This is a genomic window from Streptomyces sp. NBC_00370 (genome assembly GCF_036084755.1).
In the GTDB taxonomy this organism is placed as follows: domain Bacteria; phylum Actinomycetota; class Actinomycetes; order Streptomycetales; family Streptomycetaceae; genus Streptomyces.
Genome location: NZ_CP107968.1, coordinates 7,014,418 through 7,072,088, shown reverse-complemented (window position 1 = coordinate 7,072,088; position 57,671 = coordinate 7,014,418). Strand labels below are relative to the sequence as shown.

The 57,671-nt window shown below is 71.3% G+C and carries 45 protein-coding genes and 1 tRNA gene (2 of these 46 only partly in view); 28 read left to right on the top strand and 18 right to left on the bottom strand.

What is annotated here, in order from left to right:
• The 3 genes in view from fxsT to OHS57_RS31445 are tightly spaced (each overlapping or abutting the next) and all read right to left on the bottom strand, a layout consistent with a single transcriptional unit that may run on beyond the window.
• Window positions 1–3,192, bottom strand: partial view of an FxSxx-COOH system tetratricopeptide repeat protein gene (fxsT, locus tag OHS57_RS31455; protein ID WP_328584099.1) — the 5' portion only. It extends 1,146 nt beyond the left edge of the window; 3,192 of the gene's 4,338 nt are visible here — the first part of the coding sequence; the start codon lies at window positions 3,190–3,192; its stop codon lies off the left edge, out of view.
• On the bottom strand, window positions 3,192–4,265 hold the full coding sequence (locus OHS57_RS31450) for an AAA family ATPase (RefSeq protein WP_328584098.1): 1,074 nt from the start codon (window positions 4,263–4,265) through the stop codon (window positions 3,192–3,194). Before OHS57_RS31450 ends, fxsT begins: the two co-directional genes overlap by 1 nt.
• Window positions 4,262–5,692, bottom strand: a complete 1,431-nt coding sequence (locus tag OHS57_RS31445) for a VMAP-C domain-containing protein (protein WP_328584097.1) — start codon at window positions 5,690–5,692, stop codon at window positions 4,262–4,264. Before OHS57_RS31445 ends, OHS57_RS31450 begins: the two co-directional genes overlap by 4 nt.
• A 189-nt stretch (window positions 5,693–5,881) precedes the next feature.
• Here OHS57_RS31445 and OHS57_RS31440 point away from each other — a divergent pair, with 189 nt between their 5' ends.
• Both OHS57_RS31440 and OHS57_RS31435 read left to right on the top strand, forming a co-directional pair.
• Window positions 5,882–6,676 carry an N-formylglutamate amidohydrolase gene (locus OHS57_RS31440; protein ID WP_328584096.1) on the top strand — a complete coding sequence of 265 codons (795 nt, stop codon included), beginning with the start codon at window positions 5,882–5,884 and terminating at the stop codon, window positions 6,674–6,676.
• A gap of 78 nt (window positions 6,677–6,754) precedes the next feature.
• A complete protein-coding gene (locus OHS57_RS31435; RefSeq protein WP_328584095.1) occupies window positions 6,755–8,266 on the top strand; it encodes a membrane-associated oxidoreductase in 1,512 nt (503 codons plus the stop codon).
• Here OHS57_RS31435 and OHS57_RS31430 read toward each other — a convergent pair.
• Genes OHS57_RS31430 through OHS57_RS31420 form a run of 3 tightly spaced genes read right to left on the bottom strand, consistent with a single transcriptional unit; the run spans window position 8,250 to window position 10,999 of the window.
• Window positions 8,250–9,278 carry an ABC transporter substrate-binding protein gene (locus OHS57_RS31430; RefSeq protein WP_041992899.1) on the bottom strand — a complete coding sequence of 343 codons (1,029 nt, stop codon included), beginning with the start codon at window positions 9,276–9,278 and terminating at the stop codon, window positions 8,250–8,252. The genes OHS57_RS31435 and OHS57_RS31430 overlap by 17 nt on opposite strands.
• 43 nt (window positions 9,279–9,321) lie before the next feature.
• Window positions 9,322–10,194 carry an ABC transporter permease gene (locus OHS57_RS31425; RefSeq protein WP_328584094.1) on the bottom strand — a complete coding sequence of 291 codons (873 nt, stop codon included), beginning with the start codon at window positions 10,192–10,194 and terminating at the stop codon, window positions 9,322–9,324.
• A complete protein-coding gene (locus OHS57_RS31420) occupies window positions 10,184–10,999 on the bottom strand; it encodes an ABC transporter ATP-binding protein (RefSeq protein WP_328584093.1) in 816 nt (271 codons plus the stop codon). The genes OHS57_RS31425 and OHS57_RS31420 overlap by 11 nt, the downstream gene beginning before the upstream one ends.
• Window positions 11,000–11,249: 250 nt before the next feature.
• Here OHS57_RS31420 and OHS57_RS31415 point away from each other — a divergent pair, with 250 nt between their 5' ends.
• The 7 genes from OHS57_RS31415 (at window position 11,250) to pgm (ending at window position 19,659) form a co-directional block, all read left to right on the top strand.
• Complete coding sequence (locus OHS57_RS31415) at window positions 11,250–12,875, top strand: sensor histidine kinase (protein WP_328584092.1); 1,626 nt, start codon at window positions 11,250–11,252, stop codon at window positions 12,873–12,875.
• A complete protein-coding gene (locus OHS57_RS31410) occupies window positions 12,872–13,564 on the top strand; it encodes a response regulator (protein WP_328584091.1) in 693 nt (230 codons plus the stop codon). Before OHS57_RS31415 ends, OHS57_RS31410 begins: the two co-directional genes overlap by 4 nt.
• 90 nt (window positions 13,565–13,654) lie before the next feature.
• Window positions 13,655–14,440: an SAM-dependent methyltransferase gene (locus OHS57_RS31405; RefSeq protein WP_328584090.1), complete on the top strand. Its 786-nt coding sequence runs from the start codon at window positions 13,655–13,657 to the stop codon at window positions 14,438–14,440.
• 207 nt (window positions 14,441–14,647) lie between these two features.
• Window positions 14,648–15,430, top strand: a complete 783-nt coding sequence (locus OHS57_RS31400; RefSeq protein ID WP_328584089.1) for an SGNH/GDSL hydrolase family protein — start codon at window positions 14,648–14,650, stop codon at window positions 15,428–15,430.
• A 127-nt stretch (window positions 15,431–15,557) separates the two neighbouring features.
• Window positions 15,558–15,629, top strand: a tRNA-His gene (locus OHS57_RS31395).
• Between the two features lie 2 nt (window positions 15,630–15,631).
• Window positions 15,632–17,899 carry a hypothetical protein gene (locus tag OHS57_RS31390; protein ID WP_328584088.1) on the top strand — a complete coding sequence of 756 codons (2,268 nt, stop codon included), beginning with the start codon at window positions 15,632–15,634 and terminating at the stop codon, window positions 17,897–17,899.
• A gap of 119 nt (window positions 17,900–18,018) precedes the next feature.
• Complete coding sequence (pgm, locus tag OHS57_RS31385) at window positions 18,019–19,659, top strand: phosphoglucomutase (alpha-D-glucose-1,6-bisphosphate-dependent) (protein ID WP_041992880.1); 1,641 nt, start codon at window positions 18,019–18,021, stop codon at window positions 19,657–19,659.
• Between the two features lie 65 nt (window positions 19,660–19,724).
• On the opposite strand, the gene OHS57_RS31380 is transcribed toward pgm, so the two are convergent.
• Together OHS57_RS31380 and OHS57_RS31375 are read right to left on the bottom strand one after the other, a co-directional pair.
• On the bottom strand, window positions 19,725–21,782 hold the full coding sequence (locus OHS57_RS31380; protein WP_328584087.1) for a glycosyl hydrolase family 28-related protein: 2,058 nt from the start codon (window positions 21,780–21,782) through the stop codon (window positions 19,725–19,727).
• A gap of 222 nt (window positions 21,783–22,004) precedes the next feature.
• Entirely contained in the window at window positions 22,005–24,296 is a 2,292-nt protein-coding gene (locus OHS57_RS31375) for an FUSC family protein (RefSeq protein ID WP_328584086.1), read from the bottom strand.
• A gap of 138 nt (window positions 24,297–24,434) precedes the next feature.
• On the opposite strand from OHS57_RS31375, the gene OHS57_RS31370 reads away from it, so the two are divergent.
• On the top strand, window positions 24,435–24,854 hold the full coding sequence (locus tag OHS57_RS31370) for a TOBE domain-containing protein (RefSeq protein ID WP_328584085.1): 420 nt from the start codon (window positions 24,435–24,437) through the stop codon (window positions 24,852–24,854).
• Between the two features lie 82 nt (window positions 24,855–24,936).
• Here the strand turns inward: OHS57_RS31370 and OHS57_RS31365 are convergent, their stop codons facing one another.
• The gene (locus tag OHS57_RS31365; protein ID WP_328584084.1) at window positions 24,937–26,352 is read right to left on the bottom strand and encodes a hypothetical protein; all 1,416 of its coding nucleotides are present in this window, start codon (window positions 26,350–26,352) and stop codon (window positions 24,937–24,939) included.
• A 243-nt stretch (window positions 26,353–26,595) separates the two neighbouring features.
• Between OHS57_RS31365 and OHS57_RS31360 the strand changes: the two genes are divergently transcribed.
• The 12 genes from OHS57_RS31360 (at window position 26,596) to OHS57_RS31305 (ending at window position 40,449) form a co-directional block, all read left to right on the top strand.
• On the top strand, window positions 26,596–27,897 hold the full coding sequence (locus OHS57_RS31360) for a molybdopterin-dependent oxidoreductase (RefSeq protein ID WP_328584083.1): 1,302 nt from the start codon (window positions 26,596–26,598) through the stop codon (window positions 27,895–27,897).
• The gene (locus tag OHS57_RS31355) at window positions 27,885–28,412 is read left to right on the top strand and encodes a hypothetical protein (protein WP_328584082.1); all 528 of its coding nucleotides are present in this window, start codon (window positions 27,885–27,887) and stop codon (window positions 28,410–28,412) included. Before OHS57_RS31360 ends, OHS57_RS31355 begins: the two co-directional genes overlap by 13 nt.
• A gap of 53 nt (window positions 28,413–28,465) precedes the next feature.
• A complete protein-coding gene (locus OHS57_RS31350) occupies window positions 28,466–29,521 on the top strand; it encodes an NAD-dependent epimerase/dehydratase family protein (RefSeq protein ID WP_328584081.1) in 1,056 nt (351 codons plus the stop codon).
• The gene (locus OHS57_RS31345; protein WP_041992856.1) at window positions 29,518–30,204 is read left to right on the top strand and encodes a glycosyltransferase family 2 protein; all 687 of its coding nucleotides are present in this window, start codon (window positions 29,518–29,520) and stop codon (window positions 30,202–30,204) included. The genes OHS57_RS31350 and OHS57_RS31345 overlap by 4 nt, the downstream gene beginning before the upstream one ends.
• 47 nt (window positions 30,205–30,251) lie before the next feature.
• Window positions 30,252–30,911, top strand: a complete 660-nt coding sequence (locus OHS57_RS31340) for a TIGR04282 family arsenosugar biosynthesis glycosyltransferase (protein ID WP_328584080.1) — start codon at window positions 30,252–30,254, stop codon at window positions 30,909–30,911.
• Window positions 30,908–31,609, top strand: coding sequence for a class I SAM-dependent methyltransferase (locus OHS57_RS31335; protein WP_041992854.1), 702 nt, complete (start codon window positions 30,908–30,910; stop codon window positions 31,607–31,609). The genes OHS57_RS31340 and OHS57_RS31335 overlap by 4 nt, the downstream gene beginning before the upstream one ends.
• On the top strand, window positions 31,606–33,063 hold the full coding sequence (locus OHS57_RS31330; protein ID WP_328584079.1) for a hypothetical protein: 1,458 nt from the start codon (window positions 31,606–31,608) through the stop codon (window positions 33,061–33,063). The genes OHS57_RS31335 and OHS57_RS31330 overlap by 4 nt, the downstream gene beginning before the upstream one ends.
• 150 nt (window positions 33,064–33,213) lie before the next feature.
• Window positions 33,214–34,302 carry an MBL fold metallo-hydrolase gene (locus tag OHS57_RS31325; RefSeq protein ID WP_157874391.1) on the top strand — a complete coding sequence of 363 codons (1,089 nt, stop codon included), beginning with the start codon at window positions 33,214–33,216 and terminating at the stop codon, window positions 34,300–34,302.
• Between the two features lie 117 nt (window positions 34,303–34,419).
• A complete protein-coding gene (locus OHS57_RS31320) occupies window positions 34,420–35,934 on the top strand; it encodes an FAD-linked oxidase C-terminal domain-containing protein (protein WP_328584078.1) in 1,515 nt (504 codons plus the stop codon).
• On the top strand, window positions 35,935–37,098 hold the full coding sequence (locus tag OHS57_RS31315; RefSeq protein WP_328584077.1) for an FAD-binding oxidoreductase: 1,164 nt from the start codon (window positions 35,935–35,937) through the stop codon (window positions 37,096–37,098).
• Window positions 37,099–38,688 carry a heterodisulfide reductase-related iron-sulfur binding cluster gene (locus OHS57_RS31310; RefSeq protein WP_052457181.1) on the top strand — a complete coding sequence of 530 codons (1,590 nt, stop codon included), beginning with the start codon at window positions 37,099–37,101 and terminating at the stop codon, window positions 38,686–38,688.
• Window positions 38,689–38,700: 12 nt separating this feature from the next.
• A complete protein-coding gene (locus tag OHS57_RS31305; RefSeq protein WP_041992848.1) occupies window positions 38,701–40,449 on the top strand; it encodes an L-lactate permease in 1,749 nt (582 codons plus the stop codon).
• Between the two features lie 33 nt (window positions 40,450–40,482).
• Here OHS57_RS31305 and OHS57_RS31300 read toward each other — a convergent pair whose 3' ends face one another.
• The 3 genes from OHS57_RS31300 to OHS57_RS31290 form a co-directional block, all read right to left on the bottom strand.
• Window positions 40,483–41,565, bottom strand: coding sequence for a cobalamin B12-binding domain-containing protein (locus tag OHS57_RS31300; RefSeq protein ID WP_328584076.1), 1,083 nt, complete (start codon window positions 41,563–41,565; stop codon window positions 40,483–40,485).
• A complete protein-coding gene (locus tag OHS57_RS31295) occupies window positions 41,562–43,172 on the bottom strand; it encodes a SpoIIE family protein phosphatase (RefSeq protein WP_443042998.1) in 1,611 nt (536 codons plus the stop codon). Before OHS57_RS31295 ends, OHS57_RS31300 begins: the two co-directional genes overlap by 4 nt.
• Before the next feature lie 66 nt (window positions 43,173–43,238).
• Complete coding sequence (locus OHS57_RS31290) at window positions 43,239–43,505, bottom strand: DUF5133 domain-containing protein (protein WP_443043109.1); 267 nt, start codon at window positions 43,503–43,505, stop codon at window positions 43,239–43,241.
• 294 nt (window positions 43,506–43,799) lie between these two features.
• On the opposite strand from OHS57_RS31290, the gene OHS57_RS31285 reads away from it, so the two are divergent.
• The 6 genes from OHS57_RS31285 to OHS57_RS31260 all read left to right on the top strand — a co-directional run bounded on the left by OHS57_RS31285 (window position 43,800) and on the right by OHS57_RS31260 (window position 51,817).
• The gene (locus tag OHS57_RS31285) at window positions 43,800–44,378 is read left to right on the top strand and encodes an NADPH-dependent FMN reductase (RefSeq protein WP_041992835.1); all 579 of its coding nucleotides are present in this window, start codon (window positions 43,800–43,802) and stop codon (window positions 44,376–44,378) included.
• 18 nt (window positions 44,379–44,396) lie between these two features.
• Entirely contained in the window at window positions 44,397–44,723 is a 327-nt protein-coding gene (locus OHS57_RS31280) for a winged helix-turn-helix transcriptional regulator (protein WP_041992833.1), read from the top strand.
• A gap of 277 nt (window positions 44,724–45,000) precedes the next feature.
• Entirely contained in the window at window positions 45,001–45,945 is a 945-nt protein-coding gene (locus tag OHS57_RS31275) for a hypothetical protein (RefSeq protein WP_041992830.1), read from the top strand.
• A gap of 87 nt (window positions 45,946–46,032) precedes the next feature.
• Window positions 46,033–47,007: a sugar phosphate isomerase/epimerase family protein gene (locus tag OHS57_RS31270; RefSeq protein WP_078863782.1), complete on the top strand. Its 975-nt coding sequence runs from the start codon at window positions 46,033–46,035 to the stop codon at window positions 47,005–47,007.
• Between the two features lie 164 nt (window positions 47,008–47,171).
• Window positions 47,172–50,489 carry a PQQ-dependent sugar dehydrogenase gene (locus OHS57_RS31265; protein WP_328584075.1) on the top strand — a complete coding sequence of 1,106 codons (3,318 nt, stop codon included), beginning with the start codon at window positions 47,172–47,174 and terminating at the stop codon, window positions 50,487–50,489.
• A 152-nt stretch (window positions 50,490–50,641) separates the two neighbouring features.
• Complete coding sequence (locus tag OHS57_RS31260; protein ID WP_078863781.1) at window positions 50,642–51,817, top strand: ROK family transcriptional regulator; 1,176 nt, start codon at window positions 50,642–50,644, stop codon at window positions 51,815–51,817.
• Here OHS57_RS31260 and OHS57_RS31255 read toward each other — a convergent pair whose 3' ends face one another.
• The 6 genes in view from OHS57_RS31255 to OHS57_RS31230 are tightly spaced (at most 56 nt apart) and all read right to left on the bottom strand, a layout consistent with a single transcriptional unit that may run on beyond the window.
• On the bottom strand, window positions 51,818–52,948 hold the full coding sequence (locus OHS57_RS31255; protein ID WP_328584074.1) for a hypothetical protein: 1,131 nt from the start codon (window positions 52,946–52,948) through the stop codon (window positions 51,818–51,820).
• A 3-nt stretch (window positions 52,949–52,951) separates the two neighbouring features.
• A complete protein-coding gene (locus OHS57_RS31250) occupies window positions 52,952–54,019 on the bottom strand; it encodes an ethanolamine ammonia lyase-activating protein (RefSeq protein ID WP_328584073.1) in 1,068 nt (355 codons plus the stop codon).
• A 56-nt stretch (window positions 54,020–54,075) separates the two neighbouring features.
• Window positions 54,076–55,227, bottom strand: coding sequence for an ABC transporter substrate-binding protein (locus OHS57_RS31245; protein ID WP_328584072.1), 1,152 nt, complete (start codon window positions 55,225–55,227; stop codon window positions 54,076–54,078).
• A 43-nt stretch (window positions 55,228–55,270) separates the two neighbouring features.
• A complete protein-coding gene (locus OHS57_RS31240) occupies window positions 55,271–56,161 on the bottom strand; it encodes a fumarylacetoacetate hydrolase family protein (protein WP_328584071.1) in 891 nt (296 codons plus the stop codon).
• A complete protein-coding gene (locus tag OHS57_RS31235) occupies window positions 56,158–57,285 on the bottom strand; it encodes a cupin domain-containing protein (protein WP_328584070.1) in 1,128 nt (375 codons plus the stop codon). The genes OHS57_RS31240 and OHS57_RS31235 overlap by 4 nt, the downstream gene beginning before the upstream one ends.
• A gap of 15 nt (window positions 57,286–57,300) precedes the next feature.
• Window positions 57,301–57,671, bottom strand: partial view of an FAD-dependent oxidoreductase gene (locus tag OHS57_RS31230; protein ID WP_328584069.1) — the 3' end only. The gene runs 898 nt beyond the window's last position; the window shows 371 of its 1,269 coding nt (coding positions 899–1,269); its start codon lies beyond the right edge, outside the window — the gene reads right to left on this strand; the stop codon is at window positions 57,301–57,303.

The following is a 57,671-nucleotide window of genomic DNA, read 5'->3' as shown; positions in this document are numbered from 1 at the left end:
GAGGACCCGCAGATAGAAGCCGAGGAGCTTGGTCATCCGGACGACCTGGAGCTCCTCGGCGCCCGACTGGGCGCTCCAGGCCAGCCACGCCTGCCTCGCCAGGCTCTCGCCGGCGTCGTGCGCCCCCCAGTAGTAGAGGAAGAGCACGACGTCGGAGACCAGACCACGGACCCAGGGGTCGGAACTCTCCACCGCTTCGGAGGCGATGACATGGGGCAGCAACGCCTGGTAGGCGGGCCAGTGTTCGGGGGACTCGGGCGATCCCGGCTTCGCCGTCGACAGCAGCAGGTGCGCCGCGCGGCGCATCCGTTCCTGCTCGTCGGAGGCGATCCCCGAGGCGAGGACGTTCTGCATCAGTCGGTGCATCTGCAGGGTGCCCGACTTGTGGTCGAGTTTGATGAGCGACAGTTTGCTGAGGTCACGGGTGGCCCGCGCCAGCAGCAGCGGGTCGCGCAGGACCGGGTCCAGTTCGGGGGTGATCTCGACCTTGTGGCCGCCCCTGAGCATGCTCAGCGGGATGGGCTCGGGCGCCATGCCGGCGCAGATCTCCAGCAGTTGCCGGGCGGCCGGGTTGTTCTGCGCCAGCCGTTCCAGCGAGATGTTCCAGGCGGCGGCGACCGTCACGGGGTAGTCGGGAGACGGGTCGAGTTCCAGGATCTCCGGGCGGCGCGCGGCCAGCAGTTCGAGGTATTCGGCCACCGGCATGCCGGTGGCGGCGTGCCAGGCGCCCGCCTGCTCGATCGCGAGCGGGAGGTCGCCGAGGGCCTCCGCCAGCCGGTCGGCGTCCTCGGCGCCCAGCCCGCGGGCGCGGCGCTGGAGCAGGGTGATGCTCTCGTCCCGTTCGAACACATTGACGCTGAGCGGGGTGGCGACCCGCTCCCATTCGCGGTTGCGTGAAGTCACGATGATCTTTCCGGAGCCGCCGCTGGGGAAGTACGCGCGCACGGCGTCGATGTTCTCCGCGTTGTCGAAGACCAGCAGCCAGTTCTCGTACGGCTTGCCGGTGCGCAGCGCCTCCCGTACCGCGGGAACCGCCGTGTTGGCCTGCGGGCCCACGTCGAGGCCGAGGCTGCGGGCCAGTTCGGCGAGCGCGGCGAGGATCAGGCTGTCGTGCTCGGCGGGGATCCACCAGATGACGCTGTACTCGTGGCTGTGCCGGTAGATGTACTCGATGGCGATCTGCGACTTGCCGACGCCGCCCATCCCGTGCAGGGCGTGCGGCAGGACCGCTGCCGTCTTGTCCTCGCGCAACTGCTGTTCCACCGCTGCCAGCAGACTCTCCCGCCCGGTGAAGTTCGGGTTCTTGGGAGGGACGTTGCCCATGACCTTCGGCTGGCCCGTACGGACGAAGCTGTGCTCTTGCGCTCTGAGGTCCATCGTGTGGTCAGCCTTCCCGGCATTCTCGTCAACAACTGTCTCGGGCGGTGTGGGCGGCACTGTGCCTCCTGGCGGGTCGGTGGTCTGTTCCGCCCCCAGCCCTTCCCGCAAAGATCCACTTTTATCGGGGGATGCGCCCGCACCACCCCTGGTCACGCCGGATGCGCCCGGCACGCCCGCCAGCTCAGCCGCCACCCGCGACGCCCGGCGCGCGTACGGGCCCGACAGTGCCTTGAGCACCGCGAGTTCGATCCGCAGCCAGGGCCGGTTGGCCGGCGCCGGGTCGGGCAGCGGGGCGTGCTCGGGGTCGCGCAGCACGGCGCGCAGCAGCGCGCCGGCGCCCCGTCCCGACCGCAGCTCGGAAAGCAGGGTGACCAGCTGCGCCAGCTGGGTGCGGGTTCCGGTGGCGAGCAGGGCCTCCCGGACCCCGTCCGCGAAGTCGACAGCGCGCTCGCCTTCGCCGTCCTGGCCGTTCCAGTTGATGAGCCCGCCCATCAGCACCTCGGCGAGATGGTCGGGGCCCGCCTCGGGCACGGCCCGGTCGCGCAGTTCCTCTATGAGGTCGAAGTCCAGCGGGACGACGGCCAGCAGCAGCGCCAACTGCCGGGCGAGCGGGCTCGCGAGGCCCAGGAAGCGGCGTACGGCGGCCGAGGCGGCGCGCGGCCCGTCGATGCGCGGGGCGCGCAGTCCGGGCGCCGAAGCGCCCTTCGCCAGCGCGCCGGCCAGCACCACGGGCAGCGTCGCGGACACCCCGCGCTCGCCGGTGACGAGGTCGGCCCAGGCCCGGAAGGACTCGGGGCGCAGGCTCAGCACGGGCACCGGCACCGTCCCGTCGTCGGGCTCGGGCAGCGGCCGTACCGGGTCGGGCAGGCTGTGCGGCGGCCGACAGCCCAGGTACCGGTTGAGTGCGCCGAATCCGGCGGCTTCGAGGGAGGCGCGGAAGGGGTAGAGCGAGGACCGGTGCCGCAGGTACGGCGGCAGCAGGTGCACCAGCGCGGTCGGCCCGCCGGCGGCGAGCCGTGCGAGTAACGTGTCGGCCGCTCCGCCGGCCCAGCCCGCCCCGAGTCCGTCGGTGACCACCAGGAAGAGCCGGGAGCCGCGGCCGTCGAGCAGTTCGGCCGGGTCGGCCTGCTGGCCGCCCGGCCTGCGCAGGACCGGAGGTCCTGCGGCCGGGACGGAGACGGACACGGACCGGACGTCGCGGAAGGAGCCGCTGCGGGCCGCCTCGACGGCGAGCTGACGCGCCGTACGCTCCCAGCCGCGCATGGTGGGCGCGTCGTCGATGAGCAGCACCAGATCGAAGGCGTTCTCCCGGGTCGGCAGCAGATAGGGGATCCATAACCCGTCGTTGATGCCGTGCTCGGCGGTGCGTGTCTCGTCGAGCTCCGTCAGGGTCCGCGAGTCCACCCGGCGGCCGAGCCGGCGCATGGCCTTGGCCAGCGGCAGGGGCCGCGCGGCCGGCCGCGTCCTGCCCGCGGATACGGCGGTGTACGCACCGGGCGCCTCGCCGCTCGTCCCGGCGGTCGCGGTGAGGTGGGTCGGCGCGCCGGGCACCGCGCCGTTGGACCCCGGTACGGAGAAGTCCCAGGGCTCGCTGTCCGGCACGGCGGGAGGCACGGCAGGGGGCAGGTCCGGGTCCGCTTCGGGGACGGCGGGTGCGGGTGCGGCGGTCCGTCCGGCTGCCAGCCGGCGGGACGCCAGCCACAGGGAGTCGGCGATGTCCTGCCAGCTCGGCCCGTCGCCTGCGGCACCGGGGACCGCGGAACTCCCGGTGTCGTCGGGGCCGGGTGCGCGCTCCCTGGGCAAGCCGTTCATCAGCGGCCTTTCGAGAGGTCGCGGAGGAGCATCTCGATGAGTTTACGCCCGTCGCTGTCGCCCTGGAAACCGTATGTCGCCGTCAACTGCACCGCGTTGAGGAGCTGGTCGACCGACTGGGTGCCGCCGTCCTGCAGCCTCCTCTCGAACTCGTCGACCAGCGCCGACACGCCCTCCGGCTGGCGCCGCAGATGACCGGCCACGATGGAGAGCAGCTGTTCACGGCTGGGCGGGCGCATTTCGAGCGGCAGGCAGCGCCGCCGGAAAGCGGCGGGGAACTCCCGCTCGCCGTTGCTGGTGATGACCACGATCGGGAACTCGGCGCACTCCACCCGGCCGCCCTCGATGGTGGCGCGGCTGTGCGGGTCGTCCGAGAAGACCTTGACCGAGTCCAGGTCGCTGCGGACCAGCTCGGGGATCTCGAAGCTGCCGTTCTCCAGGACGTGCAGCAGGTCGTTGGGCAGGTCGATGTCGCTCTTGTCGAGTTCGTCCACGAGCAGGACACGCGGCCTGCGGTACGGCAGCAGGGCGGTGCCGAGCGGACCGAGCGTCATGAAGTCGCCGAGGTACGGCGGTTCGGCGACGGTCGGCTGCTCCGGCGCCGCGTCGCGCGCGGGGCCCGGCTCGCCGCCGGCCCGCCAGGCGGCGATGGCCTGGGCGCGGCCGATCGAGTCGTACTCGTACAGGCCGCCGCGCAGGGTCGTGCGGCTGACGATGCTCCACTGGAGCACCCGGCCGAGGCCGAGTTCGCGCGCGATGAGGTAGGCGAGCGTCGACTTGCCGACCCCGGGCGGCCCGGTCACGAGGACGGGGCGGCGCAGCAGCACGGCCGCGTTGACGGTGTCGATCTCCTCGTCACGCAGCTGAGGGTCCGTCCGGGTCGCGCCGAGTCTGCGCAGCGCCGCCCGGTCGTCGTCGGGGGGATCGTCCTGCACGGGGCTGCCGTTGAACTCGCGCCAGGGCGGCGCCGCGGGCAGTTCGGGCGGCTCGGACCGCGGGCTCTGTCCGGTCGCGTGGAACACCCGCCAGGAGGGCGGGACGGCGGTCTCCGCCGCAGAACTCTGCTCCGTCACGCAGACAACTCCTCACAGTCGACCAGTCGGTTCGGATCATCCCAGAAGAACGCGATATGTCTGCCCATCATCCGGGGTCCCTCATCCTCTGCCTCCGCATCGAGACGCAGCTGGCTCACCTTCGCCGGGATTTGCCCGGGTGGGTGGCCGAAAAGCACCCGGATGAGCTCCCGCGACTGGGGGGAGTCCTCTTCCCTGCGGTCCCAGCCGGCCACGCCGATGCCCTCGCTGATGGCCGCCGCCAGTGGCTCAAGACCGCGCCCGGGTAGGGCGGGGCCGTGCAGGATGACCGCTGTCACGGCGCGCTCCCGGGTGAGGCCGGCCCGCCAGAGCTTGAGGTCCGTCCCGCTCCAGTGGGGCGTCTGCGCCGCCGCCGCCGTACGGAACACGCCCCAGCGGTCCCGCCATCTGCGCAGCTGTCCCGGGTCCCCGGCGCGCATCCGGTCGAGGCTGCGCAGGTGGACGAGGTAGCGCTGGCTGATCGGCACCTCGCCGATGGCCCGGTCCCCCAGCGGCAGCCTGGCGACGTCATGGTTGAGCATGGCGTACGGGAGGACGAACTCGACGTGGACCGGGTCGCCGCCGCGCCCCTCGGCCTCGGCGGTGTGTTCCCCCCAGTACCGCTCGGCGCGGGCCACGGCGCGCTCGACCGCGCCGGCGAAGGATGCGGGGGTGGCCCGTTCGGTCTCCCCCGCCAGGGGTTCCCAGTGGCCTGCGGCGACGTTCACCCAGTGGCGTACGTAGAGGTCGGGCGACCCGTCGTCGGCAGGGGCGACCATCACGACGAGGCAGCGCGGCACATCGGGGTCGGGGGGCGGTTCCTCGGCGATCCGGCGCCGGCGTGCCTCCAGCGCCTCCGAGGTGCCGGGCGCCGACCGCGCGGCCCAGCCGGCCGACCACGCGCGCAGCGCATCGGCGCGCGGCGGGGAGTGCAGGGCGGCCACCTCCATCAGCACCACGGCCGGCGGCAGTCCGTCGGACGCCTGGGCGTTGGCGTCCAGCAGCCGTTCGAAGAGCTGGGCGCGGGTGAGGCCGACCGGCAGGTCGATCTGCAGTTCGTGGGCGAGGGCCGCGTGCAGCCGTCGGGGATCGGTGTCCCGGTCGGGGACGAGCAGGTCGTGGCCTTTGCGTATCTCGTCCTCGGTGAAGACGGGCAGCAGCGCGGGCGCGGGACGGCTGCGCACCCGCTCCTCGACGGACTTGGCCGGCTGCGGTCCCGCCAGCATCTCGATCGCGTAGACGAGGGCGTCCCGCCCGTCGGCGAGCCCGAGCACCTTGCCGACCAGGGCTGCCATGTCCAGCCGGGGGGTCTGCCCGGGTACGTTGATCTCGACGTTCAGGTATTCGGCGACGAGATGCACGAACAGCGGGCGCTGCGCGGCGTCGGTCACGCATTCCAGCGCGCTCAGTTCATGCACCCACGCCATCTTCAGACGTCGGTAGGCGGCGCTTGGCGCCCCTAACGCGTCCGGTGAGTCCCTCTCCACCGACCATCCCCCGCTGAGCCGGTCACCCGCAGAATCGTGGGTGAAACTATCACGCCGCCCGGACCCCAACCAGGACTTGTCCGATCTTCCTGGCACCGGCCGGGGCCCACTGTTCCGCTACGGAGGACGATGAACGACGACGCGCGGTTCTGCCAGCTCATTCCCGGCGCCGACGACTCTCCCGTACTGCTGCACGTCCCGCACTCGGCGCGCACCGTGCCCGGTCCGGTGCGGGCGGACATCGTGCTCGACGACGCGGCGCTGGAGCGTGAACTCGACCATCTCACCGACGCGCACACCGCCCGCATCGCGGAGCTGGCCGCCGCCGCGGCTTCCCTGCGGCCGTGGCGGTTCGTCAACGGGCTGTCCCGGCTGGTCGTGGACCCCGAGCGGTTCCCCGACGAGCGGGAGGAGATGCGGGCGGTCGGCATGGGCGCCGTCTACACGCACACCGCGCACCGCGAGCGGCTGCGCGGGCCCGAGGTTCCGCACGGGCCGCTGATCGAGCGCTACTTCCGGCCGTACGCCGCGGCGATGGAGGCGGCCGTGGCCGGCCGGCTGGCGGCCACCGGACGGGCCGTCGTCATCGACGTCCACTCGTACCCGACCGCGCCGCTCCCCTACGAGCTGCACGGCGCGGGACCCCGGCCCCCGGTCTGTCTGGGGACGGACGGCTTCCACACCCCGGCCACGCTGCTGGGCCACGCCGAGCGGGTGTTCGCCCGGTTCGGCGGGACGGGCATCGACCGTCCCTTCGCCGGCACATATGTGCCGCTGGCGTACTACGGCGTGAGCCCGGAGGTCAGCGCGCTGATGATCGAGATCCGGCGGGATCTGTACATGACCGAGCCGGGCGGCCCTGCGGGGCCAGGACTGGACGCGCTCGCGGCAGCGCTGGCCGAACTCGTCGCGGCCGTCGGGTGATTCGCGGGCGGCTCCCTGACGCGCGGTGGCAGGGGGCCGGTTGACAGGCCGGGCGGCGCCGCGCCAGAGTCCCGGCCAATGGAGATCCCCCATCTGACGCCGGCCGAGCGGCGTGTGTGGCGCGCCTTCCCGAGCGGCGCGGCCGTCGACTTCCGTACCTCGCCGGACGACGACCCGGCGTCCGGGGGCAGTTGGGGCCCCGAGCGGTCGTTGCGGGGCGACGTCCTGCGGGCCCTGCTGCTGGACGACCGCCGGGCGGACGGCGAGGTCGCCGCGCTGCGGATCACCGGCGCGCGGATCACCGGGACCTGGGCGCCGCGCTACGCGGCGGCCACCTGCGCGATCCGGCTCATGGAGTGCTTCTTCGACGCCGCGCCCCAGCTGTACGGCGCCGAGGTCCGCCAGCTCAATCTCAGCGGTTCGGTGCTCCCCGGGCTCACCGCCGCCACCCTGCGCGTGGACGGTGTGCTGCGGCTGACGGGCTGCCGGATCAGCGGCCCGGTCCGGCTCGGCGGGGCGCGTGTGTCGGGTGCGATCTTCCTCGACGGCGCCGTACTGACCCGGCCCGCGCCGCCGGAGGGCGACAGCAGCGGGCCGGACGGTGGGGCGAGCGGGCAGGACGAGCCGCTGCTGGCGCTCAACCAGGCGAGCTGCGGGGACGATCTGTGGGCGCCGGGGCTCAAGGCGTCCGGCGAGGTGCGGCTGGACGGCGCGGTCGTGGCCGGTTCGGTGCGGCTCGACGACGCGGAGCTGGCGGAGCCGTCCGGTACCGCGCTGAGCGCCGAGACGCTCCAGGTGGGGGCCGATGTGCGCGCCATGCGGATACGGGTGCGGGGCCGGGTGAATCTGCGCGGGGCCAGGATCCCCGGCCAGCTCAACCTGGCCCACGCCCACCTGGCCAACCCGGGCGCGGTGGCGCTGCGGGCGAGCAGTTGCGTCATCGGCGAGCTGTGGCTGCGCGCGGCGGCCCCCGTCGAGGGCCTGGTCAATCTGCGCCGCTCCCAGCTCGACCTGCTGCACATCGCGCCGGACGTCTGGCCGGAGCGGGTCAGTCTGGACGGCCTCAGCTACGGCACCCTCGCCCCGCACGAGCCGGCGGCCCGCAGGCTGCCGGTGCTCGAACGCGATCTCGACGGCTATGTCCCCTACGCGTACGAGCAGTTGACCGCCTCGTACCGCAAGGTCGGCGACGACGCGGGGGCCCGTACGGTCCAGCTCGCCAAGCAGCGCAGACAGCGCGCCGGGCTCGCCTGGTACGCCGCGCTCTGGGGGCGGCTGCAGGACGTCACCGTCGGCTACGGCTTCCGTCCGATGCGCGCGGCGGCCTGGCTCGCCTCGCTGCTGCTCGTCGGGTCCGTGGTCTACGCGGTGCACCGGCCGCCGGCCCTGAAGCCGGCGGAGGCCCCGCACTTCAACCCGGTCTTCTACACGCTGGACCTGCTCCTGCCCGTCGTCGACTTCGGTCAGGAGCAGGCCTACGCGCCGGCCGGCTGGTACCAGGGCCTGTCGTACCTGCTCATCATCACCGGCTGGATCCTGGCCACCACGATCGCGGCCGGTGTGACGCGCTCGATCAGCCGGCCTTCTTGACGAATTCCGTGGTGAAGGTCTTCGAGACGTCCACGTCGAAGTTCTGCAGGTTCGGGTCGAACGCCTTCAGTACCCGCTTGACCGTCTCGGGGCCCTCGGCCGGCATCACGCCGTCCTTGGTGAACATCGGCAGGCTGTTCTTGATCGACTGCGCGTAGAGTGCCTTGCCGCCGCCCTGCGCGTAGTCGGCCGGCATCTTGGCCGCGATCTCCTCCGGGCTGTGGGAGGACATCCACGTCAGGGTCTTGACGAAGGCGTTGGCGAGCTTCTGCACCGTCTCCTTGTGGCCCTCGACCCAGTCGGTGTTCATGTAGAGGCTGGACGAGGGGTAGAGACCGCCGAGCGCGGCCTTGGAGCCCTCGGGGGTGCGCATGTCGATCAGCACCTTGCCGAGCTTCTTGTCGAGGATCGTCGAGACGGTGGGCTCCGTCGTCATCCCGCCCTGGATCGAGCCCTGTTGGAGCGCCGAGATGAAGGTCTGGCCCGCGCCGACGGCGACGGGGGTGAACTCACTGACCTTCACGTCGCTGTTGACGGCCAGATACTTCGTCAGGAAGTCGGTCGAGGAGCCGAGTCCGGTGACCCCGAGCTTCTTGCCCTTGAAGTCCTTGGCCGAAGTGAGGTCGCCCGCAGCCTGGTTGGAGACGATCTCGACCTCGCCGGGGGCCTGGGAGAGCTGGACGACCGACTCCACCGCCTTGCCCTTGGCCTGGAGGTCCAGGGTGTGGTCGTAGAAGCCGACGGTGCCCTGTACGTCACCGGAGATCAGCGCGGTCTCGGCCTGCACACCGGCCGGTTCGGTCAGCAGCTCGACGTTGACGCCTTCGGACTTGAAGTACCCCAGCTGCTGGGTGAGCATCGCGGGCAGATAGATGACCTTGTCGAGACCGCCGACCATGATCTTGACCTTGCCGCCGTCGCCGCCGGAGCCCGAGTCACCGCCGCACGCGGTGAGGGTGGACAGGGCGAGTACGCCGGAGACGGCGAGCGCCGCGATCTTCGTTGTTCGCATGTGGTTCACGTCCTTGTGAGAGTGCGATGTGCGCGGGGAGGGGTCAGCGTTCGGCGCCGGCTTCGACCGGCTTCCAGCGGAAGAGGCGCTTCTCCAGGAAGGTCAGCAGGCCTTCGGCGAGCAGCGCGACGATCGCGAGGATCACCATGGCGGCGTACACACCGGCCGCGTTGAAGGTGCCCTGGGAGGCGGAGACCAGCAGGCCGAGGCCCTTGGTCGCGCCGATGTACTCCCCGACGATGGCGCCGATGAGGGCGAAGCCGAAGCTGACGTGGAGGCTGGTGAAGATCCACGAGGTGGCCGAGGGGATGACCACCTGGAGGGTGACCTGGCGGTTGCTCGCGCCGAGGATGCGGGAGTTGGCGACGAGGTTGCGGTCGACCTCCCTGGCGCCCTGGAAGGCGTTGAAGAAGACCGGGAAGAAGACGAGGACGACCGCCGACGCGACCTTCGACGCGGGGCCGAGGCCGAACCAGATCAGGAAGATCGGCGCGAGCACGATGCGCGGCAACGCGTTGAGCACCTTGATGTACGGGCCCATCACATCGGCGAGGAAGCGGACCCGGCCGAGCGCGATGCCGAGCAGCACACCGGCGATCACACCGATGACCCAGCCGAGCAGCGCCTCGTAGAGCGTGTACCAGATCTGCTCCCACAGCGATCCCTGGGCGGTACCGTCGGTGGCCCAGGTGCTCATCTGCTGCCAGATCTTCGACGGCATCGAGAAGTTGAACGGGTCGATGACGGCGGTCCTGGCGAACCACTCCCACAGGCCGAGTACGGCGACGAGGAGCAGCACCCGGCTGCCCAGCACCAGATAGGAGCGGCGGCGGGCCGCCTGCGCCCTGGCTCGGGCGCGTTCGTTCTTCGGCGCCCGTTCGGCCGGCTGCGCGAGGGTGGTGGTCTCAGGCGACATCGGCGGCGCCCCTTTCCCTGGTGATGCGTACCTCTTCGCCGAGCGAGGACCAGATCTCCCGGTAGATCTCCAGGAACCTGGGCTCCATCCGGACCTGTTCGACCTTGCGCGGGCGCGGCAGGTCGATCTCGAAGACCTCCTTGACGGTCGCGGGGCCCGCCGTCATGATCACGACCTTGTCGGCGAGCGCGATGGACTCCTCCAGGTCGTGGGTGACGAAGACGACGGAGGCGCCGGTGCCGGCCCACAGCTCCAGCAGTTCGTCCGACATCAGGGCGCGGGTCTGCACGTCGAGGGCCGAGAACGGCTCGTCCATCAGCAGGATCTCGGGGTCGTTGACGAAGGTCGCGGCGAGTGCGACGCGTTTGCGCTGGCCGCCGGAGAGCTGGTGGGGGTAGCGGTCCTCGAAGGTGCTGAGCCCGACCCGGTCGAGCCAGGCGCGGGCCCGTTCCTTCGCCTCCGCCTTGGGCACGCCGCGGAAGCGCGGTCCCGCCATCACGTTGGACAGGACGGTGCGCCAGGGGAAGACGGCGTCCTGCTGGAAGACGAAGCCGACCTTGTCGCCGATGCCGGTGACGGGCTCGCCGCCGACCAGCACTTCGCCCTCCGTGGGCTCGTCGAGGCCGCTGACCAGGGTCAGGGTCGTCGACTTGCCGCATCCGGTGGGGCCGACGACGGCGACGAACTCACCGCGGCCGACCGTCAGGTCCAGATCCCGTACGGCGGTGTGGAGCGCACCTGACGGGGTCCGGAACGCTTTGCTCGCCCCCCGCAGCTCGATGGCGGGGCTCGTTTGGCTGTTCATGGGCCGGGACGCTAGGTGTGGTCCCCGCCACAGCGGCAGCCTTGTGGTCACAACTCCGGTTTCTGCTCACAAGCCGCTGTTCTGCTCGTTGCGCTCCTGTTCTGCTCGTTCTGCTCGCGTTGTCACAACGAAACCGCTACGAGGGGTGGGCAGTGGGGCCGTGGGCGCTTACGGTGCGTTCGCGACGTAGTTAACCGGATGAATCTGTTCCGCAAAGGCGCGGAAGACCGGCGGAAGGCGGGAGAGCCGTATGCGCATCCGTTGGCCCCGTCGGGTCTTCGCCCAGGTGCTCCTGGTGCAGCTGGCCATCACCACCGGTGTGATCATGCTCGCCATCGGTCTGTTCTTCGCCCCGCTCTCCTCCCAGCTGGACGACCAGTCGATGCGCCAGGCGCTGTCCATCGCCCAGACCACGGCGGCCGAGCCGGGTCTCGCCCGGCTGCTGACCACCACACCGCCCAGTGCGAGCGGACCGGTCCAGGCGGAGGCCGACCGGATCAGACGGGCCACCGGGGCCCTCTACATCGTGGTGATGGACAACCGCGGTGTCCGCTGGTCGCACACCGAGACCGGGCGGATCGGCGAGCATGTGTCGACCGACCCGGGCGGCGCCCTGGCGGGCGACGAGGTGATGGGCATCGACCGCGGCACCCTCGGCCGCTCGGCCCGTGGCAAGGTGCCGCTGCGCGACGACCACGGAAAGATCGTGGGCGCCGTGTCGGTCGGCATCGCCTACGACAGTGTGCGCGACCGGCTGATGAGCGCCGTGCGGGGTCTGCTGCTGTACGCGGGCGCCGCGCTCGCGGTCGGCGCGCTCGCCGCCTACGGGGTGTCGCGCCGGCTCCAACGGCGCACCCACGGGCTGGCCTTCGCCGACATCTCCGCGCTGCTGGACGAGCGTGAGGCGATGCTGCACGGGATCAGGGAGGGGGTGGTCGCCCTCGACCGGCACGGCAGGATCCGGCTGGTCAACGACGAGGCGCAGCGGCTGCTCGGGCTCGGTCCTGACGCCGCGGGGCGCGGTGTGGACGAGGTGCTGCTGCCGGGCCGTACCACCGACGTACTGGCGGGCCGGGTCGACGGGGCCGATCTGCTGACGGTGAGCGGCGGGCGCGTCCTGGTGGCCAACCGGATGCCGACCGGCGACGGGGGCGCGGTGGCAACCCTGCGGGACCGTACCGAACTTGAGCAGCTGGGCCGCGAGCTGGACAGTACGCACGGGCTCCTCGACGCGCTGCGGGCGCAGGACCACGAGCACGCGAACCGGCTGCACACCCTGCTGGGCCTGCTGGAGCTGGGGATGCACGACGAGGCGGCCGAGTTCGTCGCCGAGGTCGCCGAGGCGCACCGCTCGTCGGCCGAGCAGTTCTCGGAGCGGGTCCACGACCCGCTGCTGGCGGCGCTGTTGGTGGGCAAGGCCGCCATCGCCGCCGAGCGCGGGGTCTCGCTGCGGATCTCCGCCGCCACGCTCCTGCCCGACGAGGTGGTCGACCCGCGCGATGTGGTGACGGTGCTGGGCAATCTCGTCGACAACGCGCTGGACGCGGCGACCTCCGTCGAGGTGGAGCTGCGGGCCGAGGGCACCACGGTGGTGCTGCGGGTCAGCGACAACGGGCCCGGCGTGCCGCCCGCGATGCGGGAGCAGATCTTCACCGAGGGCTGGTCGACCAAACAGTCCCCCGCCCACCGCGGCCGCGGTCTGGGGCTGGCGCTGGTGCGCAGGCTCGCCGAGCGGTACGGCGGGATGGCCCGGGTCACCGCGCGGGCCGGCGGCGGCGCGGTGTTCACCGTCGTACTGCCGGAGGCGCTGGCAGCGCCGCTCACCGCATCAGCCGCCGGCCTGGGGGCCGGCGCCGGCTCAGGAGTGTCACGATGATCGACGTACTGGTCGTGGACGACGACTTCCGGGTGGCGGAGATCAACGCCGCCTATGTGGCGAAGATCCCCGGCTTCCGGGTCGCGGCCCGCGCGCACACGGCGGCCCAGGCGCTGGCGACGCTGGAGCGCCACCACATCGATCTCGTCCTGCTCGACCACTATCTGCCCGACGAGACGGGGCTGACGGTGGTGCGCAGGATGCGCCAGCTCGGCCATCACGCGGATGTGATCATGGTGACGGCGGCGCGCGACGTCGCGACCGTACAGGCGGCGATGCGCTACGGGGCCGTGCAGTACCTGGTCAAGCCGTTCAGCTTCGGCGGTCTGCGGGCGAAGCTCGACGGCTACGCGGCGCTGCGCCGCACCCTGGAGGCGGTGGGGGGCCGCGGTGAGGCCGGGCAGGAACAGGTCGACCGGATCTTCGGGGCGCTGAGACCCGCCGACGCGTCACCCGCCGGGCTGCCCAAGGGGCATTCGGCGCCGACCAGTGAACTCGTCCGCAAGGTGCTGGCCGAGGCGGCGGCGCCGCTCTCCGCCCACGAGGTCGCCGAGCGGGCCGGCATCAGCCGCTCCACGGCGCAGCGCTATCTGAAGTACCTGGAGCAGGCGGGACGGATCCGCCTCACCCTCAAGTACGGGGACACGGGCCGGCCCGAGCACCGCTACGCGTGGGCGGCCGCGCACTGAGCGCACGGCCCAACGGACCTGCGGGCGAGCCGTGTTGAGGCCGTCGTCGGCTGTGGCAGACTGCCGTGACGCCGACCGATCGGAGCCGCCATGACCACCGGTACGCCCAAGCCCCAGGTCGACACGAGCAGGCCGCACCCGGCCCGTGTCTACGACTACCTGCTGGGCGGCAAGGACAACTACCAGGTCGACAGGGTCGTGGGCGAGCAGCTTCCCGAACTCGGCAAGGACAGTGCCCGGCAGAACCGCGCGTTCATGCACCGGGCCGTGGGCTGGCTCGCCGCCAACGGCGTCGACCAGTTCCTGGACATCGGTACCGGCATCCCGACCGAGCCCAATCTCCATCAGGTGGTGCAGCGGACGGTCCCGCGGGCCCGGGTCGTCTACACGGACAACGACCCGATCGTGCTGCGGCACGCGGAGGCGCTGCTCGTCGGTACGGCCGAGGGCGCGACCGACTACATCGAGGCCGATGTGCGCGACCCGGCGAAGATCCTCGACCACGCCCGCAAACTGCTGGACTTCGACCGGCCGATCGCGCTGTCCCTGATCGCGCTGATGCACTTCATCCCCGACGAGGACGACCCGTACGGCCTGGCAGGGACGCTGCTCGAAGCGCTGCCCTCCGGCAGCTGTCTCGCCCTCTCGCACGGGACGTTCGACTTCAGCCCGGAGCTGAAGGAGAGCATCACGGGGACGTACGGCAAGGGCGGCATCGCGCTGCGGTTCCGCACCCGCGACGAGGTGGCGCGGTTCTTCGACGGCCTCGACCTCGTCGAGCCGGGGCTGGTGACCGCCCACCGCTGGTACCGCGACACCCCGGAGCCGCCGGTCAGTGTGGACACCGTCTACGGCGGGGTGGCCAGGGTCCGTTGAGGTCGCGCGGGGCCTGATCGCAGACCGTGATCGCGGGCCCTGGTCGCGGGGGCCCCGATTGCCACCGTTCGTGCGCCATTGGACGGTCGTTTTACGGCCGACCCTGTCCCTTCCATTTCGCCGGATGTCGTCCGGTGGTAACTAATGCGGGGCCGCCAGTCCCCCCACTCCCCCCACCCGATGGCGGCCCGACGGAAGGGAACTGCCTTGCGCAGAACCGGATCTCGCCGTGTCACGTCCCTGTTCAGCGCCCTGGTGCTCGCCATGACCCTCGCGATCGTGGCACTGACCCAGGGCACGGCCACCGCCGCCGACTCCAACGGCGGCGTCAGAATCATGCCGCTCGGTGACTCGATAACCGACGGCTACACCCCCCTGCCCGGCGGCTACCGCATCGGCCTGTGGAACCGGCTGGCCGCCGGCGGCTACCAGGTCGACTTCGTCGGCTCACTCGCCAACGGCCCCGCCCAGCTGGGCGATCACGACCACGAGGGCCACTCGGGCTGGCGCATCGACCAGCTCGACGCGAACATCGTGAACTGGCTGAGCGCGAGCGACCCGCGCACGATCATGCTGCAGATCGGCACCAACGACATCAACCAGAACTACGACGTGGCGGGCGCCCCCGCACGGCTGTCGACGCTCATCGACCACATCCTCACCCAGAAGCCGCAGGTGCAGCTGTTCGTCGCCAAGATCACGCCGGAGAGCGGCGCGGCCCAGGAGGCGATGGTCCAGACGTACAACAACGCGCTGGCCGGCGTCGTCGCGACCAAGGGACCGCAGGTCCATGTCGTCGACCTGCACAGCGCGCTGACGACGGCCGACCTGGCCGACGGCGTCCATCCCAACCCGGGCGGCTACGAGAAGATGGCGGCCGTCTGGTACGACGCGCTGCGCTCGGTCCCGTCGAGTCTGACCCCGCTCAACTCGGCGGCGGACAAGGGCCTGGTGAGCAAGCGAGCGCCGGAACTCGCGCTGCACGGCTGACATCTGGCGCCTGGCACCTGGCACCTGGCACCTGGCAGCACGGTCCGGCGGGGAGGCGCCGCGCCCCGCCGGACCGCACCAAATCCGTTGCGCGCGCGCCACGCCCGAACCTAGTGTTGATCGTCATCGGCGTGTAGCTCAGCAGGAGAGCACCGGGCTGTGGTCCCGGAGGGCGCGGGGGCGGAACCCGCCACGCCGGATATGAACGAGCAGCAGGAACCGCAGCCCACACCTGTCATCCACGGCGGATGGCCGACAGCCCAACTGGCCGGCGCCTTCACCACGGCGCTGACCGACGGCGACCCGGAAACCCGCCGGCGCGCCGAGCGGCGCGTCGAGCGCTGGCGCGCCGTGCTGAGCGGCATGGCCGACGGCACACTGACCGTCGGCTCCCGCACCCCGGTCGCCGGTCTGCCCGCCTGGGTCACCCCCGAGGTCGTACGGGGCGGCTTCGCCACCGGCGCCGCCGTCGCGGGCGGCCCGCTGCTCCCGTACGAGACCGAAGCGGCCCGGCGGGCCGGTGTCCCCGCCGACCGTGGAGCGCTGTTCACCCACCACCTCTCCGACCGGGGCCTGGCGGAGCTGACCGCGCTGCTCGACAGCGGCCGGTACGCGGTGGGTGTGCCGGAGGAGGCGGCGCTGCTCACCGTCGCCTGGCTGGTGCGGCACGGCGAAGTGGCCGAGGCACTGCGGCTGTTGGACGTCCTGGAACCCTTCGCCGGCCGGCTGCGCTTCACCCCCCGGCCCGCCGACGAGCCGGTCGACGTGGACGGGACGACGGCGTACCGCACCACGGTCGGGCAGGCCACGGCCACCCTCGCGCGGCGCACGCCCAACCGCGCCGTCGAGACGATGAACGAGGCGCTGACGGTGTGGAATCCGCTGGCGGACGAGTTCCTGGCGCTGTGGCTGCGGACCGCCGTCGCCGGCGAGGTGCTGGCGCACACCCCCGACGACGAGTGGCGCAGGCACGCGGAGGGCCTGCTCCAGCGCTACCGCGTGCTGGCCGCGACACACACCCTGTGCCGTAAGCACCTGCGGCCCAAGGAGAATCCGGCGATCCTGCGTGACGCGCTGGAGCGGACGGTCGCGGGCCAGGAGCTGGACCCGCGCCGACTCGGCCTGCTGCGCGCCGCCGTGACGAAGATGGTGGCCCGGCGCGGAGCGCCCGGTTCGGCGCACCACGGCGAACTGCGCGCCCGGCAGTCGGCCGACGCCGCGCTGCCCACCCATCACGCCCTGGCCCAGCTCGTCGTGCGCCGGATGTCCGGGCTTCCGCAGGACACCGGGACACCGCGGGCCGACCTGCTCGTCGGGCCGGTCGGCGACGAGGAGCAGGAGCTGACGGGAATCCCGGCCGGCACGGCGATCCCGGCCGCCCTCGCCCGTACCGTCACCTCGACGCTCAGCGCGCCCGTCGGCACGCTCATCGAGCGGGGCGTCGTGCCCTCCGCCGAGGTGCTGGCCGAGCTGGTGCCCCATCTGGTCGCCGCCGCGACGTCGCTCGCCTATCCGGACCCGGCGCTGCGCCGGCTGATGGCGGCGACGTACCGCGCCTTCCGCGACCGGCGTTCGCTGCTGCTGGTCGACCTGGCGCACCAGGTGCGGATCGAGGAGCTGCCCTGGGTACGGGCCGTAGCTGAGCAGCGCCGGGGCACGGGCCGGGCCGCGGACTCGGCCCGTACGGCGCTGGTGGAGCTGGCCGAGCTGACGCTGCAGGGCTTCCCGGCGACGATCCTGCCCAATCCGCTGATCAGTGAGTTCTCCGCGCTGGCCCGTGGTGCCGGGATGACCGAGCCGTTCGTGGAGGAGCTGGCCGCGGACATCTTCATGGGGACCTTCTCGCCGAAGTTCCTCGCGGCGGCGTGCGTCGCGGGCGAACTGCTCGCCGGCTCGGTCTACGAGCGCTACTACGGCATCGACTACCGGCGCCTCGCGGCGGACGACGTGCCCGGGTTCGCGAAGCTGTGTCACGAACGCGCGCGGATCCGTACGGGCCGGTCGGTCGCCGCCGACGGGATGGTGATCGAGCAGGCGCAGATCCTCACCACGCACAATCTGGCCACCCTCGCGGGTCCCGTCGGCGCTGTGCCCAGCCCCGGCTGGGACGATCTCGCGCGCCGGTCCTTCCGCTCCGTGATCCGGCTGGTCGCCCTGGCACATCAGCAGGCGCGGCCACTGGCGACGATCAAGGACGCGGCGTACGCCTGGCGGCAGACGGTGTTCCAGCTGTCGCAGTGCACGAGTGAGGGGCAGGCGGCGCTCGTCGACCACATCCTGGCGGAGACGGCGCAGCAGCCCGGACAGGTCCGGACGTCGCTCGACCCCGTCGCGCACGGGCTGTGGCTGGTGGTGATGGAGGGGGTCGCCTTCGGCCCTGACGGCACGGCGGACGGCGGCCGGGCCCGGCAGTTCCTGGGCTGGAGCGAGGAGCGGCACTGGATGCGGAGGGGGCCGCTCACGTACTGATCACGCGCGAACGCGGATGTCCGCCTCTTCTCCGGGCATGCCTGGCAGTGGGACACCGTCGTCCCGGGGAAGATGAGCGGACGAGCTGATCGCACGACACGTTGTGGAGGAGTGGGCAGATGCCGCATGAGCGAGCGGGCAGGCCGGCCGAGCCGGGGGATCTCACCGATATCGCACGGCTGGTGACCGCGTACTACGCGCTGCACCCCGATCTGGACGACCCGGGGCAGCGGGTGGCGTTCGGCACGTCGGGCCACCGCGGGTCGTCGCTGAACACCGCGTTCAACGAGGACCACATCGCCGCCACCAGCCAGGCGATCTGTGAGTACCGGGCCGGCCAGGGCACCGACGGGCCGCTCTTCCTCGGCGCCGACACCCACGCACTGTCCGAGCCGGCCAAGGTCACGGCCGTCGAGGTGTTCGCGGCGAACGAGGTGACGGTGCTGATCGACGCCGCCGACGGGTACACCCCCACCCCCGCGGTGTCGCTCGCGATCCTCACCCACAACCGGGGCCGTACGTCGGGGTTCGCTGACGGTGTGGTGGTGACGCCGTCGCACAACCCGCCGGGCGACGGCGGGTTCAAGTACAACCCGCCGAGCGGCGGCCCCGCCGGGTCGGAGGCGACCGGCTGGATCCAGGACCGGGCCAACGAGATCATCGCGGGCGGTCTGAAGGACGTACGGCGGGTGCCGTACACCAGGGCCCTGGCTGCGCCCACCACCGGGCGCCACGACTTCCTCGGCGCCTATGTGGCCGATCTGCCGAACGTGCTGGACCTGGAGGCGGTACGCGCCGCCGGCATCCGGATCGGCGCCGACCCGCTGGGCGGCGCGTCCGTCGGGTACTGGGGACGGATCGCCGAGGAGCACCGGCTCGATCTGACGGTGGTCAATCCGCTGGCCGATCCGACCTGGCGGTTCATGACGCTGGACTGGGACGGCAAGATCCGGATGGACTGCTCGTCGCCGTACGCGATGGCCTCGCTGATCGACAAGCGCGACCAGTACCAGATCGCCACCGGCAACGACGCGGACGCCGACCGGCACGGCATCGTCACGCCGGACGGCGGGCTGATGAACCCCAACCACTATCTGGCCACCGCCATCGGCTATCTCTACGCGCACCGCGAGCAGTGGCCGGCCGGCGCCGGGATCGGCAAGACGCTGGTGTCGTCGGGGATGATCGACCGGGTCGCGGGCGATCTGGGCCGGCGGCTGGTCGAGGTGCCCGTCGGCTTCAAGTGGTTCGTGGACGGACTGGTGGACGGCTCGCTCGGCTTCGGGGGCGAGGAGTCGGCGGGGGCGTCGTTCCTGCGCAGGGACGGGTCGGTGTGGACCACCGACAAGGACGGCATCATCCTGGCGCTGCTCGCTTCGGAGATCCTGGCCGTCACCGGCAAGACGCCGTCCGAGCACTACGCGGAGCTGACCGGCCGGTTCGGCGAGCCCGCGTACGCCAGGATCGACGCGCCCGCCACCCGCGAGGAGAAGGCCGTCCTGGCCAAGCTCTCGCCCGAGCAGGTCACGGCCGACACCCTCGCGGGCGAGCCGGTCACGGCTGTGCTGACGGAGGCGCCGGGCAACGGCGCGGCGATCGGCGGGATCAAGGTGACGACGGACAGCGCGTGGTTCGCCGCCCGCCCCTCGGGCACCGAGGACGTCTACAAGGTCTACGCCGAGTCCTTCCAGGGCCCGGACCATCTGGCCAGGGTCCAGGAGGAGGCGAAGGCGGTCGTCGCTGCGGCGCTCGGCGGCTGACGTACGGGACGGCACGAAGGCCGGCCGGCTGCCCGTGATCGTACGGGCAGCCGGCCGGCCTGTTGTCACCAGGCGGTGGGCGCCGGTGGCGCGACGACCGGCGGGCGGTCGTCGCAGGTGATGGTGTTCGGCAGTTCCCACGCGGCGAACCAGGGGCCTGTGGTGCCGCCCCCGTCGTTGCCGCCGAGGTCGGTGAGCCCGAACTCCGAGCCCGCCGGCGTGAAGTGGAACGATCCGCAGTTGTTGACGCCGACGGCGCCGACGTTGCGGGCGTCCACGTTCTCGAAGGACGCGCCGCCCGCGACCCGGGCGCTGACCACGGAGGTGCCGGTGCCGTCGACCTTGATGTCCTTGAAGTGGACGTTGGTGATCGAGTACAGGTCCTTCACCGGGAAGTCGCTGACCAGCATGATCGCGTTGTAGGTGCTGTCGAGGAAGTGGTCACCGACGACCTGGATGTCGGCGTCGATGTTCTTCTCCAGCGCGTAGAACCAGATGGCGCCGAGCCCGATGTTCCAGTTCAGCTCGAACGTGCCTGCCCGCACCGTGGTGTTGTCCGTGATCCACAGGTGGCCGGTGAACGCCTCGGCGCCGAACCGGGAGCCGACCTGGATCGCGCTGCCCTCCCGGATCGGGTCGGCGATCAGGTTGCCGGAGACGGTGTTGTCGGTGCCGCCGTAGATCGCGATGCCGTTGGCGAGCACCGGAGTCTGGACGGTGTTGTGGCTGAACGTGTTGCGCGCGTTCGCCGTCTTCTCCGACCACATCGCGAGGCCGTCGTCGCCGGAGTTACGGACGAAGTTGTCGGACACCACCGAATCGGTCACGCCGGTGTGGAAGTTGAGGCCGTCGGCGATCTGGTCGGTGATCACGTTGTTGGTGATCTTCAGATTCTTCATCGGGCCGTCGAACCACATGCCGACCTTGGTGTGGTGGATGTAGAGCCCGTCGATCGTCGAGTCGCTCAGCGCGCCGCCGATGCCGTTCACCTGGTCGGTGTCGATGCGCTCGCGTACGTCGCCCTCGACGGCGAAGCCGGACAGGTGGACATTCTTGCTGCCGCCCGCCGCCGCGTCCTTGCCGTAGAAACCGACCCCGGTGTGGGTCGAGCCGTCGGGGGCCGGGGTGGCGAGGGTGACCTGGCGGCCCTTGATGACGGTGTACCAGCTGCCCGCGCCCTCGATCGTCACATCGTCCACGACGATGTGCCGGTTCACCTGGTAGACGCCCGGCGGGATGTAGACCTTGAGGTGGCTGCGCCTGGCGAAGGCGACGGCCTTGTCGATCGCGTCGGCCGAGTCGCGCCTGCCGAGCGGATCGGCGCCGAACGCGAGCACGTTGGCCGCGAGGAGCCGCACGTGCGGGGCTCCGACGAGCTGTGAGTCGAGCAGGTCGACGACGGTCGAGGACGCCCTGCTCCCGGCGGGCACGGCGAGCCGCACCTTGTCCCCGGCGCGGTAGGTCTTGCCGAGCAGCAGACGCTGCTCGTCGTAGAAGTGGTTCGGCCGGAACGGCTTCTCGACCGTCGGGGTGGGTGTCGTCTCGGCGGGCACGCAGGCGCACTCGGTGATCCACTGATCGGGGTGCAGCAGCCCGGCGTTGGGGTCGTTGGAGAACGAGTACTGGTTGTACAGCCACGCGTACTGCGAGGTGAGCGTCATGGTGGACTTGTTCTTGCCGTTCACCGTGACATCGAGCGGCGCCGTGATGCCGCCGCCGTTCGGAGCGTCCGGGATGCTGTAGCGCACGGTGATCGCGTTGGCCGTGCTCGGCAGCGTGAACTCGACGTACTGACCGGGCGTCAGCTTGACCGCCTTACGCCCGGACGCCTCGGCGGGCAGGGTGTAGGCGGTGCGGCCGGGTCCGACGAGCGAGCCGTTCGTCACCGCGTTCTCCGCCTCCTGCTCGGCGAAGGGCACATCGGCGCCGCGCCCCGCGACGAGCGAGGGATCGAGCGCCGCGCGGGTCACCACCGGCCCGGCGGCGGCGCTGCCCGCGACGGCGGAACCGCCGGACAGCACCCCGAGACCGAGGGTGGCCGTGGTCAGCGCGGCGGCCACCGCCACCGCTCTTCGCAGCGGTCTGCCGGGCCGCTCGGCGGCTCTTCTGATGCTCCGTGACATCGGATGCTCTCGTTTCTGTCGGAACGGTGAACGACTGCGACACTCGCGGCGAAACGGGCGCCGGAGGGTGAGGTGACATTAGGACCCCCCACCTCGTTCCACAAGGTTCCGAACAGATATTTTCGTCGCCCTGGCGTATTGCTGCGACGGCCCATCAATTTCTTGCGGAAACTGCCTGCTTCGATGGCAAACTTTCCGCAACTGGGGGTCCCGGCACCGGAGTCAGGCGGCGGTCTTGCGCTCTTCGCGTCCGGCCACCGGCACGTCGAGGGTGCGGGCGACGGCGACCACGCCTTCGTCGAGGCGTTGCAGGTGGCGTAGCACCCGGTAGGTGACGGTGCCCGAGCGCAGGGCGGGAGCGGCGCCGTCCTCCAGCATCGCGGCGATGCTGGGCCCGGACTCGACCTTGCCGACGGCGGCCTCGTCGTCGTCGTCCCGTACGTACGCGATCGTCACGTCGATGTTGTGCGCGATACGGCGGCCGGCCCGCTCCAGCCGCGGGTCGGCGGCGACGCTCTTGCTGTACGGCACCAGCTCGGCGGTGGCCGCCAGCGAACGGGCGTGGTACGCGCAGGTCTCCAGCAGCGCCACCAGATAGCGCGCCGTCTGCCGGCGCACCCGCAGCGGGGTGATCGGATGTGTCAACGGCTGGGTGGAGCGGCGCAGATCGTCCAGCGCGGTGTCCAACTCGCGCGCCAGGTCCAGCAGATCGACCGCGGGGCCGCCGCTGAGCTGCGCCACGGCCGCGGCGGCGACGTCCCGCAACCGGCCCAGCACCTCGCGCAGTTGCTCGTCGGTGCGCAGGTCGGTGCGGACCGGGAGCACCAGTACGGCGGCGATGATCCCGCAGGCGGCGCCGAGCGCCGTCTCCTCGATCCGCAGCACGAGCACGGAGAGGCTGTAGGTGTTGAGGAGGGTGTAGAGCAGCCCGAGCATCGCCGTGACGAAGAAGGACATCAGCGCGTACGACAGCGGCGCGGTGAAGAACATCCCGAAGATGAAGAGCAGCACCAGGAAGAACGCCAGCCAGGTGTTGTTGCCGACGAGACCCGCGAGTCCGACACCCGCGACCACACCGAAGACGGTGCCGAGCACCCTGCGGTAGCCCTTGACCAGGATCTCACCGGTGGACGCGGTGTTGAGGAAGACCACCCAGCAGGTCAGCACCGCCCAGTACCAGCGCTGGCTGGACAGGAACTCACCGCCCACGATGGCCAGCATGGAGCCGACCGAGACCTGGAAAGCGGCCCGGGTGGTGCGCCGTTGCAGCCCGGTGCGCTGCTCCTCGGTCTCCTCGGGTTCCACGATCGCCAGGTCCTCCGCCTCGAACTCCTCGCGTGAGCGGACGGTCTCGGGCGAGTCGTCGGACTCGTCCTGCGGGCCGTCGAGGGCGAGGCGCAGTCCGAGTACGGCGCGCGCCGCCTCGCCCAGCGCGCGGAAGACGTCCTGCACGGCGGCCGGGGCCTGCGGCAGGTTCTCGCTCTCGCGGTAGCCGAGCAGCCGGTTGCGCACATGGACCAGGGCGGTGCCCCGGTCGGCCGGGGCCAGTCTGCTGACCAGCAGGTGCAGCGCGTTGAGGTCCCTGCGCAGCAGGACGGTGGCCTCGTCGTCCTGCGTGTGGTCGTCCTTGTCCCTGCCGATCCGCGCCCAGGGGGCCTGGAGCGGCAGAGGCGCGTGCGGCAGGTGCATGGTGAGGGTGTCGGCGCCGTTGGTGCTGCGGGAGTTGAGCAGCAGCATGCCGAGCCGTTCGGCGGCGATCTCGGCGTCGGCGACGCGGCGCTGCACCAGTGCGGCGGTCGTGGCGTCGCGGGTCCCGTCGTCGAGCCTGCCCTGGATCATCAGGGCCGCGTCGTGCAGCCGGGCGGTGCGCCGCCGCAGCTCGTCGAGGACCTTGTCCAGCTGGTCGGGTGCGGCGTCCAGCAGTTCGACCTGGGTCGCGGTCAGCTGGGCGAGCCGCGCCCGGAACGCCTGGCGCAGCCGGCGCAGGGTGCGTTCGGGGGTCTCGGGCACGACGGCGAACCGGACGATCGCGCTGCACACGAAGGCGATGAGCAGCGTCAGGGCGAGCTGGGCCAGGCTGCCGACGGTGGCCTGCACGAACAGCGAGACGAAGTAGATCTGGAAGCCGATCAGACCGAGCGCGGTGCCCCGGTCGCCGAACCGCCGGGAGTAGACGGCGCCGAAGATCAGCAGGATGAAGAACGCGTCCCCCGCGACGACCCGGGTGTTGAGCAGCGCGCCCAGGGACATCGCGGCGACGGCGACGGGCAGGGCGCAGGCGAGGGTGACGGCCTGGCCCCTGACCGTCTTCTCCCGGATGGCGAAGGTGGAGACCATGGCGGCCATGGCGCCGGCCACCAGATGCGGGACCGGGGTGTGCATCAGCGCGAGGATCAGCAGCGTGAGTGCGATCGCGCCGACCGTGCGCAGCCCGGCCATCAGCCGCAGGAGTCCGGGGTCCGATGCCACGAAGCGGTCCCAGGTGCCGGTCCTCTTCCGCCGTTTCGCTGCCATCGCGCTGCCGTACGCTCCTCACTCCTGCCATGATCCGGACAGCCCCAGCATGGCACGGGTGGTTACGGCGCTTCCGGCCCACCGGGTGAAATACTGACATTCCCCCCACCCGCTTCTCCGACTGCGAGGCGCCACCCGATGAATCTGAGCATCCGTAACCAGCTCGCCGGCACCGTCAGCTCCGTCACCCCCGGCGAGGTCATGGCGGCCGTCAAGATCCGGCTGACCGGCGGACAGGAGATCACGGCGGCGATCACGCTGGAGGCGGTATGGGAGTTGGGCATCGCCGCGGGCACGGCCGTCAACGCCCTGGTCAAGTCGACGGAGGTGGCACTGGCGACCGGGGTGGTGGAGGGCGTCAGCATCCGCAACCAGCTGCCCGGCACGGTCACCGGCATCAAGGCGGGCGACGCCATGGCCAGTGTGAAGATCACCGTGCCCGGCGGCGAACTCACCTCGGCCGTCACGGAGGAGGCCGTGACCGATCTGGGGCTCGTCACCGGATCGACGGTGGTGGCGCTCATCAAGTCCACCGAGGTCTCGCTGGCGACCGTCTGAGCCGGGGCCGGTCCGAGCCGGGGCCGGTCCGAGCCGGGGCCGGTCCGAGCCGCCGGTTCCCCGCCGGCGCCGCCGGGATGTCCTACTGGGCGTAGAGGAAACGCTGTCCGTCGTCGGTCTGCCGCACGACGACGATGCTGCCGTGCATGTGCCCGCCCTTGAGGGTCAGCCGGTTGTCCTCAAGGGTGAAGTTCCCGTTGTCCGGGTCGAGCGGCAGGGCGTAGTAGTCCTTGTCCTTCACCCGCGTCTCGGCGACGGTCACCTTGTCGAGGCGTACGGCGCCGCTGCCCGGGTTGAAGGTCGCGCCCGCCCCGGTGGTGATGGTCACGGGGAGTTGCCTGGTCGTATAGAAGCCCGTGCCGCTCATGGTGCCGGTCACCGAATCGGCGGGGAGCAGCAGCACCAGCTTCTTCTTGTCCTGGAGCCCGGCCACGAACGGCTCGATGACCGGGGCGAGTTGCCGGTTGGTCCGGGCGACGGACCGGGTGATGCCGTCGGTCACGTCCTTGGGGGCCTCCTGCGGGCCGGCCGGGGTGACGCCGCGCAGCAGTTCGGCCAGCGGTGTGGTCGCCTTCGTGGTGAGGGTCTTCTTCACGTCGCGGCCCGCCGCGTCGGCGTTGAGCAGGGCCGCCGTGCCGATGGCGTACGGCTCGACCCCCTTGGCCGCGACCTTCATCGGCTTGAGTGTCCGGGTGAGCCGGGCCCGTATCTGCGCGGGGTCGTCAGGATCCCGGACGGCCGCCATGGCGAGCGCCGACTGCTGGACGTACTCGGCCGTGCCCTCCAGCAGGTCGACGGACGCCTGGCCCTTGGCCTCCGCCGGGAAGCCGTCCGTCCACCGCTGGTTCCAGTACGCGGCCCGCGCCAGATGCGCGGCCCGCCGGGCCGGGTCCCGCAGCCCCAGCAGCAGGCTGTTGTAGACCATCGCCCGGTCGACACGGGGATCGGCGCGCAGGGGGTACTCCTCGGCCCTGCCCGCGCCGCCGGACGCGTTGTCCAGCTGGATCAGCGAGTGCCAGGGCGCCGCGCTGTCGTACTGGACGTCGGGGTGGAACTGCTCGTGGGTCGCGAGCCCGAACGTGTAGCCGGCCGCGTCGGGGCTGGTCATGCCGAGGGGGTCCTTCGCCGGCGCTGCGGCGCCCGCGCCCTCCGGCGGCCGTACCACGATCGATTTCCTGCCCTTCCAGGTGATCGCCTCGAAGCCGCCGGGCCGGGGGACGCCGATGTTGTGCTTCTTCAGCTCGTCCAGGGAGATCGAGCCGCCCGAGCGGGCGTCCAGCAGATAGGCGCACCGCCCGTCCGTCACGATCACACTGTGCTTGCTGAAATCCGCACCCGGCCAGATGCGGCCCAGCCGCGGCCACACGATCGCGACGTCCCTGCGCACCGACGACGAGAGCTGCCAGGTCGATCCGCCGGCCGAGGGCCTGGCGGCGGCCGAGGCCACGTCGACGACCGGCCTCGGCAGCGCGTTCGTACACGCCGAGAGCCCCAGCACCCCGACGAGGACGCCGCCGACACTGCCGCATATAACAGCTCCTGACCTGCGGGGCATGGATAACCAGCTCCTCGGGGTGCGGGGCGGACGGCGTAAGCCCACCGTCCCCTCGCGCGGCGCCCGCCGCCGCTCCGCGCCGACCATTCGGGTGACGTCCGGCGCCGTCCCCGCCTGGCGGACGTCAGCGTTTCGTCACGAGTCGCAGCGGCTCCGCGGGGGGTCGCCGACCCTACGGTCTCAGTCATGAACGTCCGCTCCCGCCTCCCGTCCCCCGGTTCCGTCCGGCCCGACACCTTCTGGCGCAGCCCGCTGCGCGGCCCATGGCTGACGTCCGTTTTCGGCGCCGTGCTGCTCGTGGGCATCCCCGTGCTGTTCCTGACCGGGCTCGTGTCGTACGCGGCGTACAACCCCGATCTGTCGGCCGTCAACGACAAGACGCCGGACAAGGGGCTGCTCGGGTTCTACCTCTTCAGCTGGCCGACCGACCCGTACTGGCTGTACCGCGTCACCCAGGGCGTGCATGTGACGCTCGGGATCGTGCTGGTGCCGGTGCTGCTCGCCAAGCTCTGGTCGGTCGTGCCGAAGCTGTTCACCCTGCCGCCGGTACGCTCCGTCGGGCACGCGCTTGACCGGCTCTCCCTGCTGCTGCTCGTCGGCGGCGGGCTGTTCGAGTTCGTCACCGGTGTGCTCAACATCCAGCTGGACTATCTCTTCCCCGGCTCGTTCTACCCGCTGCACTTCTACGGCGCCTGGGTGTTCTTCGGCGCGGTCGTCGCGCATGTGGTGATCCGGCTGCCCCGTACCGTACGGGCGCTGCGCAGCCGCGACTTCCGGGCCGAGCTGCGCACCCCGGTGGCCAGGACCAGGCCCGAGCCGGCCGACGACAGCGGTCTGGTGGCCCCCGACCCCGCACCGCCGACCATGTCGCGGCGCGGCGCGCTCGGGCTGGTGGGGCTCGGCTCCGTGGTGCTGTTCGTGGTGACGGCCGGGCAGTCCATCGGCGGGAGCCTGCGCGGGACGGCGCTGCTCGCACCGCACGGCCGGCAGCCGGGCAGCGGCCCGAACGGGTTCCCCGTCAACAAGACGGCGGCCCTCGCGCACATCAGGGAACGGGACGTGGGCCCCGACTGGCGGCTGGTCGTACGGGGCGGCGGCCGGCGGGTCTCGCTCACACTGGCGCAGGTGCGGGAGCTGCCGCAGCACCGCTCGTCGCTGCCCATCGCGTGTGTCGAGGGCTGGTCGACGGAGAACCAGCACTGGGAGGGGGTCAGGCTCGTCGATCTCGCGGGACTGGTGGGGCTCGGCGACGACCCGCCCGGGGTGTTCGTCGAGTCGGTGCAACTGCACGGTTCCTTCCGTGCCGTGGCCCTGCGCGACAACCAAGTACGCGACACGCGCTCGCTGCTGGCGCTGCGGGTCAACGGCGCCGCGCTCTCCGCCGACCACGGCAGTCCGGCGCGGATCATCGTGCCGGGCGCTCCCGGTGTGATGAACACCAAGTGGGTCAGGCAGTTGAGCTTCGGGGAGACGACATGGCCGGTGTGACACGACGCGACAGCTCGTCCGCCGGGCGCTTCCGGCGGCTGTACGGCGAGTCGCCGCTGCATCTGCTCATCCTGCTGGCCTCGTTCGCGCTGTGCGGTTACGCGGCGGTCCGGCTGCTGGCCGACCGATGGCTCGCCGTCGCGATCTGGTTCGTGGCCTGCGCCGTCCTGCACGATCTGGTGCTGGTGCCGCTGTACGGCGTCCTCGACCGGCTCGGCCGGCGCCCCTTCGCGCAACGTGGTGGTGTCCACCGCGACGGTGTCAACTACGTGCGTGTGCCGGGCTTTCTGTCCCTGCTGCTGTTGCTGGTGTACTGGCCGTTGGTGCTGCGGAACTCGGCCGGCTACACCCCCGCGACCGGCCTGTCGGCCGACGTGTACCTCGGCCGCTGGCTGCTCGTCACCGCCGCGCTGTTCGTGCTGTCGGCGCTGTGGTTCGTCGGACGGGGACTGTTCGGAGGCGGTCCGGTCGAACGGGCGTCCCACCGGCCGCCGGACGATCTTACGGACCGGTGACGCTCCGGCGCGGGACACCGACCGGTACGCCGTGGGCCTCTACCGTCGGCTGGATGCGCGTACTTGTCACCGGTGGCGCGGGCTTCATCGGCTCGCACGTGGTCACCGCACTCACCGCCGCCGGTCATGAGCCGGTGGTCCTCGACGCCCTGCTGCCCTCGGCCCATCCGGTGGCGCCACCGGATCCGCCCGCAGGGTGGCGCCACGCCGACGTACGGGACCGGGCCGCCGTCGTACGGGCGCTGGCCGGTGTCGACGCCGTCTGCCACCAGGCGGCGATGGTCGGTCTCGGCACCGGCTTCGCCGACGCGCCGGACTATGTGAGCTGCAACGATCTGGGCACCGCGACGCTGTTGGCCGCCATGGCCGAGACCGGGGTCACGGCGCTGGTGCTCGCCGGGTCGATGGTCGTCTACGGCGAGGGCCGTTACGACTGTCCCGCGCACGGCCGGGTCGCACCCGGACCGCGCCGGGAGGCCGATCTGGCGGCCGGACGGTTCGAACCGGGCTGCCCGCGCTGCGCGGCCCCGCTGGTCCCCGGGCTGATCGGGGAGGACGCGCCGGCCGATCCGCGCAACGTGTACGCGGTGACCAAGCTGACCCAGGAGCAGCTGGCCGCGTCCTGGGCGCGGGCCACCGGCGGCCGGGCCCTCGCCCTGCGCTACCACAACGTCTACGGGCCCGGGATGCCGCGCGACACACCGTACGCGGGTGTGGCGTCGTTCTTCCGCTCGGCGCTGGCGCGCGGCGAGGCACCGCAGGTCTTCGAGGACGGCGGGCAGCGGCGGGACTTCGTACATGTACGGGACGTGGCGCGCGCCAACGTGGTTGCCCTGGAGGCCCTTTCGGGTCGGGAGCCGGGTGGGTGCCGCGCGCTCAACACCGGCAGCGGCGAGCCGCACACCGTGGGCGAGATGGCGGAAGCACTCGCGACGGCGCACGGCGGACCCGGCCCGGTGGTGACGGGTGAGTACCGGCTGGGCGACGTCCGGCACATCACCGCGTCCTCCGAGCGGCTGCGCACCGAACTGGGCTGGCGGCCCGAGGTCACGTTCGACGCGGGCATGGCGGAGTTCGCCGGGGCCGGACTGCGGGCGGTCGCTTCATGACCGTCGATGTCGTACTCCCCTGTCTCGACGAGGCGTTGGCGCTGCCGTGGGTACTGAACCGGATCCCCGAAGGGTGGCGGGCGATCGTCGTCGACAACGGCTCGCGTGACGGCTCGGCCGAGATCGCCGCCGGGCTCGGCGCGACCGTCGTACGGGAGCAGCGGCGCGGCTTCGGGGCCGCGTGCCATGCCGGACTGCTGGCCGCCGAGGCGGAGTTCGTGTGTTTCTGCGACTGTGACGCCTCGCTCGACCCGGGGCTGCTCACCTCCTTCGTACGGGAGGTGGCGGCCGGTGAGGCGGATCTGGTGCTGGGCCGCAGACGGCCCGAGGGGCCTGGTGCGTGGCCGCCGCACGCCAGGGCCGGCAATCTGGCGCTGGCCAGGATGATCCGCCGCAGGACCGGGCTGCCCCTGCGTGACCTGGGGCCTTTGCGGGCGGCGCGGCGCGAGGCGCTGCTGGCGCTGGAGCTGACCGACCGGCGCAGCGGCTATCCGCTGGAGATGGTCGTGCGGGCCGCCGACAACGGCTGGCGGGTGGTGGAGCGCGATGTGCCGTACCGGCCGCGCACGGGCAGGTCGAAGGTCACCGGCACCTGGCGCGGCACCTGGCACGCCGTGCGCGACATGCGCGGTGTGCTCACGGCCGCCCCGGTCGCACCGGCCGCAGACGTCCACGTTCGGTAAGAATCCGCTGCCCGAAATGCCGGGCTCCGCTCCGTAGGGTGAAATCCGTGACCCATTCAGAAGGATCAGCCACGCTGCTGGTCATTGCCAAGGAACCGGTGCCCGGCCGGGTGAAGACACGGCTCACCCCGCACTTCACCCACACCGAGGCGGCCGAACTGGCCGAGGCCGCGCTCGGTGACACACTGCGGACCGTGCTCCAACTGCCCGCCCGGCGGCGTGTGGTGGTGCTCGAAGGGCGCCCAGGGCGGTGGCTGCCGCCGGGCTTCGAGGTGGTGCCGCAGGGAACGGGCGGCCTCGACGAACGGCTCGCTGCCGCGTTCGGCGGCTGCCAGGGGCCCACCGTACTCATCGGGATGGACACCCCGCAGATCACTCCTGACCTGCTGGCCCCCGCACTCACCGCGGCCGGGCGGCAGGGCGCCGAAGCGTGGTTCGGGCCCGCCGACGACGGCGGGTTCTGGGCGCTGGGTCTCGCCGTGCCCGACCCGGCCCTGCTGCGCGGTGTGCCGATGTCGGTCCCGCACACCGGCGCCGTGCAGCGCGGCCGGCTGGTGGCGGCGGGGCTCACCGTCCAGGATCTGCCGAGGCTGCGCGACGTCGACACGCCGGACGACGCGGCGTACGTCAGCGCGCTCGCACCGCACACCGCCTTCGCCGCGACCTACGCGCGTCTGACCGCCGGCCGCAGGGCGGTGGCCCGATGAGTACGGCGGTGGCGTGGGGCGCCGATCCGTACACCGAGGCGGTACGCAGCGGCCGGGGCCCGCTGTTCCTGCGCCGCAGCGACGGCTGGCTGCTGCCGCTCGACGTGGAGCGGTGGTGCGCGGTCGCGGACGCGGCCGATCTGTCGGCGCTCGCCCGCTGCGAGGGCGCGGTGCTGGACATCGGGTGCGGCCCCGGCCGGCTGGTCGCCGCGCTCGCCGGGCGCGGTCATCGCGCGCTCGGCATCGACGTCAGCCACGCGGCGGTCGACCGGACCACGCTCCTCGGCGGTGTCGCGCTGCGCAGATCGGTCTTCGATCCGCTGCCGGGCGAGGGCCGTTGGGACACGGCGCTGCTCGTCGACGGCAATGTCGGCATCGGCGGCGACCCGCGCGCGCTGCTGGTGCGGGCGGCCGAACTGCTGGCGCCGCAGGGACTGCTCATCGCCGAGACGGCGCCGCTCGACATCGACGAGCGGGTGCGGGTCCGGGTGGACGACGGGCGCGGCACCGGCGGTGGCACCGCGGAGGGCTCCGAGGACGCGCTCTTCCCGTGGGCCAGGATCGGTGTCCGCGCCCTGCTGCGGCACGCGCGCCCGCTCGGCTGGCGGCCGGTGGACCAATGGGAGGCGGCCGGACGGCCGTTCGTGGCGCTGCGCAGAGCCGGTGTGCCGCGCGTACGGGAAGGGAACACCGGATGAGGGCCGAGGAAACACCGACGGCGGACCACCGCCCTTCGCCGCCTGAGGAGTGCCCGCCCGTCCAGGAACCGGCCGGGAAGAAGACCGGGAAGACCGGGGAAAAGGGGACGACGGGGACGACCGGGCGCGGCGCCGACCTGGCCGCCGCCGGCGCCGGCGTGCTGCTCGTGGTGGTGGCGGTGCTCGTCGGCCGGGCGATCGAGCGGGCCGACGGCGCACTGCACGTCAACTGGCCGCCGCTGTTCGCCTCGTGGGACCCGCACATCGGCCCCGGCACACCGGCCGCGGTCCTCGTCGCACTCGCCGTGGTCGTCCAAGGGCCTGCGGTGGCAGCCCGGTTGTCCTGGCGCGCGCTCACCCTGGCCACCTGGGCGACCAGCATGGCCTGGGTGTTCTCGCTCGCGCTCGTGGACGGCTGGCACGACGGCATCGCCCAACGCCTCACCACCCGCGAGGAATACCTCCAGGGCATCGGCCGCTTCGGCGACATCGGGGCGGCCGTGCGCGGCTACACCAGCCATATCCTGCTCTACTCCCCCGGTCACTGGCCCGCGCACCTCGCGGGCCATCCGCCGGGCGCCGTGCTCACCTTCGTGGGTCTCGACCGGCTGGGCCTCGGCGGCGGCGGCTGGGCCGGCGTGTGGTGTGTCGTCACCGGCGCGTCGGCCGCGGTCGCCGTGCTGGTCACCGTACGCGCCCTGGCCGGTGAGGCGCTTGCGCGCAGGGCTGCGCCGTTCCTCGTCGTCGCGCCGACAGCGGTGTGGATCGGCGCCTCCGCCGACGGGTACTTCGCGGCCGTCGCCGCCTGGGCGGTCGCGCTGTTCACACTGGCGGCGACCCGCACCGTCCGGTCGCCCGCGACGGCCGCCGTCGCTTCGGGGCTGCTGTTCGGTGCGCTCTGCTACCTCTCGTACGGGCTGGCGCTGATCGCGGTGATCGGCGTCGCCGTCCTGCTGATCAGCCGCAGCGCCCGCCCGCTGCCGCTGTTCCTGGCCGGGGCGCTGGTCGCGCCCGCCGTCTTCACCCTGGCCGGCTTCAACTGGTGGGAGGCGTACCAGCTGCTGGTCGAGCGCTACTACCAGGGGGTCGCCAGGATCCGTCCGTACGGGTACTGGGTGTGGGCCAACCTCGCCTGCACCGTGCTCATGACGGGTCTCGCCACGGTGGCCGGAATGCGCAGGGCATGCACCGCGAAAATCCTGCGCGGAGTGCGTACCGGAACGCTCCAGGACACCGGGCGGCTGGCGCTGCTCGTGCTGGCCGCGCTGCTGGCGCTGCTGCTCGCCGACCTGTCCGGCATGAGCAAGGCGGAGACGGAACGCATCTGGCTGCCCTTCGCCTGCTGGCTGTTGCCGGCGGCCGCGCTGCTGCCGGACCGTGGGCGCCGGGGATGGCTGACGGCGCAGACCGTACTGGCCTTGTTGATCAACCACCTGCTGTTCACGGGCTGGTGACGGGAGAGAGCCAAGCTCCGCAAGTGGCTGAGATGCAACTCACACGTGACTCTTGACATGGCCGAGTGGGCGCGCGCATTGTTCCACCATTCGGTAGCGACTTACCGAGTGGTGGAATCGGCAACGACGCCAACACCTTGGGAGCACCGCATGAGCAAGAGCATGAGATCCCGCCTCGCACTGATGACGACCGCACTCGTACTGGTCGGCGGCAGCGTCGCCGCAGCACCGGTGTTCGCACAGGGGCAGGGGCACTCACAGGCCTCGCACCGCGACTTCGCCGCGGAGATACTCGCGGCCCAGACGGCCGCCAAGAACGCGGCGGGACTCGAACACCTCGGCACCCTGAACCGGCTCTGCTTCCTGCCGCCGGTCAACGGAGCACCCAGCACCACCGACACCACACCCGCCTACATCGACGACCCTTCGAAGGCGCCCGCAAAGTCGACCTGGTACGCGGACTCGGCCCGCGCCTTCGACGACCTCTACTTCGTCGGCGGTTCGGTGCACAGCGCGTGGATCCTCAAGACCAGCGCGGGTCTCATCCTGATCGACTCGGGTTACCAGTACAGCGCGCAGACCCTGATCATCGACGGGATGAAGAAGTTCGGGCTCGACCCGAAGGACATCAAGTACATCATCATCTCCCACGCCCACGCCGACCACGTCGGTGGTGTGGAGGTGGTCCAGAAGGCGACCAAGAACGCCCGGGTGGTGATGGGTTCACCGGACTGGGACGCCATCAAGGCACATCCCAAGACGTTCAAGGGCCAGACCCCGGACTTCAAGACCGGGATCCGGGTCTCCAAGAACACCGATCTGAAGCTGGGCGGTACGACCGTCCACATCATCCCGACCCCGGGACACACCCCCGGCACCCTCTCCATGACCTTCACGGTCCATGACTACGGTGACCCGGTGACCGTCGCCTACTCGGGCGGCACGGCGCTCGGCTTCCAGAACGACAAGCCGGACCCCGGTATCGCCAACCTCCAGCAGTACATCGACTCGGCGAAGAAGATGCAGGCGGCCGCGGTGAAGGCCGGGGCGACCGTCATCATGTCCAACCACTCCGAGTTCGACAACGCCGCCACCAAGACGAAGGAACTCGCCGGCCGCGGCGCGGGGCCCAACCCGTTTGTGAACGGGGCCGCTTCGGTCAAGAACTACTTCGACGTGTCGATCCAGTGCGCGAAGGCCGATCAGCTCGGACTCGAAGCGGACGCCGCCGGGAAGTAGCCCGGGTAGCGCCGCGGCACAGCGCCTCGGCCGGGGCGGAGACGTCCCTCCGGGCGGCGGCCGGCCGCCGCCCGGAGTCTTCGTCAGCGGCTACGAGTTCGAGTTCGAGGAGACAGCATGGCGAACCCAGGGCAGACCTCGCAGACCGTCCCGGCGACCCGGGACTCCCCGGCATCCCCCAGGTCGCGGGCGCTCGCCGAGCGGCTGCGCGCCGTCATCGGGGACGGCAAAGTACTCACGGACCCGGCCCAGTTGCGCACCTACGAGTGCGACGGGCTCGCGGCCTTCCGGGTCCGTCCCGGCATCGTTGTCCTCGCGGCGCACCGCGACGACGTGGTGCACACCGTACGGCTGTGCGCCGAGGCGGGTGTGCCGTTCGTGGCCCGGGGCTCCGGCACCGGGCTCTCCGGCGGGGCCGTGCCCGTGGCGGACGGTGTGCTCATCGTGCTGTCCCGGCTGCGGGCCATCGTCTCGGTCGACCCGGACAACGCCCGGGTCGTCGTGGAGCCGGGTGTCATCAATCTGTGGGTCACCCGGGAGGCGGCCCCCTACGACCAGGCGTACGCGCCCGACCCCTCGTCCCAGCAGGTGTGTTCCATCGGCGGCAATGTCGCGGAGAACGCGGGCGGCGCGCACTGCCTCAAGTACGGCTTCACCGTCAACCACGTGATGGGCGCCGAGATCGTTCTGCCGGACGGTGACGTCGTCCATCTCGGCGGTACGGCCCCCGAGCACCCGGGGCTCGACCTGCTCGGTGCCTTCGTCGGCAGCGAGGGCACCCTCGGGGTGGCCACGCAGATCACCGTCCGGACCATCCGGGCACCGGAGTCGGTGCAGACGATGCTGGTCGGCTTCCACACCGTCGAGGACGCGGCGGGCACGGTCAGCGACATCATCGCCGCCGGGATCCTGCCCGCCGCCATCGAGATGATGGACGCGCTGGCCATCGAGGCGGCGGAGGCGGCCGTACGCTGCGGCTACCCCGAAGGCGCCGTCGCCGTCCTCGTCATCGAACTCGACGGGCCCCAGGTCGAGGTGGACGAACAGTTCCGCCAGGTCGCACAAGCCGCCGAGGCGCGCCACGCCTTCGAGACCCGGATCGCGCGGGACGCGGCCGAACGGGCGCTGATGTGGAAGGGCCGCAAGTCCGCCTTCGCCGCCGTGGGCCGGATCAGCCCCGCCTACTACGTGCAGGACGGTGTCATCCCGCGCACCCAATTGCCGGAGGTGCTGGCGGAGATCGGCCGGCTCGCCGAGGCGGCCGACGTGCGGGTCGCCAACGTCTTCCACGCGGGTGACGGCAATCTGCACCCGCTCATCCTGTTCGACGACACCGTCCCCGGCGCCGCGCACGACGCCGAACAGCTCGGCTTCGCGATCCTCGACCTGTGCGTCGACGCCGGCGGGTCCATCACCGGGGAACACGGCGTCGGTGTGGAGAAGAAGTCCAAGATGAGCAGGCAGTTCACCGAGGACGACCTGGACACGATGCAACTCGTCCGCTGCGCCTTCGACCCGGCCGGTCTCGCCAATCCCGGAAAACTCTTTCCGACACCACGGTTGTGCGGCGAGCGGCCTGGCGTGCACACTGCCGCCGACACGCACGACCCGGCGCTGGGCGAGGTGTTCTGAATGGCGGCAGGAAAAGACGCCCGGACGGGCGCCGTTGTCGCGGGTGCGGGCCCCGCGCGGACGGTCCGGCCGACGACGGCGGCCGAGGTCGCCGACGTCCTGCGCGACACGTCGGGCACGGTCGTGCCCGTCGGTTCGGGTACGAAGACCGGCTGGGCGGCCCCGGCCACCTCCTGCGACCTGCTGCTGCGCACCACAGGCCTGGACCGGGTGGTCGAGCACGCGCCGGGCGATCTCGTCGTCGTCGCCGAGGCGGGCGTACGTCTCGACACGCTCCAGCGGCAGCTCGCCGGACACGGCCAGATGCTGGCCCTCGACCCGCCGGAGCCCGGGGCCACGCTGGGCGGTGTCGTCGGCGCCAACGCCTCGGGCCCGCGCCGGCTGCGCTACGGCACGGTCCGGGACCTGCTCATCGGGGTGACCGTCGTGCTGGCCGACGGCAGGACGGCCAAGTCCGGCGGCAAGGTCGTCAAGAACGTCGCGGGCTACGACCTCGGCAAGCTCTACACCGGTGCGCACGGCGGCCTCGGCGTGGTCGTCTCGACGACCTGGCGGCTGCACCCGCTGCCTCCCGCGGCGCGCGCGGTCGTCGTACCGGTACCCGACGCGGCGGAGGCCGGCCGGCTCGCCGCGCTCGTGGCGCGCTCGACGCTCACCCCCACCGCGGTCGAACTGCGCTGGGAGGCGGGCCGGGCAGCCGGCACCGGCAGTGAACTCGTCGTGCTCTTCGAGAGCATCGAGGAGTCCGTGCGGGCGCAGTCGCGGGCGGCGGTCGCGCTGCTCGGCGGCGGCGCCGAGGCCGACGCACCCCCGTCCTGGTTCGGCGCGCGTCCCTCCGGCGGTCTCGTACTGCGGCTCGCCTTCGAGCCGTTCGCGCTGCCCCGGGTGTTGGCGGCGCTGCCCGAAGCCTCGTCGGGCACCGCCTCCGCCTGTACGGGAGTGGCGTACGCGGCCGTGCCGCACACCACCGACCTGGCGGCGCTGCGGGCCGCGATCGCACCGTACGACGGCTCGGCCGTCGTGCTGGAAGCGCCGGACGACGTACGGCAGGGGCTCGACCACTGGGGCCCGGTCGCCGACTCGTTCGGCCTGATGACACGTGTCAAGGACCAGTTCGACCCGGGCCGGCGGCTCTCGCCCGGCCGGCTGATCGGAGGGCTCTAGATGACCGGGCACACTCCCGCCGGGGACACCCCCGCCGACCAGGAACCCGTCGACGTACCGGCGGCCGAGCACCCCACCGGCGCGGCGGGACATCTCACCGCGCCCCGCCCCATCGGTACGGGCCAGGGCGGCCCGATCGCGCCCAGCGCGGCCTCCGCCACCGTCGCACTCGGCATGCCGGGTCAAGGGCCCCCGCCCGACGGCGCGTTCGACGCGCACCACCCGCCGGACGCCGCGCTGATCGGGGACTGTGTGCACTGCGGTTTCTGTCTGCCGGCCTGCCCCACCTATGTGTTGTGGGGCGAGGAGATGGACAGTCCGCGTGGCCGCATCGACATCATGAAGGGCGGCCTCGAAGGCGATGTGTTCGACGAGAGCAGTGTGCGCCATCTCGACCAGTGTCTCGGCTGTATGTCGTGTGTGACGGCCTGCCCGTCCGGGGTTCAGTACGACAAACTCATCGAGGCCACCCGGGCGCAGGTGGAGCGCAGGGTCGAACGCCCGCGCGCCGAGCGGCTGTTGCGCACCGCGATCTACGGTCTCTTCCCCTACCCCCGGCGGCTGCGGGCGCTGCGCGGTCCGCTGCGCGCCTATCAGGCCAGCGGTCTCGGGCGGTTGCTCGCACGCTCGGGGCTGCTCGGCCGACTGCCGCTGCCCCTGCGGGCGATGGAGTCACTGGCTCCCAAACTCGGCCGGGTGGAACGCATTCCGGAGCGGGTGCCGGCCGTCGGGACCCGGCGGCGCACCGTCGGCCTGCTCACCGGCTGTGTGCAGGGCACGTTCTTCCCCGACGTGAACGCGGCGACGGTACGGGTGCTGGCCGCCGAGGGCTGTGAGGTGGTCGTCCCCGCGCGGCAGAGCTGCTGCGGCGCGCTGTCGGCGCACGCGGGCCGGGAGCCGGAGGCGCTGCGCTTCGCCAAGCGGGTGATCGAGACGTTCGAGGCCGCTGGGGTCGACACGGTCGTCGTGAACGCGGCGGGCTGCGGCTCCAACCTGAAGGAGTACGGCCACCAGTTGCGCGACGAACCGGGGTGGGCGGCGCGGGCCGACGCGCTGGCCGCCAAGGCCAGGGACATCACCGAACTGCTCGACGAGCTGGGCCCGGTGGCCGAGCGCCATCCGCTGCCCATGACCGTCGCCTACCAGGACGCCTGCCATCTCGCGCACGCGCAGAGTGTGCGCGACCAGCCGCGCCGGCTGCTGGGGTCGATCCCCGGTGTGGAGCTGCGTGAGCTGGCCGAGGCCGACATCTGCTGCGGCAGCGCCGGCACGTACAACCTGCTGCATCCGGAGCCGGCCGGTGAGCTGGGCGAGCGCAAGGCCAAGGCCGTGCTGGCCACCGGCGCCGAGGTCATGGTGACGGCGAACCCCGGCTGCTGGATGCAGGTCGCCACCACGCTCGCCCGGATGGGCGAGCGGCTGCCCGTCGCCCACACCGTGCAGGTGCTGGACGCCTCGATCCGTGGTGTTCCCGTGGAGCGGCTGCTCGCGCAGGCCCTCGACGGGCCGGGGACCGTGGTGTCCGGCGCCGCCCCCAAGCACACCGGGAACCCCCACACCGGTGCCGTGCAACCCGCCTCCCCGTCCTAGAAGAGGTGTTCCATGCTGTTGGCCGATTATCAACAGGACTACAGTCCGCTCAACAATTCGCTGGGGCTGTCGTCGCTCGTCGCGATCCTGCCGCTGCTCGTACTGTTCGTACTGCTCGGTGTGCTGCGTATGAAGGCGTGGCTGGCCTCGCTGATCTCGCTCGTCGTCTCCGTCGTCATCGCGATCTGGGCGTACTCGATGCCGCTCGGGGACGCGCTCAACAGCGGGCTCCTCGGGGCCGCCTTCGGGTTCTTCCCGATCATGTGGATCGTGATCAACGCAATCTGGGTCTACAACCTCACGGTGGAGACAGGCCACTTCGACGTGCTCCGCAGGTCGTTCGCCTCCATCAGCGACGACCAGCGGGTGCAGGCCATCATCATCGCCTTCTGCTTCGGCGCGCTGATGGAGGCCCTGGCCGGCTTCGGGACGCCGGTGGCGATCAGCTCGGTCATGCTGATAGCCCTGGGCTTCCGGCCCATCAAGGCGGCGACGGTCGCGCTGGTCGCCAACACGGCGCCGGTGGCGTTCGGCGCGATCGCCGTCCCCATCACCACGCTCTCCGGTGTCACGGGGCTGCCCGTGGACGACCTGGGTGCGATGGTGGGCCGGCAGACCCCGGTGCTCGCCCTGTTCGTGCCGCTCGCGCTGGTGTTCATCGTGGACGGCAAGCGGGGGCTGCGGCAGACCTGGCCGCCGGCCCTGGTGTGCGGTGCGGTCTTCGCCGTCTTCCAGTACCTGTCGTCGAACTTCTGGTCCGTACAACTCGCGGACATCATCGCCGCGCTGGCCTCGGCGCTGGCCGTGCTCGTCTTCACCCGGGTGTGGCACGCCAAGGGCAGTTACACGGAGAGTGAGGCGGCGGAAGAGGGGTCGGACGGTACCGGCACCGAGCCCGGCACCGGCGGCGTCGCCGCCCCGGCCGGCGGCGGTGGCGCCGGGGTCGTGACCCGGACCAGGGCCGAGGCCGACCGGCAGACGCACGACTCACCGCTGGAGGTCTTCAAGGCGTACGCGCCCTATCTCATCGTCATCGTCGTGTTCGTCCTGGCGACGCGAGTACCTGCGATCACCGGTACGCCGCCGGCCAAGGCGGGCGAGACGGGCAGCGGGATCGAGGCCGTGACCCATATCGTCAACTGGCCGGGGCTGCACATACTCAACGAGGCCGGCAAGCCGGTCGCGACGACGTTCAAGCTCAACTACCTGTCGGCGGCGGGCACGTTGCTGCTGATCTCGGGGCTGCTCAGCATGGCCGTCCTGCAGATGGGGCCCAGGCGCGGCCTCAAGGCCTACGGACACACCCTGGACCAGCTGAAGTTCGCGATCCTCACCGTGATGCTGGTGCTGGGCCTCGGCTACATCATGAACGAGTCGGGCGCCACGACGACGCTCGGTCTGTGGGTGGCGGGCGCCGGCGGTCTGTTCGCCTTCCTCTCGCCCATCCTCGGCTGGCTGGGCGTCGCGGTGACCGGCTCGGACACCTCGTCCAACTCCCTGTTCGGGGCACTGCAGATCACCGCTGCCGGGCAGGCGCACCTGTCGCCGACACTGATGGCGGCGGCGAACTCGTCGGGCGGTGTGCTGGGCAAGATGATCTCCCCGCAGAACCTGGCCATCGCGGCGGCGGCCGTCGGACTCGAAGGCAAGGAAGGGGTCCTGTTCCGCAAGGTCATCGGCTGGAGCCTGGTGTTCCTGCTGTTCATGTGTGTGCTCGTCTATCTGCAGAGCACCGCGGTACTGGACTGGATGGTGGTCTGAGCCGCCCGCCGTCGGACCACGCCCGTCAGGACCTCATCCGTCACCCCGCACGGCCGCGCCACCACGGGCGGCCGTGCGGGCCTGGTCGAGCAGGCCCGCGGCGCGGGGGAAGTCCTTGAGCTGCTCCCCCAGCAGCTCCAGCACGGGAAGCTGCGAAGGGACGGGCACACCGCGCGCGTTCAGGATGTCGGTGGTCCAGCTGAGGTAACCGGTGAACAGCTCCGCGTCGTCGGTGTAGAGCGCGGCGGCGAGGAACCGCACGATGTGCGAGAGGTCCTCGGCGATGGTCTCCCGGCGCGCCGCGTCGTACGCGCGCATCTCGGGGAAGCGCTGCTCCAGGCGGGCCAGGACCGTCCTGACCAGTTGTGGCGCCGATCGGGCGACCAGGGTGTACTCGTGGTCCACCAGATGCGGCAGGTCCGCCCCCGTGCCGCGCGGCGGGTGCGGTTCCGCCAGCGGCGCCGCAGCGAGCCGTGCCGCAGCGGCTCTGGCGTCGGGCGCCCAGGCGTCGGCGCCGAGGAGGCGCGCGTACCGGCCGTCGTGGCCGAAGGCAGCGCCGCCGACCAGGACCGGCACCCCCGCCCCCTGACACGCGGTGATGGCCGTGTGCGCCGCGGGCAGCCGGGTGGCGATCGAGCTGGACAGGGCCACGACGTCGGGGCCCGTGCGGTGCACATGTGCGACGAGTTGGGGCGCCGGCACCTGCGTGCCGAGGTAGTCGACGTGCCAGCCGCGCAGCCGCAGCACCTCGGCGAGCAGCCGCGCGGGCAGCGCGTGCCACTCGCCGTCCACACAGGCCACGGCGATCCGGCCACGGGTGCGCGGACGGCGGGCTGCGGGGTGGTGTGCCGCGGCGTCGACGGCGCGCTCGTTGATGGCGGTCGCCGCGTGCTCCTCGGCGACGGTCATCCGGGCGCCGGCCCACTCGTCACCGATTTTCCGCTGTGTGTAGCCGATGACGTCGAGCAGCAGGCTCTCCGGGTCGGTCCCGGTGTCCAGCGCGCCGGACACGGCATCGATCGCCGCTTCCTCGTCGCCGCCGCGGACCGCCTCCCACAGGCGCTCCCGCAGGCGGTCGAGCGGCGGTGTCGAGGGGGGCGTCGAAGGGGCCGTCATGGGGTGAACCTGCCCGGGCCGTGGCCGCCGACGGCGCTGAGGTGGTTGGTGCGCGGGGCGGTGACGGCGACGATCGCCATGTCGTCGTGCCGGCCGCCGGACACCCACTGGGACGCGAGCATCTGTACCCGTTCCACCAGGGCGCCTCCGGGCAGTCCCGCGCATTCGGCCAGGACGCCGCGCAGCCTGTCGTCGCCGAACAGCTCGCCGCCCAGCGGGCCTCCCCTGGCTTCGGTGATGCCGTCGGTGTACAGCACACAGGTCTCGCCCGGTGCGAGGCTCGTCTCCACCGTGTGCGCCTCGATCTCGGGCAGCGCGCCGACGAGGGTGCCGCGGGTCGCCGCCTCCTCCACCCGGCCGTCGGAGCGCACGATCAGCGGCGCCGGGTGGCCGGCGCTGGTGAGCCGCAGCCGTACGTGACTGCCCTCGCGCCTGGTCGAGGCCATCACCAGGGTGGCGAAACGGGCGCTCCGGGAGCTGAGCAGCGCCCCGTTGAGCAGCCGGAGCATCCGCGGGTGGTCGTCGGCCATCGGGACCAGCGCGTGGAGGGTGTTGCGGATCTTGCCGGTCAGTACGGCCGCCTCAAGTCCCTTGCCGCACACGTCGCCGAGGACCACCAGGTACTCACCGCTCGGGGCCGCGCCCGCGTCCGGCGCGGCCGGGCCTGTGGGGTGTACGTCGTAGAAGTCGCCGCCGACGCGCTCGGCGTCGCCCGCCGCCCGGTATCCGGCGGCGAGTTCGACGCCGGCGACCTGGTCGAGCGAGGGCGGCAGCAGCTCCGCCATGAGCGTCTCGGTGATGGCGGCCTGGTCCAGGTACATCCGCGCCGCGTAGAGCGCGGCGCCGGCCCGGGCGGCGAACAGCCGGACGATGATCTCCTCGTCCTCGGTGAACGACTCGGTCGTCGAGTACCGCAGCAGGATCAGGGCGCCGGCCGGGCCGCCCTGTCCCGGCAGCGGGGCGACCACGATCGAGCCGACCGGGCCGAATCCTTCCGGCACCACCCAGTCGGGGACATGGGCGGGGTCGATCCAGCGGGACGGGACGGGCGGGAATCCGCCCAGCGCCTCGGCGAGGCCGGGCATCTCGGCGGGCTCGGCGGTCTGCTGTCCGCGTACCGGGGCGCCGCCCCGGGTGCAGCGGGTCACCGGCAGTCCGCGTCCGGCGGGCGGTGCGATCACGAGCGCGGCGTCGGCCAGATGTCCGGCGGCGAGCCGGGCCGTGGTGTCCGCGCACCGTTCGGCGTTGAGGGAGGACAGCAGGGCGTTCGACGCCTCGGTCAGGAAGGCGGTGCGCCTGCGCTCGGTCCGCAGCGCTTCCCGCGCCTCGCGCAGGCCTGCGTCGCCGGGCGCCTCGGCCAGCCACCAGACGACGTCGCCGTCGGGTCCGCGGGTGGGACGCGCCTCGAAGGCGCGGGCGCCGACCCGTCCTCGTACCGTGTCGGGCAGCGGGTCCTGATGGGCGAGCGTGAGCCAGCGGGGTACGACGTCGGTGAGCCGGGCACCGGGTCCCGCGCCGGGGAAGAGGGCGAGCGCGAGGTCGTTCGCGAGTCGTACCGTGCCCGCCGCGTCCACCACCAGCGCCGCGTAGGGAGCGCTGTTCCACACGGCGTAGGTGTCGGCACCACCGGGACTCGCGATCCGTCCTCCTCCTGCTGCGGGCGCGGCACCACGTCAAGCGGTGAGCCGCACCTCGTCGTCCACGACGCCCGTACCCGCGCGGCCTGGTGCCACGGGGACGGTCTCGGCGAGCGCGTTGGTCAGCTGCTGCTCGGCGACGGCCAGGGCCGCCTCGACGGTCTGGGTGCCGGTCGAGACGCACAGCGTGTACGTCACGTCCTCCAGCCGGCGGAGCGTCTCGATCGAGCCTTCGTCCGCGTGCCGGATCTGCAGCGCCTCGTACTGCTCGACAAGGTTGCGAAGTATCGCGGGGTGAGCCATCAGCACCGTGGGTTCTCCATCCCGAATCAGCCGTGAGATCAGCTGTGAGGTCAGCGGTGAAGGCGCCCGCACCGGGCATCTCCGGGGGAGCGCCTGCCCAGCCGCTGATCGCCCATGTGCCGCGGACCGCCGTGCCGCCTGTGAGACGAGTCACCTCTCGATCTTGTTCTCCGATGGTAGCCGCCACCGGCTGTGATCGCTCGCACATCACCCACAGCGCTAAGATATTCTTAGCTACTAAGAAATACTGATACGTTGAGGCGACTCAGACGCACGCACCGAGGAGACATCCGCATGACCAAGCTCATGATCATCATCGGCAGCAACCGCCCCGGCCGGGTCGGGCTGCCGGTCGGCCGGTGGATCGAGAGCGCCGCCACGGCGCACGGCGGCTTCTCCGAGGTCGACCTGGTCGACCTCGCCGAGCTGAACCTGCCGTTCATGGACGAGCCGGGACACCCCCGGCTGGGGGCGTACACGCAGCAGCACACGCGCGACTGGAGCGCCCGGGTCGCGGCCGCCGACGCGTTCGCGTTCGTGATGCCGGAGTACAACCACGGCTACAGCGCGGCGCTGAAGAACGCCCTCGACTTCCTGCACAACGAGTGGCAGTACAAGCCCGTGGCGTTCGTCAGCTACGGCGGCATCGCCGCGGGAACGCGCGCCGTGCAGCAGCTCAAGTCGGTGGTGACGGCGCTCAAGATGACCCCGGTCGTGGAGGCCGTCGCCGTCCCGTTCGTCAACCAGTTCATCGACGACGACGGTACTGTCGTGCCGAGCGAGATCATGACCACATCGACCAAGGCCATGTTCGACGAGCTGCTGAGGGTGTCGGCGACGCTGCACCCGCTGCGCCCGGCCCCGGTCTCCTGACGAGGTAGGCGGCGACCCATGAGTGAACTGCACCCTGTCTGCACGCGCTACCACGCGGCGATCGAGCTGATCGGCGCCCGCTGGAGCGGCGCGATCCTGCGGGCCGTCGCCACGGACCAGCACCGGTACGCACAGATCAAGGCCGCGGTGCCGGGGCTGAGCGACACGATGCTCGCGCAAAGACTGCACACCCTGGAGGACGAGGGTCTGATCGAGCGTCGGGTACTGCCGTCGTCCCCCGTCCAGGTCGAGTACCACCTCACGCAGAAGGGGCTCGACCTCGAACCGGTCATGGAGGCCATCAGGGCCTGGTCGCACAAATGGATCCCGCTCAAAACCTTTTGACGGATCATGAGAAAGTTTTAGAGATTCGTTCCAAACCTCTGGACAGCCCTCCTGCCGCGCCCTAGTGTCTCGGCCCAACCAGGCAAGTGTTTCGCCCCCGTTACAAGCGGAGGCGGAACCATCACTCCCCCCACTGGTCGGGCCGTAGTCCGATCCGAGGCGTCACGGCCGCCGCGTCGGCGGCCGCTTGCTCAGGCAGCCCCGCAGCACCCCCGTATCCACGGGGCACTCAGCCGCGCGATCGTCGCGGCTGTGATCGCAGCAGGAGGGAAGCGATATGAAGATCCGTACGCTCGTTGTCACGGCCTCGTTGGTGGCGTCCGGCGGGCTGGTGGCCTTCGCCGGATCCGCCCAGGCGGCGCTCTACACCACCTGTGTGGGAGACGGTGGCGCCGTGACCGTGGGCGGTGACCTGGTCGTGCCGGCCGGGCAGTCGTGCACACTGACCGGCACCAAGGTCAAGGGCACGGTGCGGGTGGAGGCCGGCGCCGACCTCGTCGGCTCCGGCGTCACCTTCAACGGCGCGGTCACGGTGGCCGACAACGGCTATCTGGACCTCGACAACAGCACCGTCAAGGGCGCGCTGACCACCACGTCGGCCTTCGGCGCCCATCTGCAGGACACCACGGCCAAGGCCGTGACCGCGACCGAGGGCTTCGTGTACGCGGTGGACTCCAAGCTCGCCGCCGTCACCGCTTCCGACGGTGAGCTGTACGTCTCGGGCAGCACCCTCAGCGGGGCGCTCACCGGTGAAGGGAACCTCTACACCGACGTCTACGACTCCACCGTCAAGGGTCTGACGGTCAGTGACAACTCGCTGGGCGGCGTCCTGTGCGCCAGCGAGGTCGAAGGCGCCACGGTCTACAAGAACAACGCGGACAACCTCCAGCTCGGCGGCAACGGCCCGCTCAGCACCTGCGAGGGTGCCACCTACCTCGGTGGCAATCTGACGGTCAGTGACAACACGGCAACCGCCGTACTGGACAACGCGATCGTCCGCGGCGCCCTCAGCGCCACCGGGAACAGCCCGGTGCTCCAGGTCGGTTCGCTGGCCCGGATCCGCGGCGCCGTCACCGGCGAGACCGCCCCCGTCGCGCCCTCGGCCGCCCGCTCCGCCCGCCTGGCACCCCAGGACCGCGGCGGCGACCTCGCCGAGAAGGCAGCGGCCCGCGCCGCCACCGCACGGGCCGACGCCCGCGCGGCCGGTGACTCCGACCTCTAGTGGCCCAGGTGTTCCCCGCACCTGACGTACCGGTAGCGCGCACAGCGCCCCTTCCGTCTCTCGTCACCCCACCAGCCAGGAGTTACCGTGGGTAATCTGAACAAGTCCTTCGATCGCAGGGACTTCCTGCGGGCCACAGCGGGCACCACGGTGGCACTCGCCGCCGCCTCGGTCGTCGGCGGTGTGGCCACGGCATCCTCGGCGTCGGCCGCCCCGAGCATCCTGTCCATCCCCAAGGACCGCATCGGGCTCCAGCTCTACAGCGTCCGCGACAAGGTCACCTCACTCGGCTTCGCCGTCGTCCTGACCGAACTGGCCAGAATCGGCTACACGGAGATCGAGTTCGCCGGGTACACCCAGAACACCTCCATCCTGGGCCGCCAGATCACCCTCCAGGAGATAAGACAGATCCTCGACGACAACGGGCTGCGCGCGGTGGGCAGTCACGTCGGCATCGGGAACTTCCGCAGCAACATCCAGGCGGAACTCGACGCGGCCGAGATCCTCGGCATGCCGCACGTCGGCACCGCCAACGCCCCGTCGAACAGCAACACGGTCGCCGGCTACCTCGCGGCCGCCGAGGAGTTCAACACCTGGGGCGCCGCCGCCACCGCCCGTGGCCTCAAGCTCTACCAGCACAACCACGCGGGCGAGTTCGGCTTCGCCACCGACCAGCCGTCGGTCCGGCTGTACGACGTGTTCCTCAGGAACACCGACCCGCGCCACGTCTATCTGGAGATGGACGTGTACTGGGCCTTCGTCGGCAAGTACCGGTTCCCCGGCTTCGACCCGGCCGCCTACGTGCGCAACCAGCCCTACCGCTACCCGCTGTTCCACATGAAGGACGGCACGTCGAACCCGTCGGCCGGCGACGGCTACAGCATGGTCGAGTTCGGCGCGGGCGACATGCCGTACGAGCGCTTCGTCCGGGAGATCGGCGCCCGTGGCAGCCACTTCGGCGTCTGGGAGCAGGACAACGCCGTCAACACCCAGCCCAACCCGCCGGGTTCGCTCGGTGCGGCCGAGCGCAGCTTCGCCGGTCTGAAGGAACTGCTCGGCTAGTCCGGGCGATCCGCCCCCGCACACCACCACCCCGCACAGCACAGCACAAGCACGTCAGCCGGGCTCGGCCCGCCGTGATTCCGCACCGCAGCCACGGTGCGGGCGGTGGACCGGGCCCGGCCGCACACCCTCCTGAACCGCCAGCGACCAAGGAGAGCATCATCGTGCACCGTACCCTGAGACGCCTCGTCACAGGCGTCCTGCTGGCGGCGTTGCCCGCGTTGGGCGGTGTGGCGCTCGCGCCCGCCGCCACCGCGCACAACGGCGTCGAGCACGCGGCAGCAGCCGACCCGGCCCTGGACTGGGCGAACTACGAGAAGGTCACCCTGACCAAGGAGACGGGCGAGCCGATCGACCTCGCCGTCCTCCCGGACAGCCGCGTGCTGCACACCGCCCGCAACGGCGACCTGCGGCTCACCGACCCCGGCACCGGCGTCACCAAGATCGCCAACCACATCGAGGTCTACCAGAACTCCGAGATGGGGCTCCAGACCGTCACCCTGGACCCCGACTTCGCGACCAACAAGTGGGTCTACCTCTACTACTCGCCGCCGCTGAACACACCGACGGGCTCCGCGCCCGAGCGGCTGCCCGCGGGCCAGGACGACTCGTACTGGAAGCAGTGGGAGGGCTACGACACCCTCACCCGCTTCAAGTGGACCGGTGACAAGCTCGACCTGACCACCGCCCAGGAGATCATCCGGGTCAATACCAACCGCGGCCAGTGCTGCCACGTGGCGGGCGACGTGGACTTCGACGCCGACGGCAACCTGTACATCTCCACCGGTGGCAACACCCCGGCCTCGGGGCCCAACGTCAACGGGTACACCCCGATCAACGACGCCGCCACCTACAACCCCGGCCTCGACGAGCGCCGCGGTTCGGGCAACAGCAACGACCTCAAGGGCAAGATCCTGCGCATCCACGTGCAGGACGACGGCAGTTACACGATCCCGGACGGGAACCTGTTCCCGGTCGGCACCGCCAAGACCCGTCCCGAGATCTTCGTGATGGGGCTGCGCAACCCGTACCGGATGACGGTCGACAAGGCCACCGGCGCGGTGATGTGGGGCGACTACGGCCCGGACGCCGGCAACGCCGACCCGAACCGCGGTCCCATGGGGTACGTCGAGTGGAACACCACGACCAAGCCGCTGAACAGCGGCTGGCCGTACTGCACGGGTGACAACACCCACCCGTACCGGGACTTCGACTTCGCCACCCTCACCCCCGGTCCCGAGTTCGACTGCGCCGCGCCGGTCAACGACTCGCGCTGGAACACGGGTCTGACCACGCTGCCGCCGGCGAGCCCCGCCACCCTCTGGTACGGGGACAAGGACACCGACCAGCCCTGGCCCGAGCTGACCGCGTTCCGCGGTCCCGGCGGTCCCGGCGGCCAGGCCCCGATGGGCGGTCCCGTCTACCACTACGACGCCGACAACCCGGCCCCGGGCAAGTTCCCCGAGTACTGGGACGGCAAGGCGTTCCTCGGCGAGTTCTCGCAGGACTACGTCGCGGCGCTCACCCTCGAAGGCCCGGACGGACCCGTCAGCAAGCTGGAGAACGTCCTGCCCAACAGCGAGCGGTCCGAGAACGGCATCCCGCCGTGGGACAACCCGATGGACCTGGAGTTCGGTCCGGACGGCGCGCTGTACGTACTGGACTACGGCGACGGCTTCTTCCGGCAGAACCCCGACGCGGGTCTCTACCGGATCGACTACGCCGAGGGCAACAAGGCGCCCACCGCGGTGATCAAGGCACAGCCGGCCTCCGGGCAGGCGCCGCTGGCCGTCTCCTTCGACGCCACCGGGTCGACCGACCCGGAGGACGGCACCCTCACCTACCAGTGGGACCTGGACGGCGACGGCACGTTCGACGCGACCGGACCGACCGCCACCCGCACCTACGCCGAGAACGGCCAGTACCAGGCCCGGCTGAAGGTCACCGACCCGCAGGGCAAGTTCGGCCTGACGAGCCGTCAGATCACCGTCGGCAACACCGCCCCGACCGTCGAGATCACCCAGCCGCCCAACGGCGGTTTCTTCAACTGGGGTGACGCGGTGCCGTACGGGGTCAAGGTCGACGACCCCGAGGACGGCACCAACATCGACTGCGCCAAGGTCGCCTGGACCTTCGGTCTCGGCCACAACCAGCACGGCCACCCGGTCAACAGCGGCACCGGCTGCTCCGGCGCCGTCGTCTCCCCCGCCGACGCGGGACACGGTGACACCGAGAACGTCTTCGGCGTCCTCGGCATCACCTACACCGACAAGGGCGCGGGCGGCGTGCCGCCGGCCACCGGTGACGCACAGGTCATCCTCAACCCGGCGCTGATGCAGGCCGAGCACTACGACCTGTCGGAGGGTGTCACGATCACCGACGACGCCACGGCCTCCGGCCAGCGCAAGGTGACCGCCTTCGACGCCAACGACTGGATCGCCTACGACCCGGTCTCGTTCGCCGGCATCACCGGCGTACAGACCCGGACGTCCGGCGCCGGCACCCTGTCGCTGCACTGGAACTCCTCGCGGACCGAGCCCTTCGCCACCATCCCGGTCCCGGCGGGTGAGGGCTGGCAGACGGTCACCACCGCGCTGGCGAACGCTCCGGCGGGCAGCGGTCAGCTCTACGTCACCTCCAGCGGCGGCGTCGAACTCGACGCGCTGACGTTCCAGGGCGCGGGTGTCGCCGACAAGACACCGCCGAAGGTGACCGCCACGCTCAACCCGGCGGCGCCCACGGGCGGCAACGGCTGGTACACCGGCAATGTGACGCTGAACGTCGCGGCCACCGACAACGGTTCGGTCGCCAGCCGTCAGTACTCCGTCAACGGCGGTACGACCTGGCTGTCGGCGAACGCCGCGGTCACGCTGTCCACCGAGGGCAACACCACCGTCCGCTACCGGGCGACCGACAGCGGCGGCAATGTCTCCGAGGTCGGGACGCTCGCCGTCCGGATCGACAAGACGGGTCCCACGGTGACGGTCGCGGGTGTCGACGCCGACGCCACGTACGGAGACTCCAAGCGCGTCACACCGGTGGTCACGACCACCGACGCGGTCTCCGGAGGGGCGACGGCGACCAGCACGCTGGACGGCGCCGCTCTCACCTCGGGACGGCAGGTGCAGCTGTGGCGGCTGCCGCTGGGCGGCCATGACCTGAAGGTCACGGCGCGCGACGCGGCGGGCAACACCACGACGAAGACCGTGCACTTCACCACCAGCACGTCGTTCGCCGAACTGGGCACGCTCATCGCCCAGTTCCGTACCGACGGACTGGTCACCGCGCAGGGCCAGCAGCGGCTGACGCTGCGGCTCGACCAGGCGCGGGCACACGCCGAGGCCGGCCGGCTGAGCCAGGCCGGGGCCGTGCTCGACTCGATCGCCGCCTCGGCGAGTGACACCGCCCTGGTGCCGGACGCCGCGGCGGGCGCCGCGCTGGCGCGTGACGCGAAGGCCGTGAAGGGGGGCCTGGCCGGCTGACCTGGTGGCGCGCCGCCCCGCCGTACCGGTGGGGCGGCGCGCCCTTTGGTCATCACCGTCACTACTTTTGGCAAAATCGAGGAAAGTTCGCAACAGCCGTACAAACAGCGTCGCAGTGTCCGAAACTGAGAGTGTGCGGAGGAAGTGAGACTGTGAGCATCGAGTACCGCGTATTGAGCCGGCTGCGGGACAACGGCCCGCTTTCCCGCGCCCAGTTGTCGAACGAACTCGACGTGCCGAGACCACGGCTGCTGGCCGAGCTCGACCGGATGGTCGCGGCGGGCAAGGTGCTGGAGGCGGGACCCGCCGCCTCGCGCGGCGGCCGGCGCTCCACCCTGGTCCAGCTCGACCCCGGGGTCAGGTTCGCCGCCGTCGATCTGGGCGCGAGCTCCATCGACATCGAGATCACCGACGGCAGGCTCGAACCTGTCGCGGCCGTCACCGAGGCGGCCGACATCATCCACCTGGGCCCGGTCGCCGCGCTGGCCCGGGTCAGCGAGCTGCTGCACAAGATGCGCGCCCAGGGCCACTACACGGAGATCGACGCCATCGGCATCGGGCTGCCCGGACCCGTCAGCTTCCGGGAGGGCATCCCGGTCTCCCCGCCGATCATGGTCGGCTGGAACCGCTATCCGGTACGCGACACCCTGGCGCGGGAGCACAACTGCCCGGTGGTCGTCGACAACGACGTCAATGTGATGGCGCTCGGCGAACAGCACAGCGGGGTGGCCCGCACCGTCGACCATCTGCTGTTCGTGAAGATCGGCAGCGGCATCGGGTCGGGCATGCAGCACCACGGCCGGATCTACCGGGGCGCCGAGGGGTGCGCCGGTGACATCGGCCATATCCAGGTCGAGGCGGAGTCGGCGGGTCCGGTGTGCTCCTGCGGCAACACCGGCTGCCTTGAGGCGTACTTCGGCGGGGTCGCGCTCGCCAGGGACGCCACCGCCGCCGCCCTGGAGGGCCGTTCGCAGCCGCTCGCCGACCGGCTGGCGGCCCAGGGCTCACTGACGGCCGTCGATGTCGCCGAGTGCGCGGCGGGCGGTGACACCGCCTGCGTCAATCTGATCCGCACCGGCGGCCACCGGGTGGGACAGGTGCTCGCCACGCTGGTCAGCTTCATGAACCCGTCGATGATCGTGATCGGCGGCGGGCTCTCCGGCCTCGGCCATCTGCTGCTGGCCGAGATCCGTAGCGTCGTGTACAAACGCTCGCTCCCGCTCGCCACCCGGAACCTGCCCATCGTCATGTCCGAACTCGGCCCGAGGGCAGGCGTGGTGGGCGCCGCGCTGCTGGCGAGTGAGCTGGCGTACCGGGGCCACTCCTGATCAGGGCGTCGGCGCGTAGAGCTCGTCCGGCATGTCGGGCGTGACGCCGCGTGCCGCCAGCGCTTCGAGGTAGTCGCGCCGGATCCGCGGGTCCTCGTCGCCGTACGGCAGCAGACTGCCGCCCTCACGCACACTGACGAGCACCCCGGGACGGCCGCCCACGATGGGGTTGCCGGCCCTGCGGATCCCGGTGGGGTGTTTGACCCCGCCGCGGAAGGCCAGTTGCCGCGCGGTGCCGGGCCCGGTGTTGAAGTGCTGGTGGTACCACTTGCTGGGCGGGCTGTAGACGGAGGCCTCGCCCCATTCCACCCGTACCACCCGGTCGCCGTTGCCGGACTCGTACGGTCTGCTCCCCGCCTCCTGCGGCCAGATGAGCACGTAGCCCTCCGACCGGAGTCCGAACAGCACGGCGCCGCCCAGATGGTGGTGGGCCTTGTGGTAGCGGCCCACCGGCCAGGAGGTGATGTGCGCGGCGACGGTGTTGCCCGCCATCTCGAAGACGGTCGCGTCGACACCGCTGCCCTTGACGCCGAGGGAGTCGAGGACGATCTCGTTGATGTCGGCGATGAAGTTGGTCTCCGCGATCCCGCCGAAGTAGTTCTCGTACCGCTTGCTGTCGGAGTAGTACCCGTCCCCGGGTGCGAACCGGTCGGTGAACCGGTAGTCGTTGGCGAAGACGAAGTCCTCGTTGTGGAACAGGTCCAGCACCATCGGGGCGTCGTTGACCGCCATGTACAGCACCGGCTGGGACCCGGTGTTGTGCAGCACGTACGAGCAGTTGAGCGGGATCGCGAAGAAGCTGCCGCGCTGCCACTCGAAGCTGGTGCGCCGGGTGTCGCCGGGCAGCCACACGTCGGCCGTGCCCCGGCCGGACAGGACGGTGACGAACTGCTGGTGCAGATGGCGCTGGCGCTCCAGCGAGGCGCGCGGGGCGATCTCACCGATCTGCATGCCGGTGAAGCCCTCCATGCCGTGCAGCTGCACGAAGGCGGCCCTGCCGCCGGTACGCGCCCAGTCGGCGCGCTCCAGGGTACGGACGTCGGGCATGCCGTAACCGCGGTGGACGGGCAGGCCCTCCTTGCGCATCCAGCTGTCGTAGAACGTCTCCCTGGCCTGGCCGGCTGTTGTCATCTGTCAGTCCTCCCGTGAACCGTGGAACTCGGCCATCCTCGACTCGATGCCGTTCGCGGCGCACGCGTCGCGGTACATCCGGCGCACCTGCGGGTCCTCGTCCTCGTAGTCGATCTGGTCGCCGCCGAGCCGGGTGCTGATCGAGGACATCGGCAGCCCTGTCGCCGGGTCCCTGCGCGCGTTGAGATGGCGCAACGCGAGGTAGCGGGCCGGGGTGGCGCCGGTGTTGAAGTGCTGGTGGAACGTCTCGCCGGGCGGAATGACGAGCGAGCCCTCCGCCCAGTCGTAGCGCCGGATCGGCTCGCCCTCCCGCCACATCAGGCTGTAGCCGGTGCCGCCGAGGATGACGACATGGGCGCCGGGCGCATGGCGGTGTGCCTTCTTGTAGGTGCCGACGGGGAACTCCGAGACATGCGCCATCATGGTGTTCCTGGCCAGCTTGAACTGGACGTTGGTGCCGCCGGCGCCGCGCGCCCGGTAGTCGACGAGCGGGAAGTCCCGTACGTCGGGGACGAAGTTGGTCTCCCACATCCGGCCGGTCAGGGTGCCGGCGCCGCTGAAGTAGCCCGCGGCTCCCGTGAAGCGGGCGGGGAAGTCGTAAGGGCAGTTGAAGACGAACTCGTCCTCGTCGAAGAGGTTGATGACGACGGGCGCGTTGGTCACCGAGAGCAGCGTCGCGGGCTGGTCGCCACTGCTGTTGAAGTGCTGGTACGGGACGTTCAGCGGGACGGCGAAGAGCGCGCCCCGCTGCCATTCGAAGCTCTGCTCCGCGCCGTCGGGTCCCCACACCGTGGTGCTCCCCCGGCCGGCCAGGACATAGGTCATGACCTCGTGGAGATGGCGCACCCGGTGCAGGTTCCCGCCGGGCGGGATCCGCGACACGTAGCAGTCGTTGCTGCGGTCGCTGTCGTCGTGGTTGATGAAACAGCCGTCGCCACCCGTCATCAGCCAGGGCTTGAGCGGTACCGCGCGCAGATCGGGGATGTGGAAGCCGGGGACGATGTCGATGCCCTGGCCCCCGGCCCAGCGCGCGTACGCGGTGGGAGGCCGGACGGGCCGCCGCTCTGCCATGAGAACCTCCGGTGCTGTGCGGGACCGATTGCTGTGCGGGACCTGTTGGGGCGGCCCTACTGCGGGCCGAGCAGGCCGACCATGGTCTTCTGCAGCTGCTTGACGTCCTTCGTCAGGACGTTCCAGCCGTAACTGTCGTAGTACTCGCCGCCCTTGTCGGGAATCGAGGCCCCGAGATCACCGGCGGCCGGCACGTCGGCGCGCATGCTGGGCACCTGGAGCGCGTCCGTCCAGACCTTGTTGCCGTCCTTGCACACCAGCCAGTTGACGAGCAGTTTGGCGGCGTTCGGGTGCGGTGCCTTGTTGTCGAGCGCGAGCAGGCTGGACCCGCCGGTGGTCACGGGCGGCGCGCCGGTGAGCTTGATCTGCTTGAGCGGCAGCCCCTCGGCGAGCGCGCTCTCGGTCTCCGCGTTCTGCAGCGACATCCCGAAGGCGTACTTGCCGCGGGCGATGTCGTCCAGCTCCTGGCGCTGGTCGGTGAGGAGCGTCGGCTTCTGGTCGACGTAGAGGGACTTGAGGAAGGAGTCGCCGTACGCCTGCTTGAAGGCGCCCACGTCGTAGATGGCGCCGCCGTTGGAGCGCGGGTCGTCGACGACGATCTTCCCCTTCCACTTGGGGTCGAGCATGTCCTGATAAGTCGTCAGGTCGCCGTCCTTGACCAGGCTGGTGTTGACGACGACCCCGGAGTCCACGTAGTTGGAGAGCTGGAGGATCTTGCTCTGCTCGGGGTCGACCCATTTGGGCTTGCCGTCGCGCCAGTTGGCCGCGGTGAGCAGGCCGGGGTCGAGGGCCGTCTTCAGATCGCCGAGCCAGTCCTGCGCGTAGTAGGTGGTCGACATGGTGTTCCCGCCGCCGCCGAACACGTCGTGGGAGTAGATGCCCGCCTTGCGCTCCGCCTGGAGTTTGGCCGCGATGTCGCTGTTGCGGCCGCCGATGTAGTTGACCTTGACCCCGTAGGTCTGGGCGAACGCCTTGGGCACGTCCGTACGCACACTGCCGTCAGGTGTGCCGGTCATGACCACCTGGCCTTCCTTCTTGGCGGCCTTCGCCAGGGTGCCGGCCGGGTCGGGGCACCCGGGCGCCACGGACTTGCCAGCGGCGGGCACAGCGCCTGCCGCGCCGTCGGCCGAGTCGCTGTCCGAGCCGCTCGAACAGGCACTCACGGCCAGCAGCACCATGGCGGCGGGCAGGGTGATTCTGACCTTCATCGACATCGACATTGCCTTCGCCTGTTCTCGGTGTGGAGATACCTCATTGGGGTGCGGTGCCGGTCTCCGCGCGGACAGCGAGTGTCATCGCGCCGAGCCGGCTGATCGAGGCGTTCAGTACGTCACCGGGCACGATGGGCCCGACTCCGGGAGGCGCGCCGGTGAAGATGACGTCCCCGGGGTTCAGTGTCATCATCCGGGACGCGTACGAGACGATGCGCGGCACCGATGTGATGAGTGTGGAGGTGTTGACGCTCTGCCGCTGCTCGCCGTTGCAGGTGAGCAGGATGTCGAAGTCGGCGGGGTCGCCGGCCTCGTCACGCGTGGTCAGCCAGGGGCCGAGCGGGCTGAAGGTGTCGTAGCTCTTGCGCCGCGAGCGGTCGGCGGCGCTGCGTACGGTGATGTCGAGCCCGATCGTGTAGCCCAGCACATGGTTCAGCGCGTCCTGTTCCGCGATGTCCTTGCCGCCCGCGCCGATCACCACGACCAGTTCCGACTCGTGGTGGATCTCGCTGCCCTCGCCGAGCACGGCGCGGGGCAGGACGACGGTGCCGGCGGGACCGGTGATCGAGGAGGGCGCCTTGAGGAAGACGTCGAAGTTCATCATCCAGGACTCGACCCCGCCCAGGGTGCGCTGCTGTACGGCGTGCATCTCCTCGACATGGCCCCGGTAGTTGCTGGCCGAGGCGATGATCTTCGTGGGACCGAGCACCGGCGCGGCCAAGGTCACCGAGTCCAGCGGGAGTTCGGGGCCCTTCCCGGCCGCCGCCGCGAGGTCGGGGGCGAGGGAGGCGTAGTCCCGGCACAGCGCGCGCCACCAGCCGGCCAGCAGCGGGTCGGGCTCGTGCGCCCAGGGCAGCGCGTCGGTGATGTCCACCAGATGGTCGCCGGTGACGGCGCCGAGGCGGTTGTCGTCGAATATCGCCAGTTTCATGGTGTCACCGAGTCGTCGAGAGTCGCCGGGGTGAAGACGCCGGTCACCTGCTGGGGCGTGTCGAGGGCCAGTTCGCGGTAGATGCCGAGCGCCCGCAGCACCGGGCTGTCACCGATGCTGAACAGGTCGGCGCCGGGACCGCTGTTGTGTTCGGCGGCCGCCCAGGACGGCACGACGAACATGTCGCCCTGCGACCAGTCGAAGCGGCGGCCCTCGATCACCGAGGAGCCGGCGCCGCGATGGACGACGTAGACGGCGTTGCCGGTGCGGCGCACCGGCAGGGTGCGGGCGCCGGGGACCAGCCGGTGCATGGCGCAGTTCATCGTCGGCAGCACGCTGGCCCCGGTGGCGGGGCTGACGAACTCCAGGCTGACCAGCGGCTCTCCGCTCTCGGCTGCGAGCCGGGACAGCTCCCTGTCGGTGTCCTGCCACCGGTAGACCAGCAGGGGCGAGTGGTCGACGGCGACGACGTCGCGCACCGCGCCGCTGACGAAGCGGGGTCCGGGACCCGCCAGGGTCTCCGAGCGGTTGTGCGGTGTCACGTCGGGCTGGCGGAAGTCGGGGTACGGCTCGAAGAACACCGCGTCGAGCGCCTCGATCATCGGCAGGTCGAGCCCGTCGAACCAGAGCATCGGCCCGTCGCTGGTGCTGCTGTGGTCGTGCCAGTTCCACGACGGGGTGAGCACCAGGTCACCGGGGTGCATGTCGCACACGTCGCCGTCCACGGTGGTGGCGACGCCGTCACCGGAGAGGATGAAGCGGATGGCGCCGGGGGTGTGCCGGTGGGCCGGGGCCGTCTCGCCCTGGCCGAGGCACTGGATGGCGCCCCACAGCGTCCCCGCCGCGTACGGCAGTCCGCCGAGGCCGGGATTGCCGAGGCTCAGCACGCGCCGCTCGCCGCCCCGCTCCACCGGCACCAACGCGAGGGCGCGCTCGGCGAGTTCGGCGAGGACCTGGGCGTTCCAGAGCCAGGGCACCGCACGCGGCCGGGGGGTGGGGGGCAGCAGATCACGGGTGATCGTCCAGAGCGGATGCAGATCGACGGAGGCCAGGTCGGAGTAGAAGGCGGCGAGCCGGGACTCCTCGTCGGTGTGGCCTGCTGATGTGGTGGTGTCGGAAGTCATGGGTTCTCCTGCCCCTCACGCGGTGGAGGCCGGTGCGGCCTCGATACGGCTGCGGACGTCCTGCGGCGGCAGGCCGATGCCGAACCGGGCGACCGATTCGAGCAGCGAGGCGCGCCTGCACCAGGCGCGCGCCCGGTCGGTGTCGGCGGCGACGGCCCGCAGTTCGGCGTGGTTGGCCTGCCGTTTGGCCTCGTCGCGCTCGCTGATCCGCTCGGTGTTGCGCCGGGTGTCGGCCTGTACGTATTCGACGGCGACCCGGCGGCGCACCGCGTCGAAGGTGGCCAGCTCGGCGTCCTCGTCGGCGCCTTCGAGCAGGATCCGGGCCAGCCGGCGGGCGAGGTCGACCGCGTCGTGGATGCCGCTGTTGAGTCCCACCCCGCCGAGGG

Excerpts from the sequence above, each read along its gene's own strand:
- OHS57_RS31445 (WP_328584097.1), bottom strand. The coding sequence starts at position 5,692 with ATGGCGTGGGTGCATGAACTGAGCGCGCTGGAATGCGTGACCGACGCC.
- OHS57_RS31440 (WP_328584096.1), top strand. The coding sequence starts at position 5,882 with ATGAACGACGACGCGCGGTTCTGCCAGCTCATTCCCGGCGCCGACGAC.
- OHS57_RS31435 (WP_328584095.1), top strand. The coding sequence starts at position 6,755 with ATGGAGATCCCCCATCTGACGCCGGCCGAGCGGCGTGTGTGGCGCGCC.
- OHS57_RS31430 (WP_041992899.1), bottom strand. The coding sequence starts at position 9,278 with ATGCGAACAACGAAGATCGCGGCGCTCGCCGTCTCCGGCGTACTCGCC.
- OHS57_RS31425 (WP_328584094.1), bottom strand. The coding sequence starts at position 10,194 with ATGTCGCCTGAGACCACCACCCTCGCGCAGCCGGCCGAACGGGCGCCG.
- OHS57_RS31420 (WP_328584093.1), bottom strand. The coding sequence starts at position 10,999 with ATGAACAGCCAAACGAGCCCCGCCATCGAGCTGCGGGGGGCGAGCAAA.
- OHS57_RS31415 (WP_328584092.1), top strand. The coding sequence starts at position 11,250 with ATGCGCATCCGTTGGCCCCGTCGGGTCTTCGCCCAGGTGCTCCTGGTG.
- OHS57_RS31410 (WP_328584091.1), top strand. The coding sequence starts at position 12,872 with ATGATCGACGTACTGGTCGTGGACGACGACTTCCGGGTGGCGGAGATC.
- OHS57_RS31405 (WP_328584090.1), top strand. The coding sequence starts at position 13,655 with ATGACCACCGGTACGCCCAAGCCCCAGGTCGACACGAGCAGGCCGCAC.
- OHS57_RS31390 (WP_328584088.1), top strand. The coding sequence starts at position 15,632 with ATGAACGAGCAGCAGGAACCGCAGCCCACACCTGTCATCCACGGCGGA.
- pgm (WP_041992880.1), top strand. The coding sequence starts at position 18,019 with ATGCCGCATGAGCGAGCGGGCAGGCCGGCCGAGCCGGGGGATCTCACC.
- OHS57_RS31380 (WP_328584087.1), bottom strand. The coding sequence starts at position 21,782 with ATGTCACGGAGCATCAGAAGAGCCGCCGAGCGGCCCGGCAGACCGCTG.
- OHS57_RS31375 (WP_328584086.1), bottom strand. The coding sequence starts at position 24,296 with ATGGCAGCGAAACGGCGGAAGAGGACCGGCACCTGGGACCGCTTCGTG.
- OHS57_RS31370 (WP_328584085.1), top strand. The coding sequence starts at position 24,435 with ATGAATCTGAGCATCCGTAACCAGCTCGCCGGCACCGTCAGCTCCGTC.
- OHS57_RS31360 (WP_328584083.1), top strand. The coding sequence starts at position 26,596 with ATGAACGTCCGCTCCCGCCTCCCGTCCCCCGGTTCCGTCCGGCCCGAC.
- OHS57_RS31355 (WP_328584082.1), top strand. The coding sequence starts at position 27,885 with ATGGCCGGTGTGACACGACGCGACAGCTCGTCCGCCGGGCGCTTCCGG.
- OHS57_RS31350 (WP_328584081.1), top strand. The coding sequence starts at position 28,466 with ATGCGCGTACTTGTCACCGGTGGCGCGGGCTTCATCGGCTCGCACGTG.
- OHS57_RS31345 (WP_041992856.1), top strand. The coding sequence starts at position 29,518 with ATGACCGTCGATGTCGTACTCCCCTGTCTCGACGAGGCGTTGGCGCTG.
- OHS57_RS31335 (WP_041992854.1), top strand. The coding sequence starts at position 30,908 with ATGAGTACGGCGGTGGCGTGGGGCGCCGATCCGTACACCGAGGCGGTA.
- OHS57_RS31330 (WP_328584079.1), top strand. The coding sequence starts at position 31,606 with ATGAGGGCCGAGGAAACACCGACGGCGGACCACCGCCCTTCGCCGCCT.
- OHS57_RS31325 (WP_157874391.1), top strand. The coding sequence starts at position 33,214 with ATGAGCAAGAGCATGAGATCCCGCCTCGCACTGATGACGACCGCACTC.
- OHS57_RS31320 (WP_328584078.1), top strand. The coding sequence starts at position 34,420 with ATGGCGAACCCAGGGCAGACCTCGCAGACCGTCCCGGCGACCCGGGAC.
- OHS57_RS31315 (WP_328584077.1), top strand. The coding sequence starts at position 35,935 with ATGGCGGCAGGAAAAGACGCCCGGACGGGCGCCGTTGTCGCGGGTGCG.
- OHS57_RS31310 (WP_052457181.1), top strand. The coding sequence starts at position 37,099 with ATGACCGGGCACACTCCCGCCGGGGACACCCCCGCCGACCAGGAACCC.
- OHS57_RS31305 (WP_041992848.1), top strand. The coding sequence starts at position 38,701 with ATGCTGTTGGCCGATTATCAACAGGACTACAGTCCGCTCAACAATTCG.
- OHS57_RS31300 (WP_328584076.1), bottom strand. The coding sequence starts at position 41,565 with ATGACGGCCCCTTCGACGCCCCCCTCGACACCGCCGCTCGACCGCCTG.
- OHS57_RS31290 (WP_443043109.1), bottom strand. The coding sequence starts at position 43,505 with ATGGCTCACCCCGCGATACTTCGCAACCTTGTCGAGCAGTACGAGGCG.
- OHS57_RS31285 (WP_041992835.1), top strand. The coding sequence starts at position 43,800 with ATGACCAAGCTCATGATCATCATCGGCAGCAACCGCCCCGGCCGGGTC.
- OHS57_RS31280 (WP_041992833.1), top strand. The coding sequence starts at position 44,397 with ATGAGTGAACTGCACCCTGTCTGCACGCGCTACCACGCGGCGATCGAG.
- OHS57_RS31275 (WP_041992830.1), top strand. The coding sequence starts at position 45,001 with ATGAAGATCCGTACGCTCGTTGTCACGGCCTCGTTGGTGGCGTCCGGC.
- OHS57_RS31255 (WP_328584074.1), bottom strand. The coding sequence starts at position 52,948 with ATGACAACAGCCGGCCAGGCCAGGGAGACGTTCTACGACAGCTGGATG.
- OHS57_RS31250 (WP_328584073.1), bottom strand. The coding sequence starts at position 54,019 with ATGGCAGAGCGGCGGCCCGTCCGGCCTCCCACCGCGTACGCGCGCTGG.
- OHS57_RS31245 (WP_328584072.1), bottom strand. The coding sequence starts at position 55,227 with ATGAAGGTCAGAATCACCCTGCCCGCCGCCATGGTGCTGCTGGCCGTG.
- OHS57_RS31240 (WP_328584071.1), bottom strand. The coding sequence starts at position 56,161 with ATGAAACTGGCGATATTCGACGACAACCGCCTCGGCGCCGTCACCGGC.
- OHS57_RS31235 (WP_328584070.1), bottom strand. The coding sequence starts at position 57,285 with ATGACTTCCGACACCACCACATCAGCAGGCCACACCGACGAGGAGTCC.